This is a genomic window from Hymenobacter perfusus, assembly GCF_003944765.1.
GTDB lineage: Bacteria > Bacteroidota > Bacteroidia > Cytophagales > Hymenobacteraceae > Hymenobacter > Hymenobacter perfusus.
Genome location: NZ_RWIU01000011.1, coordinates 1 through 56,709, shown reverse-complemented (window position 1 = coordinate 56,709; position 56,709 = coordinate 1). Strand labels below are relative to the sequence as shown.

The 56,709-nt window shown below is 61.3% G+C and carries 51 protein-coding genes; 24 read left to right on the top strand and 27 right to left on the bottom strand.

Features of this window, described 5'->3' with window-relative positions:
- Window positions 1-203: 203 nt before the first annotated feature.
- Window positions 204-1,607, bottom strand: coding sequence for a DUF389 domain-containing protein (locus EI293_RS21240; RefSeq protein WP_170170482.1), 1,404 nt, complete (start codon window positions 1,605-1,607; stop codon window positions 204-206).
- A 260-nt stretch (window positions 1,608-1,867) separates the two neighbouring features.
- On the opposite strand from EI293_RS21240, the gene EI293_RS21235 reads away from it, so the two are divergent.
- Window positions 1,868-3,130, top strand: coding sequence for a cation:proton antiporter (locus EI293_RS21235; protein WP_125440569.1), 1,263 nt, complete (start codon window positions 1,868-1,870; stop codon window positions 3,128-3,130).
- Window positions 3,131-3,150: 20 nt separating this feature from the next.
- On the top strand, window positions 3,151-4,500 hold the full coding sequence (locus EI293_RS21230) for a DUF2254 domain-containing protein (RefSeq protein WP_125440568.1): 1,350 nt from the start codon (window positions 3,151-3,153) through the stop codon (window positions 4,498-4,500).
- 10 nt (window positions 4,501-4,510) lie between these two features.
- Here EI293_RS21230 and EI293_RS21225 read toward each other — a convergent pair whose 3' ends face one another.
- The 6 genes from EI293_RS21225 to EI293_RS21200 all read right to left on the bottom strand — a co-directional run bounded on the left by EI293_RS21225 (window position 4,511) and on the right by EI293_RS21200 (window position 8,728).
- Window positions 4,511-4,918, bottom strand: a complete 408-nt coding sequence (locus EI293_RS21225; protein ID WP_125440567.1) for a hypothetical protein — start codon at window positions 4,916-4,918, stop codon at window positions 4,511-4,513.
- A 73-nt stretch (window positions 4,919-4,991) separates the two neighbouring features.
- Window positions 4,992-5,951: a mechanosensitive ion channel family protein gene (locus tag EI293_RS21220; RefSeq protein WP_125440566.1), complete on the bottom strand. Its 960-nt coding sequence runs from the start codon at window positions 5,949-5,951 to the stop codon at window positions 4,992-4,994.
- 88 nt (window positions 5,952-6,039) lie between these two features.
- Entirely contained in the window at window positions 6,040-6,369 is a 330-nt protein-coding gene (locus EI293_RS21215) for a four-helix bundle copper-binding protein (RefSeq protein WP_125440565.1), read from the bottom strand.
- An 86-nt stretch (window positions 6,370-6,455) separates the two neighbouring features.
- Window positions 6,456-7,274 (bottom strand): ion transporter, encoded by an 819-nt coding sequence (locus tag EI293_RS21210; RefSeq protein WP_125440564.1) that lies wholly within the window; start codon window positions 7,272-7,274, stop codon window positions 6,456-6,458.
- Between the two features lie 243 nt (window positions 7,275-7,517).
- Window positions 7,518-7,697, bottom strand: coding sequence for a hypothetical protein (locus tag EI293_RS21205; RefSeq protein ID WP_125440563.1), 180 nt, complete (start codon window positions 7,695-7,697; stop codon window positions 7,518-7,520).
- A gap of 302 nt (window positions 7,698-7,999) precedes the next feature.
- Window positions 8,000-8,728, bottom strand: coding sequence for a ParA family protein (locus EI293_RS21200; protein WP_125440562.1), 729 nt, complete (start codon window positions 8,726-8,728; stop codon window positions 8,000-8,002).
- A gap of 647 nt (window positions 8,729-9,375) precedes the next feature.
- Here EI293_RS21200 and EI293_RS21195 point away from each other — a divergent pair.
- From EI293_RS21195 to EI293_RS21145, 11 genes are all read left to right on the top strand, one after another.
- The gene (locus EI293_RS21195; protein ID WP_125440561.1) at window positions 9,376-9,852 is read left to right on the top strand and encodes a hypothetical protein; all 477 of its coding nucleotides are present in this window, start codon (window positions 9,376-9,378) and stop codon (window positions 9,850-9,852) included.
- Window positions 9,853-9,867: 15 nt separating this feature from the next.
- Window positions 9,868-10,893 (top strand): DUF5712 family protein, encoded by a 1,026-nt coding sequence (locus EI293_RS21190; protein WP_125440560.1) that lies wholly within the window; start codon window positions 9,868-9,870, stop codon window positions 10,891-10,893.
- 40 nt (window positions 10,894-10,933) lie between these two features.
- Entirely contained in the window at window positions 10,934-13,072 is a 2,139-nt protein-coding gene (locus EI293_RS21185) for a type IV secretory system conjugative DNA transfer family protein (protein WP_170170481.1), read from the top strand.
- Window positions 13,073-13,148: 76 nt separating this feature from the next.
- Entirely contained in the window at window positions 13,149-13,406 is a 258-nt protein-coding gene (locus EI293_RS21180; protein ID WP_125440558.1) for a hypothetical protein, read from the top strand.
- A gap of 103 nt (window positions 13,407-13,509) precedes the next feature.
- Entirely contained in the window at window positions 13,510-14,853 is a 1,344-nt protein-coding gene (locus EI293_RS21175; RefSeq protein ID WP_125440557.1) for a Fic/DOC family protein, read from the top strand.
- Between the two features lie 121 nt (window positions 14,854-14,974).
- A complete protein-coding gene (locus tag EI293_RS21170) occupies window positions 14,975-15,172 on the top strand; it encodes a hypothetical protein (protein ID WP_125440556.1) in 198 nt (65 codons plus the stop codon).
- 66 nt (window positions 15,173-15,238) lie between these two features.
- Window positions 15,239-15,820, top strand: a complete 582-nt coding sequence (locus EI293_RS21165; RefSeq protein WP_125440555.1) for a sigma-70 family RNA polymerase sigma factor — start codon at window positions 15,239-15,241, stop codon at window positions 15,818-15,820.
- Window positions 15,821-16,080: 260 nt separating this feature from the next.
- Window positions 16,081-16,452: an ArsR/SmtB family transcription factor gene (locus EI293_RS21160; protein WP_125440554.1), complete on the top strand. Its 372-nt coding sequence runs from the start codon at window positions 16,081-16,083 to the stop codon at window positions 16,450-16,452.
- Window positions 16,449-17,078 carry a mercuric transport protein MerTP gene (merTP, locus tag EI293_RS21155; RefSeq protein ID WP_125440553.1) on the top strand — a complete coding sequence of 210 codons (630 nt, stop codon included), beginning with the start codon at window positions 16,449-16,451 and terminating at the stop codon, window positions 17,076-17,078. The genes EI293_RS21160 and merTP overlap by 4 nt, the downstream gene beginning before the upstream one ends.
- Before the next feature lie 11 nt (window positions 17,079-17,089).
- A complete protein-coding gene (locus EI293_RS21150) occupies window positions 17,090-17,338 on the top strand; it encodes a GDCCVxC domain-containing (seleno)protein (RefSeq protein WP_125440552.1) in 249 nt (82 codons plus the stop codon).
- A 40-nt stretch (window positions 17,339-17,378) separates the two neighbouring features.
- Window positions 17,379-17,591 (top strand): hypothetical protein, encoded by a 213-nt coding sequence (locus EI293_RS21145; RefSeq protein WP_125440551.1) that lies wholly within the window; start codon window positions 17,379-17,381, stop codon window positions 17,589-17,591.
- An 81-nt stretch (window positions 17,592-17,672) separates the two neighbouring features.
- On the opposite strand, the gene EI293_RS21140 is transcribed toward EI293_RS21145, so the two are convergent.
- The 9 genes from EI293_RS21140 to EI293_RS21100 all read right to left on the bottom strand — a co-directional run bounded on the left by EI293_RS21140 (window position 17,673) and on the right by EI293_RS21100 (window position 24,227).
- The gene (locus EI293_RS21140) at window positions 17,673-18,155 is read right to left on the bottom strand and encodes a DUF5990 family protein (RefSeq protein WP_125440550.1); all 483 of its coding nucleotides are present in this window, start codon (window positions 18,153-18,155) and stop codon (window positions 17,673-17,675) included.
- Window positions 18,156-18,277: 122 nt separating this feature from the next.
- Window positions 18,278-19,387 carry an ACR3 family arsenite efflux transporter gene (gene arsB / locus EI293_RS21135; protein ID WP_125440549.1) on the bottom strand — a complete coding sequence of 370 codons (1,110 nt, stop codon included), beginning with the start codon at window positions 19,385-19,387 and terminating at the stop codon, window positions 18,278-18,280.
- Window positions 19,388-19,399: 12 nt separating this feature from the next.
- Window positions 19,400-19,894 (bottom strand): GNAT family N-acetyltransferase, encoded by a 495-nt coding sequence (locus EI293_RS21130; RefSeq protein ID WP_125440548.1) that lies wholly within the window; start codon window positions 19,892-19,894, stop codon window positions 19,400-19,402.
- Window positions 19,895-19,906: 12 nt separating this feature from the next.
- Window positions 19,907-20,680: a metallophosphoesterase family protein gene (locus EI293_RS21125; RefSeq protein ID WP_125440547.1), complete on the bottom strand. Its 774-nt coding sequence runs from the start codon at window positions 20,678-20,680 to the stop codon at window positions 19,907-19,909.
- A 72-nt stretch (window positions 20,681-20,752) separates the two neighbouring features.
- A complete protein-coding gene (locus EI293_RS21120; protein WP_125440546.1) occupies window positions 20,753-21,211 on the bottom strand; it encodes a DUF6428 family protein in 459 nt (152 codons plus the stop codon).
- A 31-nt stretch (window positions 21,212-21,242) separates the two neighbouring features.
- On the bottom strand, window positions 21,243-21,593 hold the full coding sequence (locus EI293_RS21115) for an ArsR/SmtB family transcription factor (protein WP_125440545.1): 351 nt from the start codon (window positions 21,591-21,593) through the stop codon (window positions 21,243-21,245).
- 162 nt (window positions 21,594-21,755) lie between these two features.
- Window positions 21,756-22,379 carry a DUF6134 family protein gene (locus EI293_RS21110; protein WP_125440544.1) on the bottom strand — a complete coding sequence of 208 codons (624 nt, stop codon included), beginning with the start codon at window positions 22,377-22,379 and terminating at the stop codon, window positions 21,756-21,758.
- Window positions 22,380-22,439: 60 nt separating this feature from the next.
- Complete coding sequence (gene arsM, locus EI293_RS21105; RefSeq protein ID WP_125440543.1) at window positions 22,440-23,408, bottom strand: arsenosugar biosynthesis arsenite methyltransferase ArsM; 969 nt, start codon at window positions 23,406-23,408, stop codon at window positions 22,440-22,442.
- A gap of 36 nt (window positions 23,409-23,444) precedes the next feature.
- Entirely contained in the window at window positions 23,445-24,227 is a 783-nt protein-coding gene (locus tag EI293_RS21100; protein ID WP_125440542.1) for a DUF547 domain-containing protein, read from the bottom strand.
- Between the two features lie 115 nt (window positions 24,228-24,342).
- On the opposite strand from EI293_RS21100, the gene EI293_RS21095 reads away from it, so the two are divergent.
- From EI293_RS21095 to arsS, 6 genes are all read left to right on the top strand, one after another.
- Window positions 24,343-25,428 (top strand): BamA/TamA family outer membrane protein, encoded by a 1,086-nt coding sequence (locus EI293_RS21095; protein ID WP_125440541.1) that lies wholly within the window; start codon window positions 24,343-24,345, stop codon window positions 25,426-25,428.
- A gap of 45 nt (window positions 25,429-25,473) precedes the next feature.
- Entirely contained in the window at window positions 25,474-26,166 is a 693-nt protein-coding gene (locus EI293_RS21090) for a TIGR04283 family arsenosugar biosynthesis glycosyltransferase (protein ID WP_125440540.1), read from the top strand.
- Window positions 26,166-27,170, top strand: coding sequence for an NAD-dependent epimerase/dehydratase family protein (locus tag EI293_RS21085; protein WP_125440539.1), 1,005 nt, complete (start codon window positions 26,166-26,168; stop codon window positions 27,168-27,170). The genes EI293_RS21090 and EI293_RS21085 overlap by 1 nt, the downstream gene beginning before the upstream one ends.
- Window positions 27,163-28,074, top strand: coding sequence for an SDR family oxidoreductase (locus EI293_RS21080; protein ID WP_125440538.1), 912 nt, complete (start codon window positions 27,163-27,165; stop codon window positions 28,072-28,074). The genes EI293_RS21085 and EI293_RS21080 overlap by 8 nt, the downstream gene beginning before the upstream one ends.
- Before the next feature lie 69 nt (window positions 28,075-28,143).
- Window positions 28,144-28,479 carry an arsenosugar biosynthesis-associated peroxidase-like protein gene (locus EI293_RS21075; protein WP_125440537.1) on the top strand — a complete coding sequence of 112 codons (336 nt, stop codon included), beginning with the start codon at window positions 28,144-28,146 and terminating at the stop codon, window positions 28,477-28,479.
- A 41-nt stretch (window positions 28,480-28,520) separates the two neighbouring features.
- On the top strand, window positions 28,521-29,567 hold the full coding sequence (arsS, locus tag EI293_RS21070; protein ID WP_125440536.1) for an arsenosugar biosynthesis radical SAM (seleno)protein ArsS: 1,047 nt from the start codon (window positions 28,521-28,523) through the stop codon (window positions 29,565-29,567).
- Window positions 29,568-29,627: 60 nt separating this feature from the next.
- Here the strand turns inward: arsS and EI293_RS21065 are convergent, their stop codons facing one another.
- From EI293_RS21065 to EI293_RS21025, 10 genes are all read right to left on the bottom strand, one after another.
- Window positions 29,628-30,008, bottom strand: a complete 381-nt coding sequence (locus EI293_RS21065; protein ID WP_125440535.1) for a DUF3703 domain-containing protein — start codon at window positions 30,006-30,008, stop codon at window positions 29,628-29,630.
- A 3-nt stretch (window positions 30,009-30,011) separates the two neighbouring features.
- Window positions 30,012-32,132: a heavy metal translocating P-type ATPase gene (locus EI293_RS21060; RefSeq protein ID WP_125440534.1), complete on the bottom strand. Its 2,121-nt coding sequence runs from the start codon at window positions 32,130-32,132 to the stop codon at window positions 30,012-30,014.
- 49 nt (window positions 32,133-32,181) lie between these two features.
- Complete coding sequence (locus EI293_RS21055) at window positions 32,182-32,793, bottom strand: hypothetical protein (protein WP_125440533.1); 612 nt, start codon at window positions 32,791-32,793, stop codon at window positions 32,182-32,184.
- Between the two features lie 9 nt (window positions 32,794-32,802).
- Entirely contained in the window at window positions 32,803-33,132 is a 330-nt protein-coding gene (locus EI293_RS21050; protein ID WP_125440532.1) for a YnfA family protein, read from the bottom strand.
- A gap of 46 nt (window positions 33,133-33,178) precedes the next feature.
- A complete protein-coding gene (locus EI293_RS21045) occupies window positions 33,179-34,363 on the bottom strand; it encodes an efflux RND transporter periplasmic adaptor subunit (RefSeq protein ID WP_125440531.1) in 1,185 nt (394 codons plus the stop codon).
- Between the two features lie 24 nt (window positions 34,364-34,387).
- Window positions 34,388-38,803, bottom strand: coding sequence for a CusA/CzcA family heavy metal efflux RND transporter (locus tag EI293_RS21040; protein WP_125440530.1), 4,416 nt, complete (start codon window positions 38,801-38,803; stop codon window positions 34,388-34,390).
- Between the two features lie 191 nt (window positions 38,804-38,994).
- A complete protein-coding gene (locus EI293_RS21035; protein ID WP_125440529.1) occupies window positions 38,995-39,324 on the bottom strand; it encodes a DUF6660 family protein in 330 nt (109 codons plus the stop codon).
- A 129-nt stretch (window positions 39,325-39,453) separates the two neighbouring features.
- Window positions 39,454-39,756 (bottom strand): 4-fold beta flower protein, encoded by a 303-nt coding sequence (locus EI293_RS22695; protein WP_394343420.1) that lies wholly within the window; start codon window positions 39,754-39,756, stop codon window positions 39,454-39,456.
- 123 nt (window positions 39,757-39,879) lie between these two features.
- Window positions 39,880-40,809 (bottom strand): replication initiation protein, encoded by a 930-nt coding sequence (locus EI293_RS21030; RefSeq protein ID WP_125440528.1) that lies wholly within the window; start codon window positions 40,807-40,809, stop codon window positions 39,880-39,882.
- A 981-nt stretch (window positions 40,810-41,790) separates the two neighbouring features.
- On the bottom strand, window positions 41,791-46,821 hold the full coding sequence (locus tag EI293_RS21025) for a hypothetical protein (protein WP_125440527.1): 5,031 nt from the start codon (window positions 46,819-46,821) through the stop codon (window positions 41,791-41,793).
- Window positions 46,822-46,969: 148 nt separating this feature from the next.
- On the opposite strand from EI293_RS21025, the gene EI293_RS21020 reads away from it, so the two are divergent.
- On the top strand, window positions 46,970-50,818 hold the full coding sequence (locus EI293_RS21020; RefSeq protein ID WP_125440526.1) for a tetratricopeptide repeat protein: 3,849 nt from the start codon (window positions 46,970-46,972) through the stop codon (window positions 50,816-50,818).
- A gap of 49 nt (window positions 50,819-50,867) precedes the next feature.
- Here EI293_RS21020 and EI293_RS21015 read toward each other — a convergent pair whose 3' ends face one another.
- A complete protein-coding gene (locus EI293_RS21015) occupies window positions 50,868-51,827 on the bottom strand; it encodes a site-specific integrase (RefSeq protein ID WP_211539206.1) in 960 nt (319 codons plus the stop codon).
- 208 nt (window positions 51,828-52,035) lie between these two features.
- Here EI293_RS21015 and EI293_RS21010 point away from each other — a divergent pair, with 208 nt between their 5' ends.
- The 4 genes from EI293_RS21010 to EI293_RS20995 all read left to right on the top strand — a co-directional run.
- A complete protein-coding gene (locus EI293_RS21010; protein WP_125440525.1) occupies window positions 52,036-53,319 on the top strand; it encodes a dsDNA nuclease domain-containing protein in 1,284 nt (427 codons plus the stop codon).
- A complete protein-coding gene (locus EI293_RS21005) occupies window positions 53,316-53,870 on the top strand; it encodes a hypothetical protein (RefSeq protein WP_125440524.1) in 555 nt (184 codons plus the stop codon). Before EI293_RS21010 ends, EI293_RS21005 begins: the two co-directional genes overlap by 4 nt.
- The gene (locus EI293_RS21000; RefSeq protein WP_125440523.1) at window positions 53,867-55,828 is read left to right on the top strand and encodes an ATP-binding protein; all 1,962 of its coding nucleotides are present in this window, start codon (window positions 53,867-53,869) and stop codon (window positions 55,826-55,828) included. The genes EI293_RS21005 and EI293_RS21000 overlap by 4 nt, the downstream gene beginning before the upstream one ends.
- 210 nt (window positions 55,829-56,038) lie before the next feature.
- Window positions 56,039-56,709, top strand: a 671-nt coding sequence (locus EI293_RS20995) for a toxin-antitoxin system YwqK family antitoxin (RefSeq protein ID WP_394343419.1), incomplete at its 3' end; no start/stop codon positions are given.

Here is a 56,709-nt window from a genome sequence, read left to right as displayed (position 1 = left end):
AAACATTATAAGGGCCTCTGAGTGAGGCTATCCAAATGTAGTAACGAATTGCCTCCAATCGACATCCATTACTCTCACCCATCTACCCGGAACTTAGAACCCTGGTAATCCTTGGGAAAATAATCGGCCGCCAGTATGCTTTTGTTGTCATTCCCAGCAGCCATAACTAGTGCCCGCATCCAAAGTACGTCTAGCTAATAGCTTCAGCGCCGGGGCGACTCTTCCAACAGCAGCTGCACGGGGTGCTGGCTGCCGGCGCGCACGCTGAGCCACTGGCGCAGGCGCTGCTGCTCGGCCGCCGGCAGGGGCCGTGCGGTGCGTACCGATACGACGACGGTGGTATCGGCCCGGAGCGAATCGGCGGCCGGGCGCACCACGCGGCTCAAACCCAGCTGGCGCACGGCGGGGTGCTCGGCCTGCACTTCTCGCAGCAGGGCCGGCGCGGCGGGCAGGCCGGTCAGGGCGGGGTTGTCGGGCTGGGTGAGGACTTGCTGGAGCTGGGCCAGGCGGGCATCGTAGCCGGCCAGGGTCTGTTCGTTGCGGCTGCGCACGTCTTCGAGCAGGCTGGTACGCATGGTCTGGGCATCGGCCGAGTCCAGCTGGGCCAGGCCCTGACGCACGGTGAGCTGGGCCTGGGGCAGGCGGTAGCGGGCCAACTGCTGCCGGGCCTCGCGCAGCTGCGCCCGCGTGAGGCGCTGCCCGGCCAGCAGCACGTTGATGGTGCGCGTGTCGGCCTCAATGCGGCGCGTAACGACGTAGGTGCCCGGCTGCTGGTTGAACTGCTCATCGACGAACTGCTGGGCGTTATGGGCAAACACGGTGCGCTGCACGATGCGCGAAGCCAGGTACACGCTGGGGATGCCCGTGAGCAGGGCCACAGCCCAAATAGAGAGCTGCACCCGGCGGGCCCGCTGGCGGCTGACAAAGGTGTGGTGCGGCAGCGGCAGGATGCGGGCCACCAGAAAGGTGGCCAGGCTGATGAACACGCTGTTGATGAAAAACAGGTACAGCGCTCCGAACAAGTAGCTCCAGTGCGCCGTGGCCAGCCCGTAGCCGGCCGTGCACAGCGGCGGCATCAGGGCCGTGGCAATGGCTACACCCGGCACGGTGTTGCCCCGCGAGCGGCGGGTGAGGCCCACGGCCCCGGCGGCCCCGCCGAACAGGGCGATGAGCACGTCCCAGGTGGTGGGCTGGGTGCGGGCCAGCAGCTCGGAGCCCGCGTCGGTGAGGGGCGTGAGCCGGAAGTACAGGGCTGAGACCAGCAGGCTGATGCCGGCGGCAATGAACAGGTTTTTCAGGCCCCGCCGCACTAAATCTACCTCGGCCGTTGCCGCCCCGAAGCCGATGCCCACGATGGGGCCCATGAGCGGGGATATGAGCATGGCCCCGATGATGACGGCCGTGGAGTTGACGTTGAGCCCCACCGAGGCCACCAGGATGGCGAAGATGAGCACCCACAGGTTGGTGCCGCGGAAGGCAATGCCCTCTTCCACGCCGGCCACGATGTGGGCCGGGTCGGCCATGTCGTGGGAAAGGTCAAAGCGCTGGCGGAGCCAGACCAGAAAGCGCACGTTCATACGAGGGTAATACGAGTGGATGCGCTGCATACGGTCCAGGTCGAAAGGAAGCCGTAAAGCGCGGCCGTAGCCCGGGCAGGAAACCAGCCCTGAACCCATTCTGACGCACAACCTGCACCGCGCAGGGGAACAGTGGCAAAAGGATAGGCCGGCCCGGCTGGCATCCCGGTCCCGGAAAGGAGTAGGTTTGCCGGAAGTAGCGCCGCCGGTCTGTGCTTGAGAAGGCGCCTGCGTCAACCAAGCTCGGCTGTTCCGCGTCTACCCTACCTTAACCCGCCTCTGGCCTCTCGATGGAATTATACAATACCCTGGCGCTGCTCATCGTCATTGCCGCCGTATTCGGCTACGTCAACCACCGCTTCCTCCGGTTGCCCGGCACCATCGGGCTGATGGTGCTGGCCCTGGTGACTTCGCTGCTGGCCATCGGGCTGGGTAAGCTGGGTGTCGACTGGGTGCTGACCGCCGGCGAGCTGGTGCGCGGCATTGACTTCCACACGGTACTCATGCAGGTCATGCTGAGCTTTCTGCTCTTTGCCGGCTCCCTGCACGTCGACCTGCGGGCCCTGGGCAAAGAAGGCGTGGCCGTGGGGGCTCTGGCCACCGCCGGCACTCTGCTCTCCACCGGCTTGGTCGGCACGGCCTTTTACTACTTGCTGCCGCTGTTCGGTCTGCCCACCGACTTCATCTACTGCCTGCTGTTCGGGGCCCTCATCTCCCCCACCGACCCCATCGCCGTGCTGGGCATTCTCAAGGAGGCGCGCATCGACCCGCGGCTGGAAATCCGCATCGTGGGCGAGTCGCTGTTTAACGACGGTATTGCCGTGGTGGTGTTCGTGAGCTTGTACCAGATTGCCCAGTTCGGGACCGGGCAGGCCACGCCCGCCGCCATTGGCCAGCTGTTTCTGCACGAAGCCGTGGGCGGCGTAGCCCTGGGCGCGGCCCTGGGGTACGCCGGCTTCTGGGCCCTGCGCAGCATCGACCACTACCAGGTGGAGGTGATGATAACCCTGGCCCTGGTGATGGGCGGCACGGCCCTGGCCGCGCAGCTGCACACCTCCGGCCCGCTGGCCATGGTGGTGGCGGGGCTCATTGTGGGCGACCAGGGCCGGGAGCTGGGCATGTCGGACCTGACGCGCGAGTACCTGGACAAGTTCTGGGAACTGCTCGACGAGATTCTCAACGCCATTCTCTTCGTGCTCATTGGGCTGGAAATGCTCGTGCTCGACATCAGCCGCACCACCCTGCTCGTGGGCCTGGTGGCCATCGGGGTGGTGCTGCTGGCCCGCTGGGTATCGGTGGCGCTGCCGCTGGGCTTGCTGCGGCGCTACTATCCCTTCGACCGCGCCACGCTGCGGGTCTTGACCTGGGGCGGGCTGCGGGGCGGCATTTCCGTGGCACTGGCCTTGTCCTTGCCCGAGTCCATGCCCCGCGACTTGCTGGTGGGCATCACCTACGTGGTAGTGGTATTCAGCATCATCGGGCAGGGCCTCACTATCGGGCCGCTGGTCAAGCGGCTGGGCCTGAGCACCGGCGAGGCTCCCGCCGACCATTAACTGCTTGTAACCCGCTTCCCATGCACCGACTCCGCGCCCTGTGGCAGAACGTAAACGCCAGCCTCTGGTTTGTACCCACCCTGATGGTGGCCGGCGCCATCGGGCTGGCCTTCGCGCTGGTGTTTCTCGACGCCGGCATCCGCCACGACTGGGTGCCGGATTACCCGCTGCTGTTCGGAGCCGGCTCCGACGGGGCCCGGGGCATGCTCACGGCCATCGCCGGCTCCATGGTCACGGTGGCCGCCCTCATCTTCTCGCTTACACTAAGCACGCTGGCGCAGGTGTCGAGCCAGTACACCTCCCGGGTGCTGCGCAACTTCATGCGCGACCGGGCCAACCAGCTCGTGCTGGGCTTCTTCGTCAGCATCTTCGTGTACTGCCTGATCGTGCTGCGCACCATTCGGGGCGGCGACGAAGGCCGCTTCATTCCCTCGCTGGCCGTGCTCATGGGCTTGGTGCTGGCGTTGGTCAGCATCGGGGTGCTGATATTCTTCATCCACCACATGGCCACGGCCATACAAGCCTCCACCATCATCCGCCACGCCACCGAGGAAACCCAGGCGGCCATTACCCGGCTGTTTCCCGAGGAGTTTGGCGAGGAAGCCGACCCGGCGCAAGCGCAGGAGCTGCTCCGGCAAGCCGGCCAGCTGCACTGGCAGCCGGTACCGGCCGGGGCCACCGGCTACGTGCAAAGCCTGAACGAAGAAGCCCTGCTCGCGCTGGCGTGCCAGCTCGGGGGCGTGGTGCGGCTGGAGCACGGCATGGGCGGGTTCGTGGCCCAAGGGGCGGCCCTGGCCAGCGTGGCACGGTACGAGCAGCTACCTATCACGCTGACCGAAGAGCTAATTCAACAGCTCAACAACTGCTTCAGCCTGGGTAGCCAGCGGACCATTGAGCAGGACGCCGGCTTTGGCTTGCGACAGCTGGTGGACATTGCCCTCAAGGCTCTCTCGCCGGGCATCAACGACACCACCACGGCCATCATCGGCATCGACCACTTGAGCGCCCTGCTGGCGCAGCTGGCCGACCGACGCTTCGAGCAGCCCTGGCGCACCGACCACGAGCGGGTCCGCGTTATTGCCGTGCGCCCCACCTTTGGCGGCTACCTGGCCACGGCCTTCGACCAGATACGCGGCAGCGCCGACGGCAATGCGGCCGTGTACCTGCGCCTGCTCACGGCCCTGGCCACCATCGGCCAGCGCACCCAGGCCCCGGTCCGGCACCAGGCCCTGCGCCAGCAGGCCGACCTGATTGCCGAAGCGGCCCGGCGCACCCTGCCCACTGGCTACGAGCGGGAGCAGGTGCGCCAGCGGCTGGCGGAAGCAGAGGCGGCCTTTGGGGCCGGAGATGGGACGGAGAAAAAAGAGTAGTGGAAATACCCTACGCGTCTTGGAGCCAGGCGCTGGCCTGGTCCAGGTCGTCGAATACGGCTACCTGCAGGTGCCGCTGCAAGCCGTCGAGCACCTTTTCCGTGTGCAGGCGGTGGCCCGGGTCGGGGGTGGGCAGCACGGCGTAGCGGGCCAGGGAGGTTTCGACCATCGTCTCCGGGAGCCACTGCTCCAGGAGCCACGCCCGGTCAGCTTCGTCGGGTGCTTCGGGCATGGCCTGGTGGTCGGCTAGAATGGCCTTCAACTGGTGGCGCTGCAAGAGGTTGCGAACGTGCACGTACAAGGCCCGAAACTCGACGCTGGTCAGCGGCGCCCCCGTCCAGTGCAGGTACACGTAGGTCCGGGGCACATAATCAACCGCGCCCACGGCATTGGAAAAATAGAAACGAGTCGGAACCACGCCAATACGCTAAGTCGAAACGATTCCCTTACGGGTAGACCGCCGACACGGTCGAAAACTGCCTCTCCCCCGGCTATGCGGAAGGGCTTTCCGCCGGGGGCTCGGTGCCGCGTGCGGCCGCCCGGGCTGGTGGCACGTCGCCAGACCCCGCCGGCCAGCCCTCACGCTGTTGGCGTCGGTCGCCGTCAGTGGCTTCGGTCTGGTCGTGGAAGAGAATCTGCCGGGTAGGAAAGGGCAGGTCAATGCCATGCTCAGAGAGCTTGTTCTTGATGGCTTCCAGCACCTTGTCCTGGGCATCGAGGATGTCGGCCTGCCGGGGCGGGTCCACCCACCAACGCGCCCGGATATTCACCGAGCTTTCGGCTAGGTCCATCACCAGCGCTTCCGGCGCGGGGTCTTGGAGCACGCCGGGCACGGCGCGCATGGCCTCCAGCATCAGGTCCCGGGCCCGGGCAATGTCGTCGCCGTAGCCAATGCCCACATCGTACTGCAGGCGGCGCTTGTCGTAGGCCGTATTCACGGTCACGGCGTTGGTGAACAGCTCCGCGTTGGGAATGATGACGCGGCGCCCGTCGTAGGTTTTGATGCTGGTGGCCCGGGTCTGGATGTCTTCCACCGTGCCCTCGAAGTCCTTGTACTTAATCTGGTCGCCGATGCGGAAGGGCTCGGTGAAGAGCAGCAGAATGCCGGCCAGAAAATTCTGGAAGATGTCCTTGAAGGCAAAGCCGATGGCAATGCCGCCCACGCCCAGCGCACTCACCAGACTCGCCGGGGTAAAGCCCGGCAGCACGATGGTGACCGTCACCAGCACCCCCAGGATGAGCGTGGCCACGTAGGCCAGCCGGCTCAGCAGCAGGGGCAGGTTGTGGCTGCTGTTTTTGCTGCGCGTGATGCGCTGCACCAGGGCGCGCACGCCGCGGGCCAGCAGCAGAAACCCCAGAAAGACCACCAGGCCGAAGACGATGTTGGGCAGGGCCAGCATCAGGTCGCGGCCAATCTGGTGGAGCTTCTGCCAGGCAAGGGAAAAATCCATCTGAGGGGGTTAGGTGGAGCAGTAAGTGGAGCCGCAACAGGCCGGGGCCAGGCGGCCCCGGCGCGGGAAGAACACGGACAAGGCCCCCTTACGCGGCTATCCCCTGGCGGCAGGCTTCTTCGCAGCGGCGGCAGGCGGCGGCGCACGTTTGGCAGTGCTCATGCTCGTGCTTGGCGCACTCGTCCCCGCAGAGGCGGCAGATTTCGGCGCATTCGCGCAGCAGGTGCTGGGCGTGGGCCGAGCCGCGGGCCAGCAGGCGCGCGGTCAGGGCGCAGATGTCGGCGCAGTCCCGGTCGAGGGCGATGCAGGGCGCCATCATCTTCACGTCGTCTTCCTGCAGGCAGGCCGAGGCACAGTTTTCACAGGCCGCAACGCAGGCGTTCAGGGCGTCGAGCAGGGATTGGTGTTTTGGGTTCATAGTAAGAGGGTTAAGGTTGCCGAATGCGTAAAGCTTTCTATACCCCCGATTCCAGGCAAAGGTTGAAGCGCCTACTGCGGGAACAGCTACTCGTCTGCTGGGGGCGGGTCCGCAGACGCCGCGTAAAAGGAACCTTGCCGGAGTTCGGCGCGGAGCTGCTTTACTTCCTCGTGCAGGGCCGCCACGGCGGTAGCCCCGGCCACTTCGGCTTCGGGATTCTCGGCGTCGCGGCCCATGAAGAAGGTCGCCAGCGTCGCGGTGAAATAGCCAAAGACTGCGAAGCCGTATAGGGCCAGCAGCAGACACAGGGCCCGGCCCTCGCCGGTGCGGGGCCAGTACTCGCTGCCCATGCTGGTGAGCAGCATGGCCGTCCACCACAGGGCTTCGGAATAGGTGCGCAGGCCGCCCGACACGTCCTTTTCAAACGCGTACATGCCCGCCGCGCCCAGTAGCAGCACCAAGGCCGAGAGGCCCAGCACATAGCCCACCCCGCGCCGCCCGAAGCTGGCGGCCAGGGCCTTCATGCCCCGGTTGAGCGAGCCCACCACCTTCACCAGCCGCAGCCCGCGCACAGCCCGCGCCGCCCGAAACACCCGCGCCAACCGAAACAGGCGCAGGGCTGGCACGAGCAGAGAAATCAGGGTGATGACGTTGCTTTTCAGAAACGCCAGCTTGCGGGGCGCCAGGAGTAACTTGAGCAGAAAGTCCAGGATGAAAATCACCCAGATAATCGTGCCCGCCAGCTCCAGCGCCGGCGAAAGGCCCCAGAGCAGCTCCACACCCAGCAGCACCAGCCAGACAAAGCCCAGCACAAGCAGGGGCGTTTCCAGCCAATCGGTGAGTTGCTGCAGCAGGTGGAATCGCTCTTGTTGGAGCTGCTCATTTTCGGAATCCGGTTGGGGCATAGGCAGAAGCGTAGTGTCAGCACGCTTACGCCCCTTACCGGCCCGGGTTCACCTTGGCTCAATAAGAGCCTAAGCCGTGGCTGCTCTTATTCAGTTCTTTAGCAAAAGCAATGACTTCCATCGCCCTCCCTATCTGAACACGCAGCTTGTGCCGCTCCACAGGGACGTCACCTGGGCCTGCGAGCCCGTTCCGTCTAATATGCTGTACAGGCCCGTCGTGCAGGCAGTTCCTGTGCCCCTCCCCTACTTACCCTTAGCCGGCGGGCCGTGCTGTAAGTAATAGTTTACCGCTTCATCCACCAGCTCCTTTAGGTACACGCGGCGGCTGTGCAGCATCAACTCCTCATGGATGTAGGCCAGCGCAGCACGTTGCGTCTCCCCTTCCAGGCGAATCAGTGACGGCTGCAGTCCTGATGGTGCCACTTCGGCGGCTGGTGATTCAGCTTTTGGCGGTCGGCCCCTTCCCCGCTTTACTGTTTGCGTGGCCGGAGAAGCTGGTTTCGGGGTTGCTACCGCTGCAGCAACAGCCGCCGGCACTGGTGCCGGTGCCTCTACCACTGGCGGCGCTACTGGAGCTGGTTCAGATAACGGTACCGGCGTGGGCTCTGTAGCTGGTGTAGCTGCAGGCTCGGCTGCTACGGGCGCGGCCGGCATGTGCCCGGGCTGCCCGCGCAGCATGGACATTTTCTCGTCAGTCGAAATTTTCAGGCGTTGAATCTTGGCCATTACGATACGAGTTCAGCGGTGAGCCCAGCGCGGGCAATCAGTTCATCACACAGGGCCCTTACCTCGGCTTCCACCGAAGCATCCGCCCCCACCGCCCGGCGGTAGGCCGGATTGAGGTAGCTGTAGCGGGTGGACAGACGCTTGTAGCAGCCCAGCTGGCGCAGGGAGGCCTGCAGGCGCGGCAGCCCTAGAGCATCGGTGAATTCGTCCATGTCCTTTTCCTCCTTCAGGTTGGTGCGGTGCGAGTGCACGCCGAAGAACTGGAAGTCCAGCCCCTGCTCCCGCGAGAGCCGGGAAATCTCCTGCAGCAGCTGCATAAAAGAAATGGTAGCCAGCCGTTCGGCATCCGAGGCCCCTACCGGCACGAGTACCACGTTGGCGCCGCTGAGCACGTCAATCATGGCTGTATCGTCCGAGCGGCCCGGCACGTCAATAAACACCACGTCGTAGTCGTCGCTGATTTCGTCGAGCCGGTCATACACCTGGCCCATACCCACCGATTCCAAGGCATAGGGGAAGGCCGGCTCGGCCAGCGTACCGGCTTCGCGCTCCAGCTCGACGCTCGGCTGGTCGTTGGTGAGGCGCACACCCGCCAGCGTCTGCTGGGAGTCCGCGTCGACCACCAGCACGCGGTAGCCGTAGTCGGCGGCCAGCGCACCCGCCAGCACAGTGATGAGGGTACTCTTACCAATGCCACCCTTCTGGTTGGCAACGCAAATGATTTTCATAGGGCAGGGGAACTAATGGGAAAGCCACAGGAGAAGCAGCTTGCAAAATAAGCAGCTTGTTTCTCGATTTTCAAAGTTACTTGTAAACTTGTTTTTTTATTTCCTGGAAAATAAAGCAAGTATGTTACTGGGAAATTCAGGTTGTTGTTTCCTGTTTTTCTTATTTCTTAGAAAATAAGTATAAAACCTGCTTAGTAAAATTAGAAACAAGTTGCTCAGTAAACATTCTGCAAAAGTTCTCAAGAAACTTATTTCCTAAAATCCTAAGAAACAAAGCGGATTACGAGGCGTAAAGCAGCCAGGATACAGGGTTTCGCTTTTTGAGGATACTTGTTTCCTGAGAAATAAAAAATCCTTCCTGATGCACTCTAGGTATTCCCTTCCCTGCTGACACTCCCCTAAGTAGAATGCAGTGGGCGTTCAAGCCTTGGTACCCTGAGGCGGTGACAAAGGGAAGCACTGTAGGTAGACCGTTCGTAGCGGGATGCTGCTGGGCCAGGGGGCCTTAGGGTAGTTAGCAAGAAGACCACCATTTAACATCACTAACGTGCTGATTAAATGGTGGTTAAATATCAACAGAGTTGATATTTGTTAACTCAGCAAACTAAAACAATGACTGTCAGCAGTTTAAAATTAAAATCAGTGGTATGCAGGACCCGCCACAGAATACATCACCCCAGCCCAGCAACAACTCCGCAGTGAAGCACCTTACGGTGAGTGGACCGACACACCGCATGGTAGGAGCGGAGTCAGCGCGATTGGGGGTAACCCGCACCGAGTACGCGGATGCGGCCATTCGCTACTTCGCGGAACGCGGCTTAAACCCGGTGGAGTCGCAGGCCCGAGAAGGCCAACTCATCATGGCCGAGGTGAAGCGGCTTGGCGACCGGGTGTTTTCTTACCTGCAGGAGCAGGAGCGGGGGCTACTGCTGGAAATGCTGCGCTTTCAGCTGCGGCAGCAGGCGGTACAGGAGCAAACGCTGCGCGTCGTAGAGAATTTATTGGCCCCGGAAGGCGGGGAGTCTCTGCACAAAATACAGCAGAAAAACCAAGCACGCATCGCTGAAGCCGTAGCTGCTGGTGTGGCTGCTTTGGATATTAAAGCGCTTAAGAAAACGCGCTAATTCAGAATTTTTGCTATGCACGCCAAGCTTATTAATCCCAAAACGAACGGTGAAAAGGCCTACAATAACCAGGGGAGTGCAGCCCAGGTATTGAATTACCTGACTCACGAGGCCAAGCAGAAGGGTGAGCAAGCACGCTTCTTTGATGCCGAGCAAGACCTGCTGGACCGGGAGGCAGTGCTGGCTTCCCTGGATGGCAACGTGAAAGGACTGCGGACAGGAGAAGCCAAGTTTTACTCCTTGGTGCTTTCCCCGAGTCCGGAAGAATTGGCCCACATCGGCGGGGGTGACGAAGCGAAGCTGCGCGCCTATACCCGGGAGGTGATGACCGCCTATGCTGCCGGCTTCCGCCTCAAGGACGGCGGGGCCGTGGGGAAAGATGACTTGGTGTGGGGAGCCATCATTCACCACGAGCGCACCCACCGCGGCACTGACGCGGCCGTGCGAGCAGGGAAGGCCCGACCAGGGCAGGCGCGGCCCGGTCTGCAAGCTCACATCCACGTGGTTGTTTCGGCCCGCGATAGAGCGCAACGCGTTACCCTGAACCCCGGCGGGCGGGTTAGCCGGTTTAGCCTGCGGGACTGGCAGGAAGAGGCACGGGTGCTATTTGAGCGCCAATTTCAATACCAAGGCCGAGCTCCCCGCCGAAGACCAGCCCCGGCCATCACGGAGCCCAACCCCCAACGAAATGCCCGGATTGCCGAGCGCGTCGAGCAGCTAAACCGGCAGGCGGACCCAAGCCAGCGGCTGGATGCGGCGCGGGTGCAGCGCATCGCGCAGGGGCGGGGCTACGACCGCATTTTCTACGACCGGCTCCGCCGGCTGGAAGGACGCGCCCGGCAGGGGCAGCCGTTGGACAATGCCTATCACCTGCTGGCCACCGGACGCGAGGAGCCCACCCGTGACCAAACCGGCCACCAAGTGCGACAAGCCCTGCACAGCTTTCAGCAGGCCTTGCGCGCCACCAGCGGCCCCGACCGCGTGGCCACCCAAGACATCGGCGAGCAGCGCGGGCGACGGCAATGGGAACCCGAGCTATAACCCCGACTAAATAACCACTTCATTTCATTATCTCATGAGCATGATGAGCGCCCCCCGGCAGCCGGCTACCCACCGCCTGACCGGCCTGTATCTGGCCTTCGGCCTACTGTTGGTATTGCTGGCCGCCGGCGAGTACTACCTGCTGTCCCATCCGGCATTCAGGGCCGAAGCAGTGGCACCGGGCGTGCCGGGCGCGGGATTGGGCGCATCTATTACCAGCCGCCTGTTGGCAGGGATGGTGAGCTTTTACCACCGCTTTGGCTTGGTCGTGCGCGCAGCAGTGCTGATGGCCGGGCTGTTGCTAGCCCTGCTGCTCAAAGCGCCGCCCGCCCGGCCCGGCCAGCGCCGCTGGCAGCCCACGCAGCTGCAGCTGCGGCGCATCCAGTTGGGGGCCGCCGGCGTGGGCTTGGTGGGCGGGGCGTTGTTGCTGGCGCTGGCGTCGTTTTCGGCTGGCGCGATTGCCTGGCTATACCCCGTAGCCGCTCTGCTCGTGCTGGGCGCGGGCCTGGTGGCAGGTATCGCGCGGGCCCTGCACAAAACCGAGCGTTTCGGGCTGCGCACCGAGCGCCGCCAGCAGGTCTCGGAGCACGGCTTTAGCCTGGCCACCACGGATGGGGGCTGGATAAATATTCCCAACCCCTTTCGCGGCACGCTGGTGCTAGGCGGGGCCGGGGCCGGCAAGTCGTACTCGATTGGGGAGCCCCTGATTGAGCAGTTCACTGAGAAAGGCTTTGCCGGGCTCATCTACGACTTTAAGTTTCCGGTGCTGGCCGAGGCCGCGCAGAAAGCGTTTGTGCTGGCCGATGCCAAAGCTGCGGCAGTGGGGGAGGGGCGAGCGGCGGTACAGCTGCACATCATCAACTTCAAAGACCTGGAGCGCAGCGAGCGTGTAAACCCGCTGCGGGCCGACAAGATGCCGGTAGTGGCCTACGCCAACGAGTACGCCCGCGCCATTATGGCCAACCTGAACCCGGAGAGCATCAAAAAGATGGACTTCTTCGACACCAGCGCCAACGCCTTTTTGACGGCTATCATCTGGTTTTACAAGAAGAACTTCCCCGCCTTCTGCACCCTGCCCCACGTGGTAAACACCGCCCTGCATCCGGACTTTACCCATGTGCTGAGCATGCTCGACACCGACCCCGAGTGCGGCGACATGGTGCGCTCCATCACCACGGCCGTGAAGCAGCGGGCCGAAAAGCAGGTGGCCGGCGTCATTGCTTCGCTGCAGATTGTGCTCACGCGCATCAACTCCCCGGAAATTGCCTGGGTGCTCACCCCCGACGAGGCGAGAGGGGAGGGGTTCAGCCTGGAGCTCAACGAACCGCAGGCACCCAAGGTGCTCGTGGTCGGCAACGACCCTACACTGAAAGAAACCTTCTCGCCGGTTATCAGCTGCATCGTGGCCGTGGCGCTGAAGCTCATGAACCAGCAGCACAAGCACCCGAGCTACGTGTTCCTCGACGAGGCCGCGACCATTTACGTGCCCAACCTGGAGGTGATACCGGCCACGGCCCGCAGCAACAAGGTGGCCATGATTTACATGACCCAGGACCTGAGCCAGATGATTGACGCCTACGGCCGCGACAAGATGCAGGTGATGGTGAGCAACCTCAACAACCAGTTTTTCGGCAAGGTAAACTCGCTGGAAACGGCCAAGTTTGTTTCGGAACTGGTGGGCAAGGAAGACCGGGAAATGGTGTCGGCCAGCCTGGGCCGCAGCCAGAGCGGCGGCAGCCGGGGCGCCGGCAGCAACGCTAGCCAGAGCGTGAGCTGGCAGGAGCGCAACTTGGTGCGTCTGCAGGACACCATCACGCTTGAAACCGGCGAGTTCATCGGTCAGACCGTGGAAACCGAGCAGCCCTTCTTCCAGGGCAAGGTGGAGCGCCGAGCGGTGCCCGGCGCGTACCCGCTGCACCCGTTGGCTACTTTCGAGGGCGGCCCGGCGCCGGTACTGGCGGATGCCCCGGCAGGGGAGGGGGCGAACCAGGATTGGCTGAGCCAAAGGCGCGCTGCCCGGCAGGCCGGTAGCAGCCCGATGACGGGCCCAGTCAACGCATTGCAAGCGGTAATCCAGGCCAATTTTGAGCTTATCCGGGAGGACGTGGCAGGCATCGTAGGACAATACGCCAACACGCTCAAACCGGGCCAGATGCCCGACAATGAGCCCATGCTTTAAGAGCTGCCCCGGGCACCATAATGTCGGGTTTTTTGTTTAATTTGTACTCTCATTCCTCGTTTACGTACTGTCCTTTATGAACACGCAAGCTTCTCACACCCCGCAGTTTGGTCCCCGCGAACAAACCCGCGAGCAGCGGCAGTTTATCATAAACCAGTCGCTGGGCATCACCCGCAGCCAAGGCGCCTACCAGGAGCCCGAATGGCTGGCCGAGCTGCACGCGCAATACGTGGCCGGCCAGATTGACCTGGCTACCATGGGTGCCCGCCACGACGAGCACCTGCGCCAGGTGCAGGCCCACAACTTCGAGCACGCCTTGGCGCACGTGGCCTAATTCGGATTCTTTTCAGGTATTTAGTTGCATTAGCCCGGCCTGAGGTCGGGCTAATTTTTTGGCCCCATTCCAGCGAGATGCGTGGCTCTCGTATTTACCCTTGATGGATAATTTTACAGACCCCCACACCGGCGTCTTCTACAACAAGCTCGGCATCACTGATGCGCTGGAGCTGGAGCAGGCCACCAAGGACGCGTCGCTGCGCCGATTGCAGGAGCTGGCCGCTGGGTATGGCCCTCAGGGCGACACCTTTGACGCCCGGCGGCTGCGGGCCGTGCACCACCACCTGTTTCAGGATACGTTCGAGTGGGCCGGCCAGACCCGCCGGGAAGCCGGGTTTCAGGGCGTCAAGGCCGCCGACCTGCCCGGCATGGAGCGCCCCATGCACTTTGCGCCCTTCGAGCGCATCGACGAGCGGCTGAATGCGGTGGGCGAGCAGCTTAAGCAGGAAAACAACCTCAAGGGCTTACCCACGCCCGAGGCCTTCGCCGAGCGGGCCGCCTATTACTTCGACCACTACAACCACGTGCACGCCTTCCGCGAGGGCAACGGCCGCACCCTGCAGGCTACCTTCGCCGAAATTGCCTACCAGGCCGGCTATCAGGTCGATTTCAACCGCGAGCATGAAAAGCTCAACCCCGCTCGGGACCAGGGCATCGTGGGCTTGCACGGGGCCGGGCACAAAGACTGGGATTTACAGGCCCTTCGCGACTTGTTTGCCCGCAATACTACGCCGCTGCCCGGACCCGATGCCGAAGCAGCCCGCCACCCCGGCCAGGCCCGCCCGCTGGCGGATGGGCCCACACCCGCCGTGCGGCAGATAGAGCAGCTGCGCGAGTTAGTCGCCGCGGCCCCGGCCATGCAGCAGTTAGTAGCAGGCGTCGACTACCGCCGCAACCAGCGCGCCGACGCGCTGCTGACCCAGGTGCTCGACATTGACCGTGACCCGCAGGGCGGCTTGGCGCAGCACGGCGCCGCGCTGCAGCAGCTGGTGCAGGAAGTAAAACAGGATAAACGCTTTCAGGACCCGGACTCGCAGCGGGAGGCGGCACGTTTTGGGGCTGCGCTAACGGCCATGCAGCCACCGGTACCAGCAAAGGTTGTAGCGGCCGCGCCAGCTCAATATCCCACCAGCCCACAGCCTGCGGGCACGGCTGCGTTTGTGCAAGCCGCCAAACAGGTAGTCGAGGGGCTGGAAGAACAGGGCTACCCGGGGCCGGCCGACTCCTTGTTGCGTGCCGCTAAGGCCGTGGAGAAATCTGCTTACCTGGGTGGCGCTAACCTCCAGGCGGTGGCCGAGGCCCTGACTCGGGCCGAGAAGATACCGGCGCTGGCTGAAGATGCTGCCAACTTGCGAAGTGCCGGCCGCAGCTTGCAGGAAGCCCAGCGTGCGTTGGGGCCAGCCACCGAACCAGCCAGCCGGGCTGCGGAAGGCCCCGAGCGGTAAGGGATAAGCATGGCCGGTCAATGGGTTGATGTCAAGCAATCTGCCTAGCCGACAATTGTATTCAGCTAAAGGCACTGTGCGGTATATAGAAGTCGCAACGCTAATAAGTACCTTGCCTGTTATGAGGGATGATGAGCTACTGTTTTTGCAGGAGCAGCTCGAAGCTACCGAGTTGCTGGCCTGTGCCACGTGCCGGCAGGAAACGCTGCACGCCCACGTGGAGGTGCTGGAGCGGTACGCGCATGCTACCGAGCTCTTGATGGAATGCACCGCCTGTGGCACACGTCGCCCGTGGCTACAGCAGGACATCCCGAATTAGCTCCTAGGGGCACCCTATTATGCGTCTTTTTGGTGTTGCGTCGTCTATTGGGAGAGAACCACTGCCATGTCCATGAACCCCGCCGCCGCCACCACCGAAACCATCTGGGCCGACTTCCACCGCGAGCTGCTGGCTTTTATCCGGCGCCGCGTTACGGACCCCGACGCGGCCCAGGACCTGCTGCAGGACGTCTTTGTCAAGATTCATCTCAAGCTACCTACGCTCACCTACGCCGACAAGCTCACCAGCTGGGTATACCAGATTACCCGCAACCGCATTCTGGACTACCAGAAAGCCCAGCGGGGCCTGGTTGAGCTGGAGGGGGATATTCCCGACGTAGCCGACCCCACTGAGCTGAACCCGGGTTTTGCGCCCTGCATCACGCCGTTTGTCGACCAGCTGCCCGCCGCGTCGCGGGAGGCTTTACTACGCACTGAGCTTGGGGCGCTGTCGCAGAAGGACTACGCAGCCGAGTTAGGCATCTCCTATTCTGGGGCCAAGTCGCGGGTGCAGCGGGCCAAGCAGCAGCTGCACCAGCTGTTCACGGCCTGCTGCCGGATGAAAGTCGATGGCTGCCGTGCAGCCGCACTGGAAGCGCAGCCGCGCCACCAGTGCGGCTGCACGGCAGCCAGAAGCTGTGCCTCTTAGCTGCGTCTTTTTTCAGTGCCGTCGTCTATCAAGTGTACCAAGGTGGTGCGGCTTACCTCACTTCATCCCCTCGTTCGCCATGAACCACGAACCCACCGATTGCTGCGACGGCACCTGCTGCGGCGGCAATACTTCGGGCTGCTGCTAAGCTAGCCGAAGTGCCACAGAAAAAGAGCAGGCGAGGGCCTGCTCTTTTTTCTCGTTTCTTATTTAAGCGTTTGCTTAAATAAGAAAACAGTACTTTTACGAAAACGAGTAGTATGGCCACCTCCTGTATTCGCGTCTTTGCCGACGCTGCGCACATTGAACACAGCAAGCAGCGCCTGGCCGCGGCTGCGCCGGGCCTCGAAGCCGTGGCGGCGGTACTGGCCCTGGCCGGCAACGACGTGCGCCTGAAAATGCTGTATCTGCTGCTCGACCAGCAGCAGCTGTGCGTGTGTGACCTAGCCGATGTGCTGCAGATGAACGTGTCGGCCATCTCGCAGCACCTGCGCAAGCTCAAGGACGGCGGCGTGGTGCAGGCGCGCAAAGTGGGCCAGACCGTGTTTTACACCCTGACTCCCGCCCTGCGCCCCGTGATAGAGCCGTTGCTGGGGTCCGTTTCCACCTCCCTCACGCCTGCTGCCGTATGAACCAACCTGCTTCCACACCCACCAAGTCTCTGGCCGGTACGGGCCTGCTGGCTGCGCTGGCCGCTTCACTGTGCTGCATTACCCCCCTGCTGGCCATTGTCGGGGGGCTGGGCGGCGTTGCCTCCACCTTCGCCTGGTTGGAACCCTTGCGTCCCTATCTGGTAGCCCTGACCGTGGGCGTCCTGGGCTTCGCCTGGTACCAGCAACTGCGACCCGCGCCAACGGCAGCCGATGACTGCGGCTGCCCCGTGCCGGCCAAGCCCTCGCTGATGCAGTCGCGGGGCTTTCTGGGCACGGTCACCGTGCTGGCCGCGCTGCTGCTGGCCTTTCCCTACTACGGGGCGCAATTCTACCCGACAGCAGTTCCCAAGCCAGGGGTGGCTACCAGCGCCGCCCCGGTGCTACAAACCAGTTCCTACCGCATTAGCGGCATGACCTGCGAGGCCTGCGCCCGTCACGTGGAGCACGACGTGCAGCAGCTGCCGGGCGTGCAGCGCGTGCAGGTCTCCTACGAACAGGGCACGGCTCAGGTCCGCTTCAATGCCGCCGTCACGCCCGTGGCCCAGGTAGAGGCCGCCATCAACGGCACCGGCTATTCGGTGCTGAACCCTTCCGCTACCCGTTAATTGTCCCTGCTATGATTCCGATAACGCCTCCCAGCACCCAGCCCGCCGTTACGCTGACGTCCGTGCTTACCTGTCCGGTGTGCCAGCACGCGCAGGCCGAGCAGATGCCGACTGATGCCTGCCAGTGGTTTTACGAATGCACCAGCTGCCACACCGTGCTCAAGCCCCTGGCCGGCGACTGCTGCGTGTACTGCTCGTACGGCACCGTGCCCTGCCCGCCCATCCAGGAACAGGGCAAAGGCGCCTGCGGCTGCTGCTAGTTGTTCACTTGTTGCTTTTAACTTTTTACCTCCCCAACTCATGAAAAACCTCCTGCTTGCCCTGACCCTGCTGGCCACCATCGGTAGTGCTACCGCCAACGACGGCAAACCCGGCAAAAAGTCCAAGAAAGCGGCCAAGGAAGCCACCATGCAATGCGCAAAAGACGAGAAGCCTGGCGCCAGCTGCTGCGCCAAGAAGCCGACCAGCGCGGCCGTGGTGACGCCGGCAGCTACCGAAACCGTGAAGAAGTAAGCCCGCGTTGGGTGGCTGACAAGCTGCTAATCAAAAGAGAAAAAGCGCCGGACTCGCGTAGTCCGGCGCTTTTTTCTTGAATCAGTTGCCTCTCAGGTCTGTATCCCCCAGAGCTGCGGGTACCGGCCAGGCTGGCGCCAGCGTCCACCCCGCATCCAGCAGCTTCACGCTGGCGCACGCCGGTCCGCCGTCCCCGGCCCGGCCTTGGATGCGGGCCTGCAGCGTCAGGTCCGGCTTAGCCAGGGCCTGTTCTACCAGTTCCCGGGTCAGCGCCGGCAGGGGCACTTTGGCCCGGCGGGACCAGCCGGAATCGGCCTGACCGGCATAGGTGCCGGCGTTTACGTAGAGAAAGCGCCCCTGCACCGGGCCGTGGACGGCGGGCCCACCCAACCGGGGCGCCTCCTCTTCCTTAGGATAAGATACCGCGGCTAGCACCTCAAAAAGCAACATCCCCCCGGGGAAGGCGACCGGCGGAACCAGTTCGTGGGCACCGCGTTGCAGCATCAGTGTAACGCCGGCTGGGGCATCGAGGACTTGCAGTTGCAGACGCAGCAGCGGTTTCATAGCGGAAAAATAGGGGGCCGGCGCAATCTTCCGGCTGACGTCTTCGATGAGGGCGGGTGTTGAGCGAGAAACGCCCAGTAGATACAGTTGACTACTCGCGTACTGCGCGGAAGCACATACCGTTATTTGGCAGCCAGGGCGTTTGTGGTGCCGCTGTACCAGCGGCGCCGGAACCAGAAGGCCAAGTTGACCAGCGCAATCAGCGCCGGCACCTCAATCAGCGGCCCAATCACGCCCGCAAACGCTTGCCCCGAGTTGAGCCCGAATACCCCGATGGCCACCGCAATGGCCAACTCGAAGTTGTTGCCCGTGGCCGTGAAGGCAATGCTCGCATTCTCCGCGTAATCTGCCCCCAGGTACTTGCCGGCGGCGAAGCTGAGCACGAACATGATGCCGAAGTACAGGGCCAGCGGAAGGGCAATGCGCAGTACGTCCAGCGGCACTTGCACGATGGTTTCGCCCTTGAGGCTGAACATGACGACGATGGTGAGCAGCAACGCCACCAGGGTAATGGGGCTGATGGCCGGAATGAAGACCTTCTCATACCACTCATTGCCCTTCAGCCGGCGCAGCATAGTGCGCGACAGAAAACCGGCCGCAAACGGAATGCCCAGGTACACGAGCACACTCTGCGCAATGTCCCAGATGCCGATGTTCACGGCGTACCCTTTCAGCCCGAAGTACGGCGGTAGCACCGTGATAAACAGCCAAGCCAGCACCGAGTAAAACAGCACCTGGAAGATGGAATTAAGCGCCACCAGCCCGGCCGCGTATTCGCGCGAGCCGTCGGCCAGGTCGTTCCACACCAGCACCATGGCAATGCAGCGGGCAATGCCAATCAAAATCAGGCCCATCATGTACTCGGGCTTGTCGGGCAGCAGCCAGATGGCCAGGAAGAACATGAGCAGCGGGCCAAGTATCCAGTTCAGAAACAAGGACAGCCCGATGATGCGCGTGTTTTTAAACACCGTCGGCAGCTGCTCGTACTTCACCTTGGCCAGCGGCGGGTACATCATCAGAATCAGGCCAATGGCCAGCGGCACGTTCACCGTGCCTACCGAGAAATAGTTGATGGCCCCGTTGATGCCCGGCACGAAGTAGCCCAGGCCCACGCCCAGCGCCATGGCCAGGAATATCCACAGCGTAAGGCCGCGGTCCAGACCGGAGAGTTTCTTTTCCGCCAGCGCGGCCGGAGCCGGCGCGGCGGGTACCGCTTGATTCAAGGTCGACATAAAGAAGTAAGGTTAAGCGGCGCCGATGGTCGGGCTGCGCCGTTCCATCTGCACGGTGTTGCGCCACACGCCGTGGTGCTGGCCAATCCGTTCGCGGTAGCCGATAACCCGGAACCCGGCCTGCGTGTGCAGGCCGATGCTGGCCGTGTTTTCTTGAAACGTGCCCGCCTGCAGCGTCCAGATGCCGTGGGCCTCCGACTCGGCAATCAGGGCCTGCAGCAACTGCCGGCCCACGCCCTGGCCCCGCGCCTCGGCGGCGATGTAGATGCTGATTTCGGCCACGCCGCCGTACACGCAGCGGCCCGACACCGGCGAGAGGGCCGCCCAGCCCAGGACCGTGCCGGTCTCGTCCATGGCCACCAGCCGGCTATGGCCCAGGTGGGCCTTATCCCATGCTTCCCAGGCAGGTGCCTGCGTTTCAAACGTGGCGTTGCCCGTGGCCATGCCCGCCTCGTAAATGGCCTTAACTGCCGGCCAATGGGCTTCCAGAAGTGGTAGAATGGTCATTACTATAGCCAGTTAATAAGCCTTGCGCAGCATGTTCGCGTATTCGTTGGGCAGCGGCGAGGCCTCCACCGCCTGCGCGGCTTTCTCCACGTCGTAGGCCACCCGCACCAGCTCCGAACGCACACTGGCCGGGTCGGTCAGCTTCGTATTATCATCGAGGTGCAGCAGCTGGTAGGCCGCCCGCGGGTCCCCGTCTTTTGGCTTGCCCACCGAGCCAATGTTGAGCGCGTGCCGGTAGCGGGTCTCGCCCTCCACTTCGTAGGCAAACGTGCGGTGGTAGGGCTTGTGGGTGTGGCCGAAGAGCATGATATCGGCATTGGCCTCTTGCAGGATGCGCAGGAAGCTGGCCTCGGGCCGGTCCTCGAACAGGTACTCGTTGATTTTGCGCGGCGAGCCGTGCACCATGAGCAGGCTCAGCGTGCAGGGCTCTTCCTGGAAGTCCAGGCGCATGTGCTTGGGCAGGTAACGCAAGTAGCGCCGCTCGTCTTTCCCCACCACCTGGTTGGTGAAGGCGATACTTTGCGCGCCCAGGTCTTTTTCCGTGTCGGTTTTGTAAGCGCAGCCGCAATTCTCGCTGGCCAGCCCAATGCCTTGGTCGTAGTTGCCGGCCAGCGTCGGGATGCCCCGCCGCCGCACCTCGTTCACGACTTCGTTGGGCCAGGGCGCGTAGCCCACCAAATCACCCAGGCAGAAAATCATGTCCGGCCGGCGCTGCTCCATATCAGCCAGCACCGCTTCCAGGGCCGGCAGGTTGCCGTGCACGTCGGAGAAAAAGGCAATCGTCATCAGAAAGAGAAATAAGGAGAGGTTGGGAAAGCAAAACGGCGCCACCCGGAAGGGCAGCGCCGTTGCGCAAGCTTAGCAGCACCCGCCGCCCGGGGTGCAGCCTGCTACCTGCAACTGGGGCAGGGCCAGGGCGCTATCCGGAATGCCGCAGGCGTCCTGGGCCAGGCAGGCGGTCTGCTTTTGCGTCAGCACGAAGTCGGTGCCGTCGAAGGCAAGGCCGAACTTGCCGATGGTGGCCTGCTGGTATTCCACCTCAATGTCCAGGTCGTCGGGGCCCAGAATCTTCTCCGACAGCCGGAGGATGTGCAGGAATTTCTGGGGCGCGAGGCGGTGGTCGTAGTCGCCGGCTTCCCAGAGCTGGAAGTTAGCCACCGTTTCGCGGCGCTCCACCCCGCCGCAGTCGATGAAGTGCTTGCTGACCAGGCCGACTTCCGTCACGTGGAAGTGGGCGGGCAGGTACGTGCCGTCGGGCAGGCGGAAATTAACAGCGTCGAGTCCGGCGAGGGACTGCTTCATTTCGGAGATTTTCATAGGTCAGAATGGCTGAAGTGAGCGGAAACGGTTAGCAGGCGCAGGCATCGGCAGGCCCGCAGGCTGGGCCGGTGGTGGCTTCGATGAAAAAGGAGGTGAACTGCTGGTAGACCTGTTGGAGCAACTCGGTATTAAGGCAGTAGCAGACGGTAAGCCCGTCAATCTCGCCGCGAATCAAATCCAGGGCCTTGAGCTCCTGCAGGTGCTGCGAAACCGTGGTGCGTGACAGGGGCAGCTCGGCGGCGATGTCGCCCGATATGCAGGTCTGCTTGCTGGCCAGAAACTGGATAATGGCCACCCGGGCCGGGTGCGCCAACGCTTTGGCCACGCGGGCCAGTTGCTGTTGCTCCTGGGTGAAGGCGGCGGTTTTGGCGTAAGTCATCGGGAAAGCTGTGAAGTATGTCGCAAATATACGACATAATATGACGCATGTTTACGTCATGACGTTTTTTCACTACGATGGGGTTTAGCTCAGTAGGACTTATCAGGGGGCTTTACCGCAAAAACCGGCCTGAAAGGTCTTTGTAGCGAGTATAATGTTCGGCTACGGTTGCCAGCGGATGATAAAGTTTTTTAGCGGGTTCTTCTTGATAATGGTTGTTAGCTGCCCGTCAGCGTAGCGGTATTCGTCTTCCCGCCCGTCGCGTCGGGCCTGGTAAGTGTTGCCGGGCGCTGAGCTCAGCATGAAATAGTCGCCAAAGTATTCGCCGTAGGCCTGCGCCTGTCCGGCGGGCACTCCGAAGAACATATCCGTCACCGTGTAGCGGATGGGCTGCCGCAGGGTGCCGCGATAGTGGTGCTTATACTGGTCGGCCACGATGTCGTAATGGTCCCCTTTCCACTCGGTGCGCGAGGCAAAGTCGCCCTGATTGGTATGCGCTTCCACCGTGGAGAGCAGCAGCTGGCCGCCGCGGACTAGGTTGATAACCTTGTAGTACACTTTGAGGTGATATAGCAGAAAGTTAACCTGCACGTCGCTGACCAGCGTGTAGCGGACGTCAGCAGCACTCAGGGGTTGGCGGGTGGCCGTCATGGTGCCCACGCGCAGCCCGGCTACCTCGATAGCGTAGCGGCGTACCTCTGCTGAGGGCGGGTGTTGCGCCCGCGCCGCCACCGGCAGCAGGGTGCTCCCAAGCAAAGCGGCGGTGGTCAACCAACAGGGGCGCATAGCAGGTAGCAAAACGCCCGGCGGGCAGCAGGCTCACCGGGCGTTGAAGGATGGAATGGATTAACAGCAGCCGCCGCCGTCGTAGTGGTAGGTTGCGGGCGAGACGAAAATATCGTCGCGGCCGAGGGCCAGCAGCGCGGCGGCGGTTTTGTCGCACACGGCCAGGGGCTGGTTTTGTAGCAGCACGTGGCCTTTCTGGTCGTCAAACAGCTCCTGACCGCCGTAGTAAATGGCCGTGCGGCCGGTGAAGATGCAGGGGCCGTCGGTGGGCATGGGGTCCTTGATGGCGCACACTTCCACGCTTTCGATGTAAATCAGCTCGTCGGTGGCGTAGTGCCGGGGCGACAACACGCGGTAGGCGCGCCGGGCCCGCACTTCCACCGTGCCAAAGCCCACGGAGGTAATCAAATCGAGGTACTGCTGCAGGGGCAGCGAGCCAGTGAGGCACAGGGCCCGCAGCCGCTCGTCGGCCCGCAGCTCCTCGCTCATGGGCTGCTCGCAGGTCGGGTCCGACATGACGAGGCGGCCGTGAGGCTTGAGCACGCGGTAGGTTTCCTGCAGGGCCTGGCGCAGGTCGTCGAGCTTGAAGATGTTGAACAGGCAGTTCTGAGCGGCCACATCCACGCTTTCGTCGTCCACGGGCAGGTGCAGGGCGTCGCCGGCGCGCAGGTCCACAAACTCGCTTTGGAACCACTCGTTCTGCTCCTCGGCCGTGCGCATGTTCTGGCGTGAGGCCTCCAGCATTTCCGGCACCACATCCACGCCGATGACGGCGCCGGGGCGGCGGCTGAAGTAGGCAAACTGCAGCAGCTCCATTCCGCCGCCCACGCCCACGTAGAGCACGGTGGGGCTGCCGGTAAGGTCGCGCGGGTTCACGGTGCTGCCACAGCCGTAATTCATCGAGAGCATGCGCGGCGGAATGCGCAGGCCGGGCAGCTGCCACACCGGGTTGGTAGTACAGCACAGGCCCACCTGGGGCTCCTGGGCCGCCTGGCGGTACACGTCGGCGGTGGTGTCTAAGTAGCTCATCAGCAAATAAGAGAGGGGGAGGTCAGTGGGTGCGGCTTACTGTTGGTTCAGGTTCCAGTTGTAGTCCAGGTAGCTCACCTTCGCGTCGGCGTTCATCTTGGTCGTGGCGTACCTGTTGACCCACTTGGCTACTGACTGTCCGTTCTTGTTCCAGTCGCCTTTGTACCAATCGAAGTATTTGGAGAGCTGGGCGCTTGCCGGGCCCACCTTGTTTTTGGCCGGGTTGCGGAGAAAGTCGCGGCCCTGCTCGTCGAGCTGCCGGTCCAGCTTGTCGGCCGTGTAGGCCTCGTTGCGCAGGCGCGGGCAGGAAATGGCGGCGCACACCAGGGCAAAGTGAATGCGCGGGTCGTCGTATTTCTTGCGCAGGGTGCCGTGCTCGATTTCGTCCAGGCTCATTTTCTGGCCGCCGATAGTGAAAAACTCCGCTGCCCAGGGCGTGGTCACGAAGGGAATTTTGATTTTGGAGCCGATGTCCTTGATGCTCTTCACCGGGTAGTGGTTCAGAATGAGCCGGATGGTGTAGGCGTTGTAGGCGTTTATCCAATACGCCATCTGTTCGGGCTTGCTCCAGGACGCCGCCGGCGGGTTCTTGCTCAGCTTATCCAGGTACTGGTTCAGCTCCTGCTGGTCCGCTTTCCAGGCCTGGTAGTTGACGAGCCCCTGCTCGTTGACGTACTTTTTCAGCAGCCGGTCGTAGGCTGTGTGGTCGACGGCGGCCGCCGGCCCGTTCCGCAGGGGGCCGGGCGCAGGCGCCACAAACGCCATGAGCGCGGCGCCCACGGCACCCAGGAGCAACACAACTAGGAAGATTCTGCGCATTAGGAAAGGATACGGTTGAGCCGGCATATACGGCAAGCGGCTATGGAGAAGATTGCCACCTGGTAAATCTTTGGACCCCCGCCACTGCGTAGAGAATAAACACCCTGCCCGCCGCATGTTCCTGAATACCTCGCTGCTCGGCCTTTCCTGCTGGTCGACTCCCCCCGACACCGTGCCCAAGCGCGTGGCGGTGTTTCCGCTGCCGCTGGTTTACTACACACCCGAAACCCGGCTGGCCTACGGGGCGGCGGCCACGGCCACGGTGCGCTTTCGCCGCGACGCGGGCGACAGCACCGCCCGGCCCTCGCAGCTCACCTTTGGCGTGGCCTACACCCAGAACCGGCAGCTGCTCATCTACCTGCCCTTCCAGGTGTTCTACGACCACAACCGATACTATGCCTACGGCGAAGCCGGCTACTATCGCTACAGCTACTTCTTCTTCGGAGTAGGAGAACAACAGGTGCCGCAGGAGCTCTACGAGGTCAATTTCCCGCGTATCCGCCTCAACGCCTTCCGGCGTATCGGGCCGGGCGGGCGGCGCGGCACACTCTACGCCGGCCTGCGCTACCAGGTCGAAGACTACGACGTAACCCGTACCGAACCCAACGGCCTGTTGGGCAGCGGCACCGTGCCGGGCGGCCGCGGCAGCCGCCTGACGGGCGGCGGGCTCGGCCTGTTTTGTGACGCCCGCGACCGGGTGTTCTTTCCCACCCGGGGCGTGGTAGCCGACGTGGCCTACTGGCACCGCAACCGTGCCGCGGCGCCTGAGGGCACCACGCGCTTCAGCCGCCTCTCGGCCGATGTCTCTTCCTATCATCGCCTGGGCCCGCACGTGGTGCTGGCCGTGAACTACTTCGCCAGCTACACGACGGGCACCGCGCCCTTCAACGCCCTCTCGCTGCTGGGCGGTACCAAGCGCCTGCGCGGTTACTACGAGGGCCGGTACCGCGACCAGAACGCGGCCGTGCTGCAAACCGAGCTGCGCCTGCCGGTGTACCGGCGGCTGGGTGCGGTGGTGTTTGGCGGGGTAGGCGCGCTGGGCGACGAGGCGCGCTTGCTGCGCCTGGTCGCGCCGAATGCCGCCTACGGGGCGGGCCTGCGCTTTACGGTAAACCGCCGCGACCACCTGAACCTGCGGCTCGATTACGGCCTGGGCCGGCACTCTAGCGGCTTGTACATTACCATCGGCGAAGCTTTTTAACGCATTTTCGTACCTCGACTATTCCCGCATCTATCCCCCGACCCTATGCTGCTGAGCGTTATCATTCCCACGTATAACGAAGCCGACAACATCGGCCGCCTGGTGGCCGAGCTGCGCCGCCACGACCCGGACCACAGCGTGGAAATCCTGGTGGTCGATGCCGGCAGTGCGGACGGCACGGCCGAAGCCGCCCGCAGCGCCGGCGCCACGGTGCTGCGCTCGCCCAAGCCGGGCCGAGCGTGCCAGATGAACCACGGCGCCCGCCACGCCACCGGCGAGATTCTCTACTTCGTGCACGCCGACGTGGGCATTCACCCCGGCTACGTCACGACCGTCCGGCGGGCCGTGCGCGACGGCTACCCGGCGGGCTGTTACCGCTTCCGCTTCGACTCCTCTCATCCCTTGCTGCGCCTCAACAGCTACGGCACCCGCTTCGAGGGCATCATGAGCCGCGGCGGTGACCAGACGCTGTTCATTACCCGCGCCCTGTTCGAGGAGCTCGGCGGCTTCGACGAGCACTACTGCATCATGGAGGATTTTGACATCATCCGCCGCATCCGGCGGCGGGCCCGCTTTCTGATAGTGCCCCACGACGTGGTCGTGTCGGCCCGCAAGTACGAAACCAACTCCTGGCTGCGCGTGCAGCTGGCCAACCTGACGGCCTTTTCGATGTTCTTCCTCAAGGTAGCGCCCCCGCGCATTGCCCGCACCTACAAGGCGCTGCTCAATTACCGCTGATGGACGGGCCCGTGCTGGTGACCGGCGCCGACGGCTTTCTGGGCCGCCACCTCGTGCAGGAGCTCCTGCAGCGAGGTTATTCGGTGCGGGCGCTGGTCCGGCCCGCCCAGGAGTCCGTTGCTTCTCCCCTACCGCCCCTTTCCGCCCTGGGCGTCGACGTCCGCCCGGGCGACCTGTGCCGGCCGGATTCACTGGCGGGGCTGGCCGAGGGCTGCGCGGCCATCATTCACGCCGCGGCCCGGGCCGAGGTGAACCCAGCGCGCAGCCCGGCCGTGTGGGCCACCAACCTGGGCGGCACGGAAGCGGTGCTGCAACTGGCCCGGCAGGCCGAGGTCGGCCGCTTCGTGTATGTGGGCACGGCCAACGTTTTCGGCTTCGGCAGCCGCCTGCACCCCGGCGACGAAACCCGCCCCTACGCCGGGCAGCGCTACGGACTGGACTACATGGATAGCAAGCGGGCCGCCACCGACCGGGTGCTGCAGGCCGTAGCCGAGTGGCAGCTGCCGGCCGTGCTGGTGCACCCCACGTTCATGCTGGGGCCGGGCGACGCCAAGCCGACCTCCAATGCCCTGCTGCTGGAGCTCTACCGCGGCAAGCTGCCCGGCTACCCGCCCGGCGGCAAAAACTACGTGCACGTGCGCGACGTGGCCGTGGCCACGGTCAACGCCCTGACGCGGGGGCGGGTCGGCGAGTCCTACATCCTGGGCCACGAAAACCTGAGCTACCGGGAGGCCTTTGGGCTAATGGCCCGGCTGATGGGCGTGCGTCCGCCGGCCCGGCCCATCCCGGCGCCGCTGGCCCGGCTCTACGGAGCCACCTGTGACGTCAAAGCGCGGCTGACCGGCCGCCCGGCGCAGCTCAACGCGGCCATGGCGGCCGTGGCCAATGACGGCCACTATTTCAGCGTCCAGAAGGCCCGCACGGAACTCGGGCTGCCGCAGACCGAGCTGGAAAAAGCCATTACCGAAGCCTTTCACTGGTTTAAAGCCCACGGCTATGTTTGACCCCCACCCCCCAGTCCCGGCGGCGCAGCAGGCAGCAGCCTCCCAGGCAGCGGCGGAGCCGGCCCGGACGCCGCCGCGCCCGCTGCCCACCCAAGGCACTTTTGCCGGTCAGGTGGCCATCGTTACCGGCTCGGAATCGGGCATTGGGCGGGAAACGGCCCGGCTGCTGTGCCAGCAGGGGGCGGCCGTGGTGTTGAACGGGCGCAATACCGAGCGCCTGGGGCAGACGCTGAACGACTTCGAGACGGCGGGCTACGCCGTGGTGGCCTGCGTGGCCGACGTGACGGACTACGCGAGCTGCCAGCGCCTGGTGACCACGGCTGTGGCATCCTTCGGGCGGCTCGACGTTCTGGTGGCCAACGCCTGCATCTCGCAGCGGGCCTATTTCCGCGACATGCAGCCGGAGGTGTTCCGGCAGGTGCTCGACAGCAACGTGTACGGCGCGGTGTACCCGCTCATGGCCGCCTTGCCGGAACTGACGCGGGCTCGGGGCAGCGTCACGTTCATCTCGTCCATTTCGGCGCTCAACGGCATGCCCTCGGGCTCGGCGTACTGCGCCGGCAAAGCGGCCGTGGCCAACCTGGCGCATACGCTACGCCTGGAGCTGGCCAGCACCGGCATCCACCTGGGCGTGGTGCACATCGGCTTTACGCAAAACGACGCCGACAAGCGCGTGCTCGATGCCAGCGGCCAGCCCGTGCCCATTGCCTACCGCCCGCCGCGCTTTCAGAAAAGCCAGGTGGAGGTGGCCGGCATCATCCTCGGCCACATCCGGCGGCGCCGGCAGCGCACGGTGATTTCCGCCCTGGGCTGGCTGATTCTGGTAGTGCACAGCTATTTCCCGCGCCTGGGCGACTGGTTTGTGCGCACCAGCTTCCGCCGGTTTCGTCATTGGTACGAGTGACAATCTACTTGTCCCCAGCGTTTCGTACATGCAGTTCCTTTCCCCACTGCCCCACTCATTTCTACCCTCATGGAGAAGACCTATTACAACCCCGCGGACTTGGCCAAATTCGGTAACATCTCTGACTGGCAGCCCGAAATGGGCCGCAAGTTCTTCGAGTATTACGGGGAGGTGTTCAAGGAAGGTGCCCTCACCGAGCGGGAAAAGGCCCTGATTGCCTTGGCCGTGGCCCATGCCGTGCAGTGCCCTTATTGCATCGACGCCTATACCACCGACTCGCTGCAGAAGGGTGCCGACGAAGCCCAGATGATGGAAGCCGTGCACGTGGCGGCGGCCATCAAAGGCGGCGCCCTGCTGGTGCACGGCGTGCAAATGATGAACAAGGCCAAAGACCTCTCCATGTAAGCCACGGCCGGCGCCGCGCGCCCGGCCCTTTGCTCCCTGCTATGAAATCACTCAAGGCCTCGGGCCACCAGCTGGCTGACTCGGCCTTTCAACTGACCGTGCTGCGCCAGGAAGTAGTGGACACGCTGCACCTGCCCCCGTTCGCGGAAAAGCTACGGGGGGCCGGGCTGTTTCCGCTGGTGCCGGTGGCGCCCGCTATCCTGCAAATCAACGTGGGCAAGATGTGCAATCAAGTGTGCAAGCACTGCCACGTGGACGCCGGGCCCGACCGCAAGGAAATCATGACCCGCGCGACGATGCAGCTCTGCCTCGACGCGCTGGCCCAAACCGACATTGCCACGGTGGACCTGACCGGCGGCGCCCCCGAAATGAACCCCGACTTTCGCTGGTTTGTGGAGCAGATTCATGCCTTGGGCCGCCACGTCATCGTGCGCTGCAACCTGACCATCATCGTAGCCAACAAGAAGTACCACGACCTGCCCGCGTTCTTCAAGGCTCACGGCGTGGAAGTGGTCAGCTCCCTACCCTTCTACAACGCCAAAACTACCGACCGCCAGCGGGGCGACGGGGTATTTGAGGATTCCATCCGGGCGCTGAAGATGCTCAACGCCGTCGGCTACGGCCAGCCCGGCTCGGGGCTGACGCTGAACTTGGTCTACAACCCCAACGGCGCCTTTCTGCCCGGCTCCCAAAAAGGGCTGCAGGAGCAGTTCAAGCGGGCCCTGGGCAAAGACTTTGGCATTGTCTTCAACGAGCTGTTTGCCATCACCAACATTCCGGTGAGTCGCTACCTGGACTTTCTCATTGAGTCGGGCAACTATGCGGGCTACATGGAAAAACTGGTGGCGGCCTTCAACCCCACCGCGGCGGCCGGGGTGATGTGTCGCAACACAATTTCCGTGAGCTGGGACGGCTACCTCTACGACTGTGACTTCAACCAGATGCTGGAGCTCCACGTGGCCAGCACCGTGCAGCACATCCGCGACTTCGACGCCGCGGCGCTGGCCCAACGCTCGGTCGTTATCAACCAGCACTGCTATGGCTGCACGGCCGGCTCCGGCTCCAGCTGCGGCGGCACAACTGCTTGATGCCCTTTTGTGGCTTTGGAATTTGGGGCGCTGCCGATACCCAGGAATCACGGGCGCTTTTTAGCGACGTTTTCGTAGTTCCGCCTGTGGGGTGAGCAGCCCCTGCAAATCCGTAGGAATAGGCATGGGCTGCTCGGCTTTGACGTTGGCTCCGCCCGTGTTGCCAGTGGGCACCTGACCGACCAGCGAGCCGAGAAAGCCGAAGAAGATGCGCGGCAGCTGGCCCAGCATCTCGCGCCCATTGCCTGTGCGCCAGCCGTGCCGCAACATGAGCAGATGCACCTGTGTGTGCGGCCAGGCCCAGCGCTGCCCCAGGATATGGGCGCGCTCCAGATGATGGAACGCACGCGCCGGCTCTTGTTGAGTATAGGCGCGGTGAGCAGCCCGCAGTTCCGCTTGGTAATGCGGCCGCAAGCGAGCCGGAAGCAGCAATGTGTTCATGGCTTAAAACTTCATGCGCTGAATGCGAACGGCGTTGAGAATCGCAAGCAGGGCCACGCCCACGTCGGCAAACACCGCCTCCCACATGGTGGCCACGCCGCCGGCGCCGAGGGCCAGCACCACGGCTTTCACGCCGAAAGCCAGCCAGATGTTCTGCCACACCACGTTGTGCGTGGCCCGGGCAATGCGACGGGCCGTAGCAATTTTACTTGGGTGGTCGGTTTGAATCACCACGTCCGCCGTTTCGATGGTGGCGTCCGAGCCCAGCCCGCCCATGGCAATGCCCACGTCGGCTAGGGCTACCACCGGCGCATCGTTTACCCCATCGCCCACAAACGCCAGCTTGCGGCCTTCAGTGAGGTACTGCTGCACATAGCGGGCCTTGTCTTCGGGCAGCAGGCCGCCGTGCGCTTCGGTGATGCCCAGCTCCTGGGCTACCCGCTGCACGATGCTGTCTTTGTCGCCGGAGAGCATCACGATTTTGGTGATGCCATCGGCCTTGAGCTCCTGCACGGCGCGGGCCGCGTCTTCCTTTGGGGCATCGGCTACGGTCAGGTAGCCGGCGTATTTGCCGTCCACGGCGGCCACCACGATGCTGTCCACCACCTGGTCGACTTCCGGCGGGTAAGCCACGCTGAACTTGGTCAGCAGCTTGGTGTTGCCGGCCAGCACGTCGCGGCCGTCCACTTTGCCGCGCAGGCCGTGGCCCGCGATTTCCTCCACCCCTTCCACCGGAACCCCCGTAGCTGCCGCGCCCACGTGGGTGACGACGGCCTTGGCAATGGGGTGGGTTGACTTGGTTTCCAGCGCGCCCACCAGCCGCAGCAATTGCTCCGGGGTGGTGCCAGCCCCCGGCTGCACCTGCTGCACGGCAAACACGCCCTGGGTGAGCGTGCCCGTCTTGTCCATCACCACGGTGTCAATTTCGCGCAGCACGTCCAGAAAGTTGGAGCCCTTGAACAGAATGCCGGCCTTCGAAGCCGCCCCGATGCCGCCGAAGTAGCCCAGCGGGATGCTGATGACCAGCGCGCAGGGGCAGGAAATGACCAGAAACACGAGCGCCCGGTAGAGCCAGGTGCGGAACACGTAGTCGTCGACCACGAAGTAGGGCACCACGATGAGCAGCACGGCCAGCGCCACGACGATGGGCGTGTAGATTTTGGCAAACTTGGTGATGAACTGCTGGGTCTTGGCCTTGCGGCCCACCGCGTCCTGCACCATGGCCAGAATCTTGCTCAGCTTGGTGTCCTTGAAGGCCGCCGTCACGCTCACCTGAATCAGGGATTCCAGGTTAATCATGCCCGCCAGCACGGGCTCGCCCGGCTGCTTGGTTTGCGGGGCCGATTCGCCGGTCAGCGCGGCCGTGTTGAAGTTGGCGGCCGTGGTGTTCAGGGTCCCGTCGAGAGCTACTTTCTCGCCGGGCCGCACTTCCATCACGTCGCCCACCTGCACTTCTTTCGGGTCGAGCACCAAGCTCTGGCCGTTGCGCACCACGGTAACTTCGGTGGCCTGGATTTCGAGCAGGGCCTTGATGCTGCGTTTGGCGCGGTTCACGGCCGCATCCTGAAACAGCTCGCCCACGGTGTAGAACAGCATCACGGCCACGCCTTCCGGGTACTCGCCGATGGCAAAGGCCCCGAGCGTGGCGATGCTCATGAGCAGAAACTCGTTGAAGATGTTGCCCGAGGGGATGCTCTGGATGGCCGAGCGAATGACTTTCCAGCCCACCAGCAGGAAGGCCGCCCCGTACCAGAGCAACCGCACGTAGCCGGCGAAGAAGCCCACCTGGTAGTAATCCAGCGCAATGCCCGAGAGCAGCAGCGCCAAGCTCACCCCGGGCCAGAGGTAGGGGTTGGCGCCGGCAGGCCCGTGGTCGTGGTCGTCGCCGTCCCCGTGGGAATGGCCGGTCTGCTCGTCGGCTGCTTCGCCGGCCAGGTCCACGACCTTTTTGCCAGCGGGGTGGTTGTGACCACTGTGGTCATGGCCGGGTACGTCGTGGCCCTCAGGCGCGGCGGCGGCTTCGGGCGAGAGCTGGTCGCGGCTCAGGGCGCCCACGTTTTCGGGCTTCACCTGCTTGGCTGTGTTCAGCTCTTCGTTGGTATTGGGGGAAGTGGGGTCAGGCATAAGGAAGCAATAGCATCGGTGAAGGAATCGAACGGCGGGCCGGGGCGGCCTACCAGTCCACGAAAAAGCCGGCCAGCCCCACCAGCACGAGCACCGCCCCGGTGAAGCGGCGCTCGTGCCGGGCCAGGCCGGCAAGGTTGAGGCGCCGGATACCGGAGTACACCACGGCCACCAGCGCGCTCATGGCCCCCAGCGACACGACCAGGTAGGTGGCCATCAGCAGGGCCAGCGTGGCCGTACCCTGGGAGCCGGCGGCCAGAAAAAAGGTTTGAATCTCCAGGCAGGGCGCCAGGAACATGGTGGCCGCCAGGCCCAGCACCACCCGGCCGCGGGGCCGCCGCGGCACGGGCGACGGGTCCGGATGCGTGTGCCCCGGCCCTGAAAAGGCGTAGAGCAGGCCAATGACGACGAGCAGTGCCGGGGCGGCCACGCCCGCAAACTGCGAGAAGCGCGCCGACAGGCGCCACCCCAGCAGCCCCAGCGCCAGGCCCAGGAGCACCGTGCTCAGCACGTGCGCCAGGCCCGCCACCATGGTCACCCCCACCGCCCGCCGCAGGGGCCAGCCCTCGGCCCGCGCCACGGCCAGCACCGGCGCCCAGTGGTTAGGAATGGCGGCGTGCAGCAGGCTGAGCAGAAAGGCACCGGTGAGTAGTTCGAGCATGGGCAGCAATCAGGAACGGGGCCAGAACAGGATAATGCCAATGCCCAGCAGGGTAATCATGCCGCCCAGCACATCCGCCCGGTCGGGGCGGAAGCCGTCGAAGTACCAGGCCCAGGCAATGGACATCACCACGAAAATGCCCCCGTAAACCGCGTAGGTTTTGCCAAACGACGTCGGCTGCCAGGTAGCCACCCAGCCGTAGGCCACCAGCAGCAGGGCGCCGAGCAACCCCGTCCAGCCGGGGCGACCTGCTTTCAGCCACTGCCACAGCAGGTAACCACCCCCGATTTCGCAGAGGCCGGCCAGAAAGAATACCAGTAAGGGCCGTAGATAAGTCATAAGGGGATGGGTAAAGCTGAAGAGTACGGAATTGATGCCGAAAGGCTTATTCCTCTTCTTCGGCGTTTTTCATCTTGGCCAGCAGCGAGTAGGCCCCGTCCGTGACGAAAGTGGTCGTGGCCGGCACGGATTCGGGCAGGGTAACTTCGGTGTAGGCGTCCTCGCTGCGGCCCAGCGTCACGGGCACCATCCGGTAGCGGCCGGGGGATTCCACCGCGTACGCATAGCTTTTGCCCTCAAAGCGCACCAGGGCCGTGTTGGGCAGGGTCGTGGCATCGGTGCGGCCCGTTTCGATGGTGGCGCGCACGTAGAGGCCCGGCAGCAGGGCCGGGTCCTTTTCCTGGTCCAGGTGGCCGTGCACGCGCACGGTGCGGTCCTCGCCGATGGCCTTGCCCACCAGGTACACGTGGGCCGTGCGCTCCCGGCGGGAGCCGGTCGAGTCGCTGGCCAGCGTGAAGCGAATCAGCTGGCCGTGCTGCACCCGGGCCACGTCCCGCTCAAAGACCGTGAGCTCCACGTGCAGGTGCTCGGGGTCCACGATTTCAAACAAGGGCTCGGTGGCCGTCACGCTCTGGCCCACGGTCACGTTCACGGCCCGCACGAAGCCGGCCCGCGGGGCGCGCAACGTGGCCGTGGTGGTGATGGCCCCGCCCACCGGCAGCCCGGCAATGCGCAGCTGCGCGGCCTGGGCGCTAAGCTGCACCTGCAGGGCTTCGACTTCGGCCTGGGCCCGCTGGTAGTTTTTCAGGGGCGCCACCTCCTGCTGGTAGAGCTCCCGCTGGCGGGCCAGCTCGGCGTTGGCGAACTTGAGGCGGCTGCGCAGCTCCAGGTATTCCTTCTGCAGGGTAATAAACTCGGGGTTACGCAGCACGGCCAGCACTTCGCCCTTGCGCACGCGGGAGCCCTGCAGCAGCTCGGTGCTCTGCACGTAGCCGCCCAGCGGGGCGGTGATGGAGACGGCGCTTTCCGGGGGGACGTCCAGCGTGCCGTTCACGGCCAGGCCCGCGCCCATGGGGCGGGAGCTCACGCGGCCGGTTTTCAGGCCGCCGGCCTGCTGCTCGGCCGGCGACAGCGTGACCAGGTCTGATGCTTCTTCGGCTTCACCGGCCGGGGAATCGCCTGCTTCGGCTTTCGCGGGCTTCTCATCCGCGTCAGCAGTGGATTTGGAATCGGAGCCGCAGCCGGCCAGGGTCAGGCTCAGCAGCAGCGCCAGGGATGCGATATACTTCATGGGTCGTAGTCGAGAGGAAAGAGATTATTGCGCGGCCGCGCCCTGCAGGTAGTCCAGGTCGATGACGGTCTGGTTGTGCTGCAGCACGGCGTCGAGGTAGGCGGTGCGCACGGCCAGGGCACGCTCCAGGTTGAGCAGCAGCTCAGAATAGGTGGTTTCGCCGGCTTTGTAGGAGAGCTGGCTCAGGCGCACGATGACGGCCGCCTGGGGCAGGGCCGTCTGCTCGTAGAAGCGCACCCGGCGCTGCTGCTCGGCCAGGCGCGTGCGCAGCTCGTCGAGCTGGGCCGCGGCTTGCGCCCGGTAGCGTTCGTAGTTGGCCGTGGCCGCCTGCTCTTGCAGCTTGGCGGCCTGCACCCGGGCTTTTTGGGGCCCGCGCACCAGGGGAATGGCCACGCCGGCCTGCACGCTTTGGAACCGGTCGCCGGTGCCGTAGGTCTGTGCCCGCCCGTCCACTTCGTAGGTGCCGCGCAAGGACTGGTTGGTATAGCCCACGTTCACCTGCGGCAGGCCCTGGGCCTGCTCCAGCCGGGTTTCGGCCTGCCGCTCGGCCAGCTGCTGGCGCAGCACCCGGGCTTCGGGCGTCTGGGCCAGCAGGGCCGTGTCGGTGGCCGCGGCGGGCGCAGGCAGCAGGCGCAGGGAGCTGTCGGCCACGGCCACCAGCGCGGGGGCTTGCAGCAGGGCCTGCAGCTGCCGGCGGGCAATGGCGTAGTCGGCCTGGGCCCGGGCCAGCTGGTTCCGCGTTTCGCCCTGCTGGATGATGGCGTTGGCCGGCTCCAGGCGGTTGACTTCCCCGGTCTTGAAGCGCAGCTGGGCTGCGCGCAGAAACTCGGCGTAGATGCTGTCCTGCCCGCGCAGCGTGCGCAGGCGGTGGCGGGCGTACACGGCCTGCTCGTAGCTCAGGCGCACCTGGCGGCGCAGCTCGGCCTGCACCTGCGCCAGCTGCTGCTCCCGGGCACTAATCTGGGCCCGGCTCAGCCCGGCCTGGGCCCGGTAGTAGCCCGGCAGGGCCAGCGTCTGGCCGATGCTGAGCACGTTGTCGGAAAGCGGGGAGTTGACCTGCCCGTAGGTACCGGTCACGGTGGTGCGGCCCACGTCAAAGGCCGTGCGGCGCAGAGCCTGCTGGGCTTCCAGCGAGCGTTGAGCCGCCTGCACCGTGCCGTTGGCCTGCAGGGCCTGGCTCACGGCTTGGTTTGCCGTCAGCGGGCCTTGCGCGCGAACCGGGCTGCTAACCAGCAAGCCGCCGAGCAGCAGGAATAGCACTGCCGAAACCGGCAGGGCCGGGGCCGTTTGCGGCTTTTGCTCCGGTTTGGGGTTGCGCTCGGACAGGGCGTAGAGCACGGGCAGCACCAGCAAAGTCAGCAGCGTAGCCGTGACCAGCCCGCCGATGACGACGGTGGCCAGGGGGCGCTGTACTTCCGCGCCGGCCGAGGTAGACAGGGCCATGGGCAGAAAGCCCAGCGAGGCCACGGTAGCCGTCATCAGCACCGGCCGCAGGCGCACCTGGGTGCCTTCCAGAATGCGCTGGTACAGGTCCGTGCGGCCTTCTTCTTTGAGCTGGTTGAAATAGCCGATGAGCACGATGCCGTTGAGCACGGCCACGCCAAACAGGGCAATGAAGCCCACGCCGGCCGAGATGCTGAACGGCATTCCGCGCAGCCACAAAGCCAGCACCCCGCCGATGGCCGAGAGCGGAATGGCCGTGAAAATCAGCACCGACTGCTTGAGCGAGCGGAAGGTGAAGAACAGTAGGACGAAAATCAGCAGCAGGGCCACGGGCACGGCAATGCTCAGGCGCTGGGTGGCTTCGCGCAGGTTCTCAAACTGGCCGCCGTAGGTGGCGTAGTAGCCGGGCGCGAACTGGAGCTGCCGGTCCATCTTGCCCTGCAGCTCCTGCACGATGCTTTCCACGTCGCGGCCGCGCACATTGAAGGCCACGGTGATGCGGCGCTTGGCGTCGTCGCGCTGAATCTGGTTGGGCCCTTCCTGCAGGCCCACGGTGGCCACCTGCTCCAGGGGCACCTGCTCGCCGGCGGGCGTGGCCACCAGCAGCTGCCGCACCTGGCTGATGTCCTGGCGCAGCTCCGGGGCCAGGCGCAGCACCACGTCGAAGCGGCGCTCCTGCTCGAAGAGCTGCCCGGCGCTCTGCCCGGCAAAGGCCGTCTGCACGGTGCGGTTCACGTCTTCGGCGTTCAGGCCGAAGCGGGCCATGCGGTTGCGGTCGAGCTTGACCACGATTTGCGGCAGGCCCGTGACCTGCTCCACGTACACGTCTTCGGCACCCTCTACCTGCCGCACCAGGCGGGCCGCCTGCTCGGCATAGGCCGCCAGCCGGTCGAGGTCCTCGCCGTAGATTTTGAGCACCACGTCCTGCTTGGCGCCGCTGATGAGCTCGTTGAAGCGCATCTGGATGGGCTGCTGAAAGCCGAACGTCACGCCGGGAATCACGCTCAGCGCCTCGGCCATCTTTTCGGCCAGCTCTTCCTGGCTGCCGGCCGAAGTCCATTTGCCCTGGTCCTTTTCCAGGATAATCATCAGGTCGCCGGCTTCCACCGGCATGGGGTCGGTGGGAATCTCGGCCGCGCCAATCTTGGCCACGACTTCCTTAACTTCCGGGAACTGCTTGCGCAGGATGGCCGCGGCTTGCTGGCTTTTGTCCACCGTGTAGCTCAGCGAGGAGCCGGTGAGCGTGCGCATTTCCACGGCAAAGTCGCCTTCCGCGAGCTGCGGGATAAACTCGCCGCCCAGCGTGCGAAACAGCAGCACAGCGCCGGCAAACAGGGCCACGGCCGTGCCCAGCACCAAAGCTCGCCGGCGCAGGGCCCATTCCAGCACGGGACGGTAGCGGGCTTCGAGCCAGCTCATCATGCGGTCCGAGAAGTTGCGCTTGTGCTCGGTGTCGCGGCTCAGGCCCAGCGCCGACATCATCGGCACGTAGGTCAGGCTCAGAATAAAGGCGCCCACGATGGCAAAGGCCACGGTTTCGGCCATGGGCCGGAACATCTTGCCCTCGATGCCGGCCAGGGCCAGCAGGGGCAGGTACACAATCAGGATGATGATTTCCCCGAAGGCGGCCGAGGAGCGGATTTTGGAAGCCGCTTCGTACGTGGCCTCGTTCATCTGGCCGGGGCTTAGCCGGCCCCCGGCCTCGTCGGGGTGCGAGGCCGTGCCCACGTGGTGCTGCAGGCGGTGCACGATGGCTTCGACGATAATCACCGCCCCGTCCACCACCAGGCCGAAGTCGATGGCCCCGAGCGAGAGCAGGTTGCCCGACACGCCAAAGAGGCGCATCATGCTGATGGCAAAAAGCATGGCCAGCGGAATGACCGAGGCTACCACCAGGCCGGCGCGCCAGTTGCCCAGGAAGAGCACCAGCACGAAAATCACGATGAGCGCCCCTTCGAGCAGGTTTTTGCTGACCGTGTGAATGGCCCGGCCCACCAGGTCGGAGCGGTCCAGGTACACGTCGATGGTCACGCCCTCGGGCAGGGACTTTTCCACCGTCACCATCCTCTCTTTGACGGCTTTGATAACTTCGTTGGCGTTGGCGCCCTTGAGCATGAGCACGATGCCGCCGGTGACTTCGCCCTCGGCGTTGCGGGTCATGGCCCCGTAGCGCACCGCGGAGCCCAGGCGCACGTCGGCCACGTCGCGCACCAGCACGGGCAGCCCGCCCTGGGTGTTACGCACGACGATGTTGCCCAGGTCGGCCGCATTCTCGGCCAGGCCCTCGGTGCGGATGAAGTAGGCCGTGGGCTTCTGGTCGAGGTAGGCCCCGCCGGCGTTCTGGTTGTTGCGCGACACGGCCTGGTAGACCTGCTCCGTGGTCACGTTCAACGAGCGCAGGCGCGTGGGGTCCAGCCGGATTTCGTACTGCTTGAGCAGTCCGCCAAAGCTGCTCACGTCTGCCACGCCGGGCGTACCCAGCAGCTGCCGCCGCACAATCCAGTCCTGAATCGTGCGCAGCTCGCGGGCGTCGTACTTCTTCTCGTAGCCGGGCTTGGCGCGCACCAGGTACTGGTACACTTCGCCCAGGCCGGTGCTCACCGGCGCCATTTCCGGCCGGCCGATGCCCTGGGGAATCTGGCTTTCGGCTTCGCGCAGGCGCTCGGCTACCTGCTGGCGGGCCCAGTAAATGTCAATCTTGTCCTCGAAGACGATGGTGACCACCGAGAGGCCAAAGCGCGAAAACGAGCGCACTTCCTCGCGGCCGGGGATAGTGGCCAGGCTCTGCTCGACGGGAAAGGACACGAGCCGCTCGATGTCGCCGGCGGCCAGCGACGGGGCCACGGTGTAGACGACGACCTGGTTGGTGGTGATGTCGGGCACCGCGTCGACCGGGAGCCGACTCAGCGAGTAGCCGCCCCAGGCCACCAGGGCCAGGGTCAGCAGCCCAATGATGAGCTTGTTGTGAATGGAAAAATGAATCAGCCGGTCAAACATCCGTTGCTGTGGGGGTTAGGTCTAACGCTTCGGGTAAACCCTGCCGGCCCACGGCTCCAGGCCTTAGAAGGCGGGAGCGTGGCATACTCGCTGGCGGATAGTCTGTTGCAACAGCTAGCGGCCAGCAGCCCGGACGCACAACAAGGCACCCAGGCTACCCCAGCGGGGGAGTCAGCAGGAAAAAGGAAGGGTTAGGCCTGGGGCGGCTGCCACACGGCGCCGGAGCCCCGGGTGGGGGCGCCCACCCGCAAGCGGGCGTGGCGCAGGGCGGTGGCCCAGGTCACGGCAGTGGCCGCCGTCAGGGTCGGCAGGGGCGCCAGCGGCACCACCGCCCCGCCGCAGCAGTGGCACTGACACAGTGGGGAGCACCAGTCGCCCAGGGCGCCGGCGTCGCAGTCGGTGTGCGCGGCCGCGGCCACGGTGGTCTGCTTGGCGTCTTTGCACACGACTTCGCCGTCGGCGCAGGTCAGCGTCGAGAGGCAGGCGAAGTAGAAGGCAAAAAACAGAGCCAGAAAGCGCATCGGGGCAAAGGTAACAGCATTAGGAACATGCCGGCTACCGCTTCTACCGGCTTAGGCGAGCAAAGGTTCACTTACCGTTCAGCAGGCAAGTTCTGCAGTAGCCGCAGGCCCTCGGATACAATCAAAAAGTTAGTATTGGTCTAAGGCATCTATGGTACTTGCGCGAGCTGCACGTGCTGCTCTGGCTGCTGGGGCTGCCGGAACAGCAGGGGTAGCGGGGGTGGCACGAACCGCGCGTACTGCGCGAGCGGCCATGTTCACCCGGCGCAGTATGTAGCACTCATCCACAATCTCGCCTAAGTAGTGCCCGTTCCTTTGCCACACTTCGAGGCCATCTACCCAGCCTAGGTACTTTGAATTTTTGTCGAATAGCCGGTCATTATAGATGAAGCCAAAGTACTGACCATTCCATCGATATACTTTCGTTTTCATAAAGTCGATTTTGTGCCGCAGCACTTGGCAATGTGTGATGTGGGCAGCTTAAACCTTAAAAGCAGTTGTTGTCGGCGTTTCGTCATTGTATCGATACTTCCTTTTACCCACAGGCTTCGGTGGTTAACGCAGCCCCTGCATCTTCAGAAACAAGCCGCCTGGGTTCTTCGTCGCCTTGATTTTATCAGTCTTCAGCTTGTAGACGAAAGCAAACAAGGCATCCACATGCTTCGCAGACTGCAGAATCTCCTGCACCAGTTTGGGCTCGGCAATGCCCAGCGTGTCTAGGTGCTTACGCGCCAACTGAACTTTGGCATCGTCGGCCTCCAGCTCGAAGGGGATGGGGAGCTGCTGCGGGACCTGGGTGTTGACGTAGAACTTGATGCTTTGGTAAGAGCGGCCCTTCTTGAGCAGCTCGTACTTGATGCGCAGGTCGGTGTGCTCGTTGATTTGGTTGGTGGCCACGTCGAGCACGTACTTCTGCAGAGCCGAAATCTGGGCATACTGCTCGGGCTCCTGGCCCTTGGGGTCCTTGAGCTTGAGCATCCCCTTGAACTCATCCAGGGAGTAGGTTTTGGTTTCCCCAATGTCCTTCCACTGCGAGGCCAGCTGGTAGATGCGCTTGGCATACTTGCTCGACAAGCTGAACGCTGCCTGCAGGCGGTAGGAGGTGAAGTTGCTTTTCAGGTCAATCAGAAAGGGCCGCATGCGCTCGGATATCTCCAACTCAATGGTGCCCTCGCCCTTGCGGTACAGCGCCGAGGCGAGCAGACTCACCTGCAGCAGGGTTTTGCCGTTCTCGATGTGGTAGACGCGGCTGTTGAGGTTCTCGGTGGATTCGAGTAGCTGCTTGTAGTTCCAGGTGCGGCCGGTCATCTCCATCAGCTCCTGCACCCGGATTTCGTAGATGGTGCCGGCCTTGTCCTGCTTGGTGAGTTTGGAGAGCAGCGAAAAGACAATGTCCATCTCGCAGGCGCTCATCTCGTAGCGGGCCGTCGTCAGCGCGTTGTGCTGCCGAATTTCAATCGGTACGGTGGACTCGGGCGCGGCCATAGCAACTCTATCAAGGATACAGAGCAAACATACGGCTTAAACCGGAAAGTAATAGAGCGAAATTCTGTCTCTATCAACTTGGGGTAAGTCGATGGGCAGCTCGGCTTATAAAAGCTATTAGTTAGACTTATGAAACCTATTAGTTAGCCAAGCGCGAGCTTTCTGTGAGACTTATAAAAGCTATTAGTTAGGCTTATAAAACCTATTAATTCAGTGCAGCTGATAGCAGTCTGGAGCTTCACTAGCGGCGAGAGTGACTTATAAAATCTATTAGTTACCCCACAATGACGAACTAATAGACGGTCGTGGGAGTACTATTAATTCGCTTATGAAAGCTATTACTTACGCTTATAAAACCTATTACCCAGCTTATAAGACCTATTACTTGGCTTATAAAACCTATTAGCCCGCTTATAAAACCTATTACTAAAGCCACCTAAGTACCTGAAGTACAAAAAGTTGTGAACCCTGCAAATACCTTAAATACTTAAAATACTCACAAGCTTGTTGAAGCTGGAGTACAAAAGCTTATAAAGTGGTGGTTTAGGGCGATGCCCGAACGAAAACAACAAAAAGGGAAGTCTAAACAAGCACAAAATGTGATTGCACTTTTTAAAGAATTTTTTACCTTTTTCTACTATAAAGGACTTCTCTAACAAGCCTCTAGAGCAACCAGAAGGCTTATTAATAGTTTTTATAAGCCTAAGCAAAAGCTCCGAACTCCTAAAACAGTATCTCAAAAGTAGCTAATAAGGCCACTAGAAGCCTCATTTCCCCTTTTGCAGGTCCTATGAGTGCTTATAAAATCTATTTTCTAGCCCCTCACATCGACTATGGTCGAGCTTACCTGTTTGTGAAGTAATAGATTTTATAAGCCAGAATGCGGGATAACACCACCTAGCAGCAGATTATTGAGTGCTACACAAGGTCCCACCAAGGTATTTTCTTGACTTCAATTCCTTCAGCAATTTAAGAACATACTCAATTACCTTTGAAAGTAACAGCATCCTCCCGCACGAGGTAAGCGGTTGAGGAGCCAAAATTCACCATTGTATCTAGCACCCACATAAAGCTTGTCAGGTAGTAATCCCGTTGCTGGATGGCCCGCATGTGATACTGGAATAATCGCTCAACGAAGAGGCCTGCTACTCCCGCATGATATAAGGCGGCCACTTGCTCGGGGTGATTTCTGCATATCTCAACCAACGACGGCAGCGCCTGAGGAAGCATTGTTTTATTGCCCACCGTTGCCAGCACTTTAAGCCAGGAGCGCAGGTGAGTGGGCCCAAATTGTTGGACTGCGCGCTGGTAGTAGGTCTGGCCCGTTTCAAACGGTTGCCAGTGCGTGAACGTCGGCTCCCACTGAATATCCAGCAGGGCCAAAGGAGCGAGGGGTAGCGTCGCTGGGGTAATCAACAGCGAAAGGAGATGCTCCCAGAGCTGCCAGAAGTGCTGCGTTCTGTTCGCTTGCTCGGTGGCGTTGGCTGACGTTGACCCCAGCAAATCCAACTCAATGATGACGCGAGTTAAAATATTTTTAACAAAATCCAGAAACTCATCCGCAGTGGAGAAGCGCCCGACTGGTTGCTGATTTAAGCCACGCAGTAATGTTTCCAGTAGGCTTTTCGCCAAGTCAGTATCGTTAAAAAGCATAATCTGACCCACAGCCGTACGGATACTGAACAGCTGGCTGATGCCAAATTTCCGCTCCTCGTCCCGGTCGCGGGAATAGCTGGGATGCTTCGGCAGGCTCAGGTCTGCGACCAGCAGGTGCGTCATCTGCAAGAAATAGCTAGTAAGAAGGGGCACGCTCGTCGCCGGCGGAATTAGCAGTAAGGCGCGTACCAGCAGTTCAGGGTCGTAGGCAGGGGGGCAGAGCTGGTCGATGGCTGCCGCTGGTATTGGGCCCGCAAGCAAGGTCGTCAGTGAGGCAAGTTTGGCCGCTTCGGAGTCAGCACGGCTGATATGGTGGTAGTTGTCGGCCGCCCGCACCGTGGCGACCTGCCGGGCCTGCTCAACCACAATGGCCCATATGGTAGGCAGAAGCTCGGGGTATTTGGTGAAGAAAACCCCTCGCAAGTGAGAGAAGAGATACTTCTGCTTGTGCTCGTACAGTGGTGCGGTTATCGTGCGCAGCAATAGCAGCAGGGCCGATTGCTCTGCCGTTTCGTCGGGGGCAAACCCATACAGAAGCGAAAAGCACTGAAACAAATGCTCTTCATCAAACAGGTTGTTACGCTCATCAAACACCACGTTCATTTCGTGGTCATTCATGGTTGCCAGCTTGAACTCCAGGCAAGAGCGGAGCGTGTTCCAGCACCAGTTGGTTTGGTCAACGTCGAGGCTATCGCTAAAGTGCGTCAGCCCGAGCATAGCTAACCCCACCAGGCGGTTGCGGTCGCTGGCTTTTCGACCAGGGCGGGTGTATTCGGCGTTAATTTGAAGCCAAGTATCAACTTCCCACGCGGCATTCGGCTTGCCATCCAGAAAATCCCCAATCTGGGCGGCCATGCGCAGCTGTTGACTTTGCGCCGCGGCATAAGGCTCATGCTCCGTGAGCATGGTTTGCACCGGGGCATCATAGGCCGGCTGCATAGTGGCCAGGTTCTGCTCTTTGTCGATGGTCACCTGCCAAGTGCGCAAGTCCATTTCGTTGAGCTGCTTGCGCCAGAAAAGGTTTGTCGCGTCAGTAACGGCCGCTTGGTGCAGGTCAAGAATGGCTAAAATTTGGGCACTGTGTTCCCCCTGGTGAGCCAGATAGTGCGCCACGAAGCTTCCCAGCCCATTAAAGTAACCCTGTCGGTGCGGGAGCTTGTTGGACTCGGCCCTTTCCCAGCGGGCCAAGTGGTTGTCGGTATCGCCGAAACCGAAACTGGACATGTACTCAGCATGGGCACGGCTGGCATCCCACTCGATGAATTCCTGTACGGAAAGCAGCGGTACCCAGCGGCCTTCAAATTCTTCGGGTCGGGCCATGGCTGCGCTGGCTAGCACTCCCGTCAGGGCCACCGATTCGGAGCGGGTCAGCACATACTCAAACCAATGATTTAACTGCTCCCCCGGTGCTGATTCCAGAAAGAATTTCTCCACGCTCATCAGCACGGAGGCTAGAACTGCCGGCACATACCCCCGCCCCCGGTAGGCGTCCCAGAGCGTATGGCTTCCATACTGGGTGAGCAGGGTGCCGTTAGTAGTGGTGAAAGTGTGTGTTGTCAATGCCTCATCCTGGCCTCGGTTCTGCCGATACGCCTGAGTACAGTAGTTTACCAAGTCCACCACGAACGGAATGCCGACCTCTGCCCGGTACTGGAGCAGGTTCCACACGGGCGTATTGAAGATACTTGCAGAATCCAGCGAAAGCCCCGCCGCAATACCGTACTGCTCTTCGCGGTTGAGTGGCTCCTGAAAGGAAAAGTAGTGGTCAGGTTGCGTTTGGCGGGGCCGGGCGCGCCACTCATGGTTTAATACTTCTACCACTACTTCGGGTAGGTAGCGGCATACCTGCGCCGTCGCCATTCCCGACAAGCAGCGGCACACCAGCTTCTCGTGCAGGTTGGTCCGCCGGTGGCCATCGGCGTCGGTTTCGGGCGTAATGGCGCGTTGCAGGAGTCCCCGCAGCTGGTCGGCAGCTAATTCTGCCACTTCGAAAGCTAGTGTTACCAAGCCGTCGAGGCTGTCACCATCCGCGGCTATTCGCCAGAGATTATGGCCTTGCTCAAGCTGCTCAAAGAGGTAAAACACGATGCTGGCTGCCGCCGGGGCACCCGCCGGCAGCTCGTCCTGCGGCATGCCTATTGCCGCCTTCCAGCTACGCAGCAGTTGCACCGTGTCGAAGGGGCAGTGCTCCACTTGGTCCAGGTGCCGGGCGCAGAAGCCCAGCGCAGCGGCCCACCCCGACCCGATGGGAGCCACGAGTCCGGTGGCTTTCGATGCCAAGTAGGTGCGCTGAATGCAGGCGGTGTGAAGCAGGCGCAGGCAGCGGCCCAGCAGTCGGGCCTCTCCACTGAGCAACTCGCGCTCAAACTGGTCAAAAAAGACCTGGGAATTCGACGAGCGAAAGACGGCGACCAGGGTCTCATCAAGCCAGTATTTTTCGGTCGAAGACTCGCTGAGCACTTGGCTGAGCAGGGGCAGTACGCTCGCTACGTCTTCCGTTACCATTTCCTCCACCCACAGGCGAAAGCCCCGGCGCAGGGCCGGGCTGCTGCCAATGGCCGCAAAAAAAATCGCCACTCCCTGCTCCGGTCGCCATTCGCCATGAATAAACCTCACCAAGGCTAAGTCCTCCAGCACGTCGTGTGTAGGCGAAAACCCTCTTTCCCGCGTGTTCTGTACCTGAAACAGCAAATCGTCGCGCACCAATGCCTGCAACGCTGCTTCGTCCTGGTCTTCGGCTCCCACGGACATGGCCAGCCGCTGCGCCCGCCGTAGCACAATGGCTTGGAATGCTCGCCCGCGCCTGCGGGGCAGGGTCACATCCTGCTGGTTGCGTGCATCTTCAACCACGTATTCCCACAGTTGGGCTTTAAACTCTATCAGAGAAGCCGCCGACAAATCATCGAGCGTTTTGCGCGATAGCGCAACGGCCAAATCCAGGTACTTCAAGCTGCGCAGCAGCTCGCGGAGCTTTTCATTGCCCAGCAGTTGCGGAAGCTTCGGCGCCTGCGTGCTCAGGCTGGTCAGTTCCTCGTCCGAGAGTTGCGGTACGGTGACGCAACTGCTTTTCTCCAGTCGGTAGCGGTTGATGAGCAATTCCACGGCGTATTGGCGGGCCGTCAGAACCAGCTTGACATCGCTGAAGTCTTTCACTAGCGCGAGCAGTTGGTGAAAAGCATCGTCAGCTGGGCCTTCCAATAGCTTTTCAGCGCTGTCAATGTAGAGTACCTTTTGTGGGAGCAGGGCCCAGCAAGCAAGCAGGCTGGGTAGCTCTTCCTGAATTCCCTGTTGAGTAAAGAATTGAACCAGGGTAGGTAAGTTGAATTGTTCCGCCCTAAATGCCCAGTAGCCACTGCCCGAAACGTATTCGGCTAATACGTCTCGCACCAGCGCTGATTTGCCGACGCCAGCTCCCCCAGTCACCAAGACTACCTGGCTTTGCTCCAGCGCCTGTAGTATCGTTGTTTTCCCTTCATGCCGGGGGAGAGTGACGCCGTCCACGGCATTTCTGAATGCGCCAGTCAGAACCCGGCTGTTAGCGGTCAGCCGCTGCACCGCTTGCCGGACCGGCCGCAGCCGCGTCGACGCGAATCGGCCATAAAGGGGACGAACTGGGAGGGCGGCGATATCAACCCCACCGCCGTTATTGTCCAGCTGCTCGGCTTCTTCCACCGCTTCCCGCCAAATGGCCAAGGGTGTAATCGTGTCCGGGTTGGGATTTGCCAAGTTGATGAGCTGCAGCAAAAAAGCTTCGTCCACGCTACCGGTCGATTTCAAGTCATAATCTAGCAACTCCACACAGCGCAAAAAGCGCCACAATTCATCATCGCTGATTACCCGGTTATTAACCTTGGCAAGCACGGTGCGAAATACCTCGATTCGGGTTTGCTTCTGTTGCGATAAGCCGACCTCTTGGAAGAAAGCCGCACTAGAAGAATTGAACCGTGCCCAGTTCAGCACAATCTTAATGTGATTGTGCTCATCCTTAGTCAGATTGCTCTTTACAATGACCAATCGGTCATAACTGGAGTCAAATAGGCCTGCGGCCTGATAATCCTCCCAAAGCTGCTTCAGGACTTTTTCAAATGACTCGTTGCCAGCACTAAAAGTCAGGTTGTGCTTGATTTGAAGCAGCAATCGGTGTTGCTGGCCCGTTTCCGACTGTGCCGTTACCAGCAAGTCGTCCGTAGCGTACCCCAAATCAGTAGTTTGAAAATTCAGCTTCGTTATGCGCGCATCAGGGATGCATGGTGTTGCTCCGCCCGTCAGCAAGCCTACCAAAAATGCCGCCTGAATGTACTGTTCAAAATTGGTGCCCAGGCCTCCGGTGGAAGTAACGCTACTATGGTTGGGCATAAGACATCAGAGTGAAAGGTATCGAAGGTTGTAGAAGGGCGGAGTAGCTGCTAATATCTCTAGTGTTTGGGCATCCTGATGTGGCTCTTTAAGTCGAGGAGCACTCAGTTTATGCTAACTTAGTTGGCAAGTAAAGCATATTCAACGCATGGAAACAGTAACTACAGCCGTTATCGTCACGTCAGCATGGAGTTTTCTCGATTCAATAGGGTTGAACCCGATTTCGTTAGCTCAAAAAGAAGCGGGTAAGCGGGTTACGGATTATGTCAAAAACTTGGTCACGACCAAGCCTACCTATAAAAATCGGCTGGCGGCCATTATCGAGCAGCTGCTGGCCGAGTACCGCACGGAGTACAGCACAGCGATAGATGACCGACAATTCTACTTTTTCCAATCCGCTTTCCTCTGGGAGACTGCTTTAACTTACGAGCTATTCGAGCAGGATTCTCCGCTTAAGCCAGAAGACTTCCCTGCGCTGCCGAATATGCGCCCGCCCACCGTCGAACAACTCACGGATTTTTCGGCCCGATTGCGTGCCGCCATGAAAGCCGACAGGGAGCTGGAAAAGCGTTTTCTCGAAGAAAATTACAAAGCCATTACAGTGCATTTTGCCCTGTCGGCCCAAGGGCAGCTACAGGAGGTGCTGGCTCAAACGACCGAACTACTTGCCCGCCACGATGCCCAAAGCATTGGGCTGGTAAGTGCCGTGCTTGATGCCATTGAGCGCGATTTGGCTGCTTACAAACCCGTGACAGCCCAACGCCAACTGCACAACCTAGAACGGGTCATAACCCGCTACCTATCTGGTGAGCACGCGCTAATGGCTAGGCTCTATTTTTTGCTGGGTCGCACCCATCAGGAGATGGGCGAAATAGCGCTGGGTGACCGATTCATGGTACGGGCCTACCTGCTGCAACCCGACAATCTTCCTTATACGGAAGAAGCTGCGCGGGCCTACGTTAATCAAAAACACCTGTCGGCAGCGCAAGCTGTCCTAGAGACAATTGAGCGTCTCGACCCATTTAATGCCCCAACTGCTGCTGTCCGACTAGCCTTGGGCAAGCCAGATGAATTCGACCAGAATCTACGGGCAGTGCCCGAGTTTATTGCGCAAGATGAGCGGTTTAAACTGATGGCCCTGTCGCTGCTGGTTGACGGCACGGCCAGCGGTGCGGTGGTGGCAAGCCGGCTACTGGAGAAAGATTTACGGTCTTACCAACCCAGTACCCACCTCACCCCCGAAAACCGCCGTTTTCAGGCTACCCTGGCCCTGTTTGTCATTGAGAGAGGACTGCGACAAATGTCGCCAGTCATCGTGTTAAATGACGGCCCATCGCTTCTGGACAACGCTGATATGCGGGCCGCCCATAAAGTATTGCAGCAATACACCGACCTGCTACAGCCTACTGAAAAGTCGCCTGTGCTGACGCACTACCATTTCGTGCGGGGAGTAGCGGGCTGGCTACTCTTGGCTGACATTTCGGAATACGACGAGCTACGTCGTCGCTTTCCCAGCTTACCGGTAGAAGAGCGTCAGCGCTATGCCAATCAGTTGGTTTTTGCCCTCTACCAAGCTAAGGAATACGAAGCCGTTCTGGAAATAATCGCCATGCTCGACACCCGAGCAATACCTGAAGTAGGGTTCCTGCGCTATTACACGCTACGACAGCTGAAACGGCCAAAGGAGGAAGCCCGCGCCGCACTAGGCAAACACCTGGACGAAATAGAGCACCTAGATGATTTTGTGTTTTTTAGGGCGCTGATTTACCTGGAACACTGCGACTCAGTGGCTGACCGACTGGCGTTTGTAGAGAAGTGCATCCAACGGCAACAGGTCCCCTCTGGGCTTCCTGCGTTGGTACTGCAAGCCCAGGCGCTGGTAGCCGACCCAGACCAACAAGAAGAAGTGAGGCGACTGGTCGACGAAGCCAATGCTTTGCTTCGTGCTGATACAGACACGGTGTACAGGCAAGCCTTGGCCAATTTATATCACGAACTTAAAGACTATGAAGCGACAGCTGCTGTGCTAGAAGGGTGGCCAGGCTATCCGCAGAGCTTAGAGCAAGGAGCCGAGTGGCTCCGGCTAACCAACCAGTATCACCGGCGTAGTGATAGTGCCGCGTTGCGCGAAGAGCTTCGTGCCTGGCGGTTGCGCTACGGCATCTTCACGGAGTTCTGCAACTGGGAAATCCAGCTGGCAGAAATGCTGCACGACTGGCCGCGCATCTTGGAAGTAGTGGAGGCCGCTACGGGCCACGTCACCGACGCCTCGGGCCTGCGGTGGGCCAAGCTACTGGCGCTGTATAAGTCGAAGCGCAGCGGTGAGCTTCAGACCGAGTTGGAAGATATCCTGCAAAATCCAGCGATGCTACGCCGGAAGCACCTATTCAACGTGGCATCAATGGCCGCTCACATCGGCCACCTGGATTGGGCGCAGCAATTGCTGTACCCTCACGCCAGCAGGCGCGACGACATGGTTGCGCGCGGCAAGTATATCCAGTTCGCGCTAAACCAACCTCGCAACAGCCCGCCGCCCCCCGATTACGACCGTGCAGCCCTCAATACGGTCGTGCATTACACGGTCAACGGTAAACCTCAGCGGCGCATCGCTCTAACGCAAGAAACGATGGACGGAGGCCTAAGTGTCTGGGCAAAAGAGTTGGTAGACAAAGAAAAAGGCAAAAAATACGTAATGTCGCATCCCACTACGGGCCGCGACCTGACAATAGAGCTGCTGGAAATTACCGACCTCTACGCGGGGCTTTTCAGAGATATTCTGGACGATGTAAAAGCTGGGGACCCCGAATTGCCCTTTGAGCAAATCGAGTTTGGCAATGGCGAAATCGAGCAACTGCACGCCGCCTTAAGTAGCGCCATGGGCGCCGAGGGCGCCGCTCGACAGGTACAGAACCGGCAACTCTTTGCTGAATATGCGAGTGGTCAAACCACATTCTCCGCCCTAGTGGTAGCTGTTTTCCACGGTAATTGCCTCGAAGCGTACCAAGTGCTTACCGAGCAGAGCCAGCCCGATGTGCCAGGGTTGGTAGTGTCCCCGCGCAGTTTATTCGCGGATGTAGTCATAAATCCTGACAACCTGTTCATTCTGGATTGGACTTCCCTGCCGTTACTGCACCGGATGAGCAAACAGCTAGGAATAATGCCCAAGACTAACCTGGGCATCTCCCTGCATGTGGTAGAGCTTCTGGAGCAAAAGCTACAGGAAATGCGCCGCTCGCAGCCAGTTGAAATGACGGTCGAAATCATTGGCGATATCGTGCGGCCGCACTTCTACCCGCCCGAAATGCATGAACGTCACATCACTTACCTCACGGAGCTATTGGCATGGATTGAAACCCACTGCACAACGCGTATCGTGGCCGAGAAGCTCGATGCCCTTCGGCAGGCGTCCTTGCGGGAAGGCGCGCACGAAGAGCACACTCAGTACATGGTAGATACTGCCTTTTTGGCTGCCGTACCCGATACGATGCTAGTATCGGATGACTCGACTTTTCTGCAGCTATCCTTACGGCCCGGCAACACCATCAGCACAGAGGCCTTTCTTCTGGCTCTGTACCCAGAGGAGTTTGAGACTGTCATTCAGCCCAAGCTACTTGATTTTCACTACCTCGGCCTTACGATTAGTTCAACACTGCTGCTACAGGAACTCAAAGTGGCGGGTGGGCAATTTACCGGCAGGGCGTTGCAGTGCTTGAAGTGTCTTCCGCGGCAAATGCTGAGCGAACCAAGCTCGATGGCCGATATGATTGTCGTGCTACGAGAGATATATTTAATGGGTAGCCTATTGCCTGCTCATAAAAGCAGGGCTGCAACTACCATTCTCACGGCTTGCTTCACCTACCTGCCGCTAAACCAAAGCATCCTAACGCTGCTAAAACAGTTTATAAGTCTTAAATTCATGCTATTGCCAGAACCTATGCGGGCCGTGTTGAAAGACTTAGAGCAAGCGTGGCAAATAGCAACAGCAGGGCGAAAATGAAGCTGAATTCTTGAATCCCTGAATTTATATTATATGGGCCTTTAACTTGTTACAAGCCTAATTTTTGTGCTGCATTATGTTGCCGTACATTATCAAGACGAGTGTAACGACGAATCATTTCGCTAGTCTTGTGCTTCGTCTGGTTCATCACCTCGCTGTCGTCGGCGCCGTTGAGCTTGGCCACCGTCACGAACGAGGCCCGCAGCGAGTGGGCCGTAAACTTCGGGCCCAGGTGCCGCTGCACAATTTTGTTGAGGTGCACATCGGTCAGCCGCCGGTCCGTGAGTCGGCTGCCCTTGCGGAACGAGACAAGAATGGGGCCCGACGTGCGCTCCAGTAGTCGTAACCAAGCCTGCAGCGTGCGAATGGGGCAAAGGGCGGGGTCCGGCGAATAAAAAATGGCCTTTTCCTCCGCTTGACCCAACTGGTTGGTCTTGCTGCGCTTTAAGTTGATGGTGAGCCCTTCCTCGGAAAACGTCAAGTCATCCAAGTCCAGCGCCGACAACTCAGACCGGCGGAATGCCCCTGTAAAGCCCAGCAGCAAAATGACCTTATCGCGCAAGCCCGCCGGCGTGCTGGCATCGAGGTGCTTGAGGGTGCGCTTGAAGCTGGCCAGCGAAAACGCCGGGGCCTGCTTTTGCCTTACGCCTTTCAATCGGCTGATGCCTTCCATCAGCACCTTGAACTTCTTGTCGTCCGTGGGCGAGGCCAGGTCGCGAAGCGCGTGGGCCTTGCTAATAGCCGCGCAGCTGCGCTGAATAGTCGACACTTTTTTGCCGGTTTCGGCCAGGTGGGTCACAAAGCCCGCGAGCGTCTCCACCGAAGCCGGCAGCGCGACCTGTCCGTGCGTGGTGCACCACTCGGTGAAGCGGCGCCAATCGCCGGCGTACGCCCGGGCCGTGTTGGGCGCGCCTTGCAAGCCAGCCTCAACATACCGAGTTGTGTGCTCGGTCAGGTGCGCCAGACCGGCGGAGGTGTGCGAAGTGGTAACAGTAGGAACGGAACTCACGGCAGCCTATATATAAGGAGTGAAAACGCGAAAAATGGGCGGTTCTCAAAAGTAGTGAATAAGGTATGATAACTAAGACTTATCATACCTTATGGCGGCCTTCTACAACGCGACTACACGGACAGCAGGAAGCGGTTGATAGCGGTATTAAAAATTAATTCGTATTTCGGCCGTTACTTGATACCCTAATGGTGCATCATTCCCACTTATGGGGAAAAAACTACGGCCTACTTCTACCCCTGCGCTACCAAATCCAGCCGACGTGGCGGCTATTGGCGACCCCGGCGATGAAACGCAGCGCAATTTTCGATACCAGCACGCTTACGGCTCCATTCTGCTGATAGCTGCTGCTATCGGCCTTAATCCTTATGAAGCCATCTGGTGCGAGCACCATGAGGACTTGTTAGCCGAGCGGCCTGATAGCACTTATGATGCCTTTCAGGTAAAGACCCGTAGGCCAGAAATTGGGGATTGGACGCTCACGGACGAGGCAATGCGCCATAGCCTCAAACGGTTTGTGGAACTAGACCAGAAGTTTGGGTCAAATATTCATCGGTTCATCATTGTGTCCAACGCTGAATTTTCGTCCGTGGGGCTAGACGTAACCGACTTAAGGAGGCTAAAGAATAGCCCACGCAGTTTTTTAAAAGTCCTTGGGGGCTGCAGGCAGCCGAGCGAAGTGCCGGCACCGTTTGCCGAGGTGCTAGCGGCCATGGCCACCGAGTTTGGCTGTGATGCAAATGCTTTATTCGCAGTGCTTAAGCGGACCGAATTAGTTAAGGGCCCCAACCGGGACCACTTCGATTCGGAGGTGGCGCACATTCACCTACCGAAACTGACAGATTGCAAGCTCATGCCGGCGGCTGAGCTAAACTCGGTGCGGGACGAACTGATTCAAAAGGTTTACGGTGCTTCCTCGTTGCTGATTGAAGACCCGCGCCAACACTTGCCCCACGTGGCGGGGCAGGCGAACCCGCGGCTGCTGGCCAAGCGGGTGCCTGTGTCCGTGGTGGCCGACTGCGTGGGGCAGACGTCAGGTATGGTCTTTCGCTATCAGACCGGAGACGTTACGATAGCCATTGGCGAATCCGGAACGCAGCGCGACATCCTGCGGAAGAAGTTTGTGCAAGGGGGATTAGTTGACCAATTGCCTCTAATGGAGCGCCGAACCTTGGACACCGAAGCGCGCCTTATGGCGCTGGCGCACGCCAGCCCAGAGAACTTTGAGGACTTTCTGAAGCAGTTGGAGGGCGTCGTACAAGCTGAATGCACGGAGGCACAACTCGTGGCGCAAACCAGCCGTGTCTTGCCCACCGCACCCTATGGGCCAGCAATGTTGGTGAGCGTTTTTCAGCGGTTGAAAGCCATAGCCGAAAACACACCGCGTAAAGTGGAAAACGAGCCGTATGAATGCTTAGTGGGCATCGCTGGTTTGTTGACCGAACAGTGCACCGTATGGTGGAGTGATAAATTTAACCTTCACGTGGCATGAGCTTCCGACTAATCAAGGCGGTGGCGGCTACCGAAAACGCCGACGAGCTGCACCTAGCGCGGCTGCTCTTGCTGCTGGGCCAATCGGACCAGCGCAGTGGCAGCACTATGGCCGGCATCATGAAGCTGGCCAAGCTGGACTTCTTGTTACGTTACCCAAACTGTCTTGAGCGCTTGCTCAAGTTTAAAAACAAAAACGCCACCAAAGCCAACATCCAACCTCACGAGCGCACGTCGATTGAGTCAAAAATGGTGCGCTTCCGCTACGGTCCGTGGGATACACGCTACCGACGCTGGATAGGACTACTGGTAGCCAAAGGGTTGGTAGTTTCCTATGTAAAGGGCCACACCGTGCACGTCGACTTAACCGACGCCGGCCGCCGAGTGGTGGCCACTCTTAGCGAATCGCCTGCTTTTGCGGATATGCAGGAGCGCAGTAGCTTGATTTATCGTACTGTCGGCTCCATGCCGGCGACGGCGCTGAAAAACCTGATTTACGAAGTATTCCCCGAAATCATTGACATGAAGTGGGGAGAAAACATCGCCCTATGAGCTACCCGATGCACATTCGCTTGGCGAAGTTGACGCTGGTTTTCACCGCCGCCACCGAAGAGCTGCCCTTCGAGGAAGTAACGTATTTCTATGGGCAAATGGGGGCGGGTAAATCCAGCATCGCACGCCTAATTGACTACTGCTTAGGAGGTAAATTCGATTTGTCGCCAGCTTTGCAAAGCGAGTTTACCACGGCCACACTTAGCCTGTTCGTTAATGAAAAGCCGCTGGCACTGGAACGGCAGAGAGACAGTGACTACGTAGTGTGCAGCTGGCGCGATGAGCAAGGAAGTTTCGACCTGATTTTGCCTGCGCGAAAAGCGGGCACAGGCGGCCCGCTGATTCCCGGAACTGAAGTAGAAGTACTGTCCGACCTGCTGTTTTACTTAGCGGGTATTCGGCCACCGCGGGTCCGTCGCAGCAAGCTGAAAGAAGATTCCGAGCTTTCACGGTTGAGTTTGCGGGACTTGCTTTGGTTTTGCTACTTAGACCAGGATGGGTTCGACAGCAATTTCTTTCAACTCGACGGCGGCGACCCGTTCAAACGCCTTAAAAGCCTAGACGTGCTGCGCTTTATCCTTGGTTTCCACCAGGAGCAGGTAGCTGAGCTCGAATCTGAACTGCAGGAACTCTACGCCCGTCGGCAACAACTGCAAGGGGCTGCTAAGTCCCTAAAAGAAAGCTTACTCGAAGCCGATGTAGCCTCTGAGGAGGAGATTCAAGCCAAGGTGGGCGTATTTGAGGCCGAAGCAGCCGACGTTTCACAAAAGCTGACCGACTTGCGGGCCCAGCACCTTCAAATTCCGCACGGTACCGATAGTCTGCGGCAAAAGGCCCGCGCCCTGACAGAAGAAATGGTGGCCCTCGAAGAAGCCGAACCGCAGATTCTACGCACCATCGACCAAGACCGCCGCCACAAGAATGAGATTTTGACTCTCGGCCTAAAAGTGCAGCGGGTAGCTGCCGCTAGAGCAGTGCTCAGTGGCGTAGCCTTTGAAGCGTGTCCGCGGTGCACGCAAACCTTGCCCGAGCGCCCCGCTCATGACTGCCCTGTGTGTGGCCAGGAAGAACCTACAGAGGGAGGCGCAAACTTGGACCCGGCTGTCATAGCCAGCGACAGCAAGGCACGCATAGGCGAGTTGGACGATTCCATTGCGCGGCACGAAGACCAATTGGCTCGCCTGCAGCGCCGGGCTAAGGAGTTGGCCCGCGACCGGGAAGCAGTCGACAACTCGCTGACGCAGCTCATGAGTAACTATGACTCGGCCTACCTGTCCACCGCGCTTGTGCTTGAGCGACGGGCCGCTGAAATAGGGCAGCAAATCAATGATTTGCGCCGGTTGGTGTTGCTGCCCCGAAAAGTGCAGGAGCTGTTTCGGCAGGCCGACGAGCTACAAGGACAAGAAATCACGTTGCGACGCCGGCTAGAGGCAGCTCGCATCGGTGCCGAAGCGGATATGGGAAATCTGCACAAGCTGGAAGCTTACTTTCTCGACTGCTTGGTCCGGGCCCAGATGCCAGGTGTTTCTGTCGAAAACACTGTTAAAATCAATACCAAGACCTTTTTGCCTGAAGTGACGGAAGCGTCCACAGGGGATGTAACCGTCATGTCGTTTGCTAACCTGAGCAGCGGCGGAAAAAAGACTCTTTTCAAGGCATGTTTTGCTTTAGCTATTCATCGTCTTGCTACAGAAGTGGGAGCCATGCTGCCATCGCTGCTCATCATTGATTCGCCGATGAAGAACATTAGTGAACGTGAAAACAAGGCGCAGTTTGAGGGCTTCCACGCGTTGGTGTATGACTTGCTGGAAACCGAATTACAAGGCACGCAGGCTATACTAATTGATAAGGAGTTCATCGTGCGTGATGAGACGTCACCTCTTACTTTCTCCGTGCGGCACATGATGCCCGGCAGTGATGAAAATCCGCCGTTGATTCCTTACTACAAGGGCTTGTAGCACATTTATAATGAAAAGTAATGGGCATATTGGCATGGCTACGTTCGTGGTTGCGCTACATACTAAGTATTTCAGTTAGCGCACGTGGGATGTATCGAGAGAAGGGCCTGCTTGATTGAGCAGCCCCTTTCAGTGTGGTTCACAGACAATTGTCAGCAGCCAATTATATTTACCATCCGCCATTCCGCTTTTCACCCACCCATTCACTGTATGGTAAAACGCTACTCTTTCTACCTCTTACTCCTTATAATAAGTATACCCGCGCTGGCTCAGCGGCCCAAACCGGCGGCTGTTACTTCGCCCCCGGCCGATACCGTCTACTTTGACCGGGACTGGGAGCGTACCGAAACGCAGGAGGAAGTGGCCTACGCCCGTATTGCTCGTCACGATGTGAGCGGCAAAACCGTGGGTTCCGTGCGGGACTACTTCTATCCGTCCTGGAAGAAACAGGGCGAAGGCAAGTTGCTGAGCGAAAGCCCCGACGTGCTGACGGGCCTGTGCACGGGCTGGTATGAAAACGGCCAGCTCAACTTCCGGGGTACGTATGTGAAGGGGCAGGCGCAAGCGGACTTCAAAAGCTGGCGCGAGGACGGGCGCGAAATCAAATGCCGCTACTCAACCCAGGACGCACTGCCCATCAGTACGGCCACCATTCACTGCTCGAACTGCATGCACTTGAGCCGCAAGGTATTTGAGGTGGACGTACCCGAGGGAGCGGTAGGCATTATGTACAAACTGGATGTGCGCGACGAGGGCCAGCCGCCCATCACCTGGACCACGGCACTTAGCCTGGCCGGCGCCATGAGCAACCCGGCTACCGGCACCATGGCCCTGATGTCTTTTGCGGCCTCGAAGATTGACAAGCAGACCACCGGCGGGGC

Excerpts from the sequence above, each read along its gene's own strand:
- EI293_RS21240 (WP_170170482.1), bottom strand. The coding sequence starts at position 1,607 with ATGCAGCGCATCCACTCGTATTACCCTCGTATGAACGTGCGCTTTCTG.
- EI293_RS21235 (WP_125440569.1), top strand. The coding sequence starts at position 1,868 with ATGGAATTATACAATACCCTGGCGCTGCTCATCGTCATTGCCGCCGTA.
- EI293_RS21230 (WP_125440568.1), top strand. The coding sequence starts at position 3,151 with ATGCACCGACTCCGCGCCCTGTGGCAGAACGTAAACGCCAGCCTCTGG.
- EI293_RS21220 (WP_125440566.1), bottom strand. The coding sequence starts at position 5,951 with ATGGATTTTTCCCTTGCCTGGCAGAAGCTCCACCAGATTGGCCGCGAC.
- EI293_RS21215 (WP_125440565.1), bottom strand. The coding sequence starts at position 6,369 with ATGAACCCAAAACACCAATCCCTGCTCGACGCCCTGAACGCCTGCGTT.
- EI293_RS21210 (WP_125440564.1), bottom strand. The coding sequence starts at position 7,274 with ATGCCCCAACCGGATTCCGAAAATGAGCAGCTCCAACAAGAGCGATTC.
- EI293_RS21200 (WP_125440562.1), bottom strand. The coding sequence starts at position 8,728 with ATGAAAATCATTTGCGTTGCCAACCAGAAGGGTGGCATTGGTAAGAGT.
- EI293_RS21195 (WP_125440561.1), top strand. The coding sequence starts at position 9,376 with ATGCAGGACCCGCCACAGAATACATCACCCCAGCCCAGCAACAACTCC.
- EI293_RS21190 (WP_125440560.1), top strand. The coding sequence starts at position 9,868 with ATGCACGCCAAGCTTATTAATCCCAAAACGAACGGTGAAAAGGCCTAC.
- EI293_RS21185 (WP_170170481.1), top strand. The coding sequence starts at position 10,934 with ATGATGAGCGCCCCCCGGCAGCCGGCTACCCACCGCCTGACCGGCCTG.
- EI293_RS21180 (WP_125440558.1), top strand. The coding sequence starts at position 13,149 with ATGAACACGCAAGCTTCTCACACCCCGCAGTTTGGTCCCCGCGAACAA.
- EI293_RS21175 (WP_125440557.1), top strand. The coding sequence starts at position 13,510 with ATGGATAATTTTACAGACCCCCACACCGGCGTCTTCTACAACAAGCTC.
- EI293_RS21170 (WP_125440556.1), top strand. The coding sequence starts at position 14,975 with ATGAGGGATGATGAGCTACTGTTTTTGCAGGAGCAGCTCGAAGCTACC.
- EI293_RS21165 (WP_125440555.1), top strand. The coding sequence starts at position 15,239 with ATGTCCATGAACCCCGCCGCCGCCACCACCGAAACCATCTGGGCCGAC.
- EI293_RS21160 (WP_125440554.1), top strand. The coding sequence starts at position 16,081 with ATGGCCACCTCCTGTATTCGCGTCTTTGCCGACGCTGCGCACATTGAA.
- merTP (WP_125440553.1), top strand. The coding sequence starts at position 16,449 with ATGAACCAACCTGCTTCCACACCCACCAAGTCTCTGGCCGGTACGGGC.
- EI293_RS21150 (WP_125440552.1), top strand. The coding sequence starts at position 17,090 with ATGATTCCGATAACGCCTCCCAGCACCCAGCCCGCCGTTACGCTGACG.
- EI293_RS21145 (WP_125440551.1), top strand. The coding sequence starts at position 17,379 with ATGAAAAACCTCCTGCTTGCCCTGACCCTGCTGGCCACCATCGGTAGT.
- EI293_RS21140 (WP_125440550.1), bottom strand. The coding sequence starts at position 18,155 with ATGAAACCGCTGCTGCGTCTGCAACTGCAAGTCCTCGATGCCCCAGCC.
- arsB (WP_125440549.1), bottom strand. The coding sequence starts at position 19,387 with ATGTCGACCTTGAATCAAGCGGTACCCGCCGCGCCGGCTCCGGCCGCG.
- EI293_RS21130 (WP_125440548.1), bottom strand. The coding sequence starts at position 19,894 with ATGACCATTCTACCACTTCTGGAAGCCCATTGGCCGGCAGTTAAGGCC.
- EI293_RS21125 (WP_125440547.1), bottom strand. The coding sequence starts at position 20,680 with ATGACGATTGCCTTTTTCTCCGACGTGCACGGCAACCTGCCGGCCCTG.
- EI293_RS21120 (WP_125440546.1), bottom strand. The coding sequence starts at position 21,211 with ATGAAAATCTCCGAAATGAAGCAGTCCCTCGCCGGACTCGACGCTGTT.
- EI293_RS21115 (WP_125440545.1), bottom strand. The coding sequence starts at position 21,593 with ATGACTTACGCCAAAACCGCCGCCTTCACCCAGGAGCAACAGCAACTG.
- EI293_RS21110 (WP_125440544.1), bottom strand. The coding sequence starts at position 22,379 with ATGCGCCCCTGTTGGTTGACCACCGCCGCTTTGCTTGGGAGCACCCTG.
- arsM (WP_125440543.1), bottom strand. The coding sequence starts at position 23,408 with ATGAGCTACTTAGACACCACCGCCGACGTGTACCGCCAGGCGGCCCAG.
- EI293_RS21100 (WP_125440542.1), bottom strand. The coding sequence starts at position 24,227 with ATGCGCAGAATCTTCCTAGTTGTGTTGCTCCTGGGTGCCGTGGGCGCC.
- EI293_RS21095 (WP_125440541.1), top strand. The coding sequence starts at position 24,343 with ATGTTCCTGAATACCTCGCTGCTCGGCCTTTCCTGCTGGTCGACTCCC.
- EI293_RS21090 (WP_125440540.1), top strand. The coding sequence starts at position 25,474 with ATGCTGCTGAGCGTTATCATTCCCACGTATAACGAAGCCGACAACATC.
- EI293_RS21085 (WP_125440539.1), top strand. The coding sequence starts at position 26,166 with ATGGACGGGCCCGTGCTGGTGACCGGCGCCGACGGCTTTCTGGGCCGC.
- EI293_RS21080 (WP_125440538.1), top strand. The coding sequence starts at position 27,163 with ATGTTTGACCCCCACCCCCCAGTCCCGGCGGCGCAGCAGGCAGCAGCC.
- EI293_RS21075 (WP_125440537.1), top strand. The coding sequence starts at position 28,144 with ATGGAGAAGACCTATTACAACCCCGCGGACTTGGCCAAATTCGGTAAC.
- arsS (WP_125440536.1), top strand. The coding sequence starts at position 28,521 with ATGAAATCACTCAAGGCCTCGGGCCACCAGCTGGCTGACTCGGCCTTT.
- EI293_RS21065 (WP_125440535.1), bottom strand. The coding sequence starts at position 30,008 with ATGAACACATTGCTGCTTCCGGCTCGCTTGCGGCCGCATTACCAAGCG.
- EI293_RS21060 (WP_125440534.1), bottom strand. The coding sequence starts at position 32,132 with ATGCCTGACCCCACTTCCCCCAATACCAACGAAGAGCTGAACACAGCC.
- EI293_RS21055 (WP_125440533.1), bottom strand. The coding sequence starts at position 32,793 with ATGCTCGAACTACTCACCGGTGCCTTTCTGCTCAGCCTGCTGCACGCC.
- EI293_RS21050 (WP_125440532.1), bottom strand. The coding sequence starts at position 33,132 with ATGACTTATCTACGGCCCTTACTGGTATTCTTTCTGGCCGGCCTCTGC.
- EI293_RS21045 (WP_125440531.1), bottom strand. The coding sequence starts at position 34,363 with ATGAAGTATATCGCATCCCTGGCGCTGCTGCTGAGCCTGACCCTGGCC.
- EI293_RS21040 (WP_125440530.1), bottom strand. The coding sequence starts at position 38,803 with ATGTTTGACCGGCTGATTCATTTTTCCATTCACAACAAGCTCATCATT.
- EI293_RS21035 (WP_125440529.1), bottom strand. The coding sequence starts at position 39,324 with ATGCGCTTTCTGGCTCTGTTTTTTGCCTTCTACTTCGCCTGCCTCTCG.
- EI293_RS22695 (WP_394343420.1), bottom strand. The coding sequence starts at position 39,756 with ATGAAAACGAAAGTATATCGATGGAATGGTCAGTACTTTGGCTTCATC.
- EI293_RS21030 (WP_125440528.1), bottom strand. The coding sequence starts at position 40,809 with ATGGCCGCGCCCGAGTCCACCGTACCGATTGAAATTCGGCAGCACAAC.
- EI293_RS21025 (WP_125440527.1), bottom strand. The coding sequence starts at position 46,821 with ATGCCCAACCATAGTAGCGTTACTTCCACCGGAGGCCTGGGCACCAAT.
- EI293_RS21020 (WP_125440526.1), top strand. The coding sequence starts at position 46,970 with ATGGAAACAGTAACTACAGCCGTTATCGTCACGTCAGCATGGAGTTTT.
- EI293_RS21010 (WP_125440525.1), top strand. The coding sequence starts at position 52,036 with ATGGGGAAAAAACTACGGCCTACTTCTACCCCTGCGCTACCAAATCCA.
- EI293_RS21005 (WP_125440524.1), top strand. The coding sequence starts at position 53,316 with ATGAGCTTCCGACTAATCAAGGCGGTGGCGGCTACCGAAAACGCCGAC.
- EI293_RS21000 (WP_125440523.1), top strand. The coding sequence starts at position 53,867 with ATGAGCTACCCGATGCACATTCGCTTGGCGAAGTTGACGCTGGTTTTC.